General features: G+C 62.5%; 28 protein-coding genes (1 of these 28 cut by a window edge). 12 read left to right on the forward strand and 16 right to left on the reverse strand.

The annotated features are described in order from the left end of the window. On the reverse strand, positions 1 to 763 hold the 5' portion of the coding sequence (locus tag FFI94_RS15130; RefSeq protein WP_138873202.1) for an iron chelate uptake ABC transporter family permease subunit. Its footprint begins 341 nt before the window's first position; only the first 763 of its 1,104 coding nucleotides appear in the window; the start codon lies at positions 761 to 763; the stop codon falls past the left edge of the window. A 2-nt stretch (positions 764 to 765) separates the two neighbouring features. Continuing rightward, entirely contained in the window at positions 766 to 2,226 is a 1,461-nt protein-coding gene (locus FFI94_RS15135; protein ID WP_138873203.1) for an iron ABC transporter permease, read from the reverse strand. Between the two features lie 208 nt (positions 2,227 to 2,434). Between FFI94_RS15135 and FFI94_RS15140 the strand changes: the two genes are divergently transcribed. Next, positions 2,435 to 3,190, forward strand: coding sequence for a hypothetical protein (locus FFI94_RS15140; protein WP_397495561.1), 756 nt, complete (start codon positions 2,435 to 2,437; stop codon positions 3,188 to 3,190). 259 nt (positions 3,191 to 3,449) lie between these two features. Then, on the forward strand, positions 3,450 to 3,878 hold the full coding sequence (locus FFI94_RS15145) for a PaaI family thioesterase (protein ID WP_138868584.1): 429 nt from the start codon (positions 3,450 to 3,452) through the stop codon (positions 3,876 to 3,878). Between the two features lie 74 nt (positions 3,879 to 3,952). On the opposite strand, the gene FFI94_RS15150 is transcribed toward FFI94_RS15145, so the two are convergent. Further along, entirely contained in the window at positions 3,953 to 5,344 is a 1,392-nt protein-coding gene (locus FFI94_RS15150) for an NAD(P)/FAD-dependent oxidoreductase (RefSeq protein ID WP_138868585.1), read from the reverse strand. Between the two features lie 863 nt (positions 5,345 to 6,207). After that, positions 6,208 to 6,438, reverse strand: coding sequence for a hypothetical protein (locus FFI94_RS34035; RefSeq protein WP_221937752.1), 231 nt, complete (start codon positions 6,436 to 6,438; stop codon positions 6,208 to 6,210). A 266-nt stretch (positions 6,439 to 6,704) separates the two neighbouring features. Between FFI94_RS34035 and FFI94_RS15160 the strand changes: the two genes are divergently transcribed. From FFI94_RS15160 to FFI94_RS15175, 4 genes are read left to right on the forward strand one after another with little or no spacing between them, the layout of a single operon-like run. Beyond that, a complete protein-coding gene (locus FFI94_RS15160) occupies positions 6,705 to 8,774 on the forward strand; it encodes a glycosyltransferase (protein WP_138868587.1) in 2,070 nt (689 codons plus the stop codon). Between the two features lie 27 nt (positions 8,775 to 8,801). After that, positions 8,802 to 9,074, forward strand: coding sequence for a PqqD family protein (locus FFI94_RS15165; protein ID WP_138868588.1), 273 nt, complete (start codon positions 8,802 to 8,804; stop codon positions 9,072 to 9,074). 7 nt (positions 9,075 to 9,081) lie between these two features. Beyond that, the gene (locus FFI94_RS15170) at positions 9,082 to 9,957 is read left to right on the forward strand and encodes a hypothetical protein (protein WP_260684134.1); all 876 of its coding nucleotides are present in this window, start codon (positions 9,082 to 9,084) and stop codon (positions 9,955 to 9,957) included. Continuing rightward, positions 9,936 to 11,060, forward strand: coding sequence for a nucleotidyltransferase family protein (locus tag FFI94_RS15175; RefSeq protein WP_138868589.1), 1,125 nt, complete (start codon positions 9,936 to 9,938; stop codon positions 11,058 to 11,060). Before FFI94_RS15170 ends, FFI94_RS15175 begins: the two co-directional genes overlap by 22 nt. Positions 11,061 to 11,085: 25 nt before the next feature. On the opposite strand, the gene FFI94_RS15180 is transcribed toward FFI94_RS15175, so the two are convergent. Further along, the gene (locus FFI94_RS15180; protein WP_138868590.1) at positions 11,086 to 14,430 is read right to left on the reverse strand and encodes a DUF4132 domain-containing protein; all 3,345 of its coding nucleotides are present in this window, start codon (positions 14,428 to 14,430) and stop codon (positions 11,086 to 11,088) included. 168 nt (positions 14,431 to 14,598) lie between these two features. On the opposite strand from FFI94_RS15180, the gene FFI94_RS15185 reads away from it, so the two are divergent. Together FFI94_RS15185 and FFI94_RS15190 are read left to right on the forward strand one after the other, a co-directional pair. Then, positions 14,599 to 15,357, forward strand: a complete 759-nt coding sequence (locus tag FFI94_RS15185) for a metalloregulator ArsR/SmtB family transcription factor (protein WP_221937792.1) — start codon at positions 14,599 to 14,601, stop codon at positions 15,355 to 15,357. 474 nt (positions 15,358 to 15,831) lie between these two features. Continuing rightward, positions 15,832 to 16,326, forward strand: a complete 495-nt coding sequence (locus FFI94_RS15190) for a DUF664 domain-containing protein (protein WP_138868592.1) — start codon at positions 15,832 to 15,834, stop codon at positions 16,324 to 16,326. Positions 16,327 to 16,376: 50 nt separating this feature from the next. Here the strand turns inward: FFI94_RS15190 and FFI94_RS15195 are convergent, their stop codons facing one another. Continuing rightward, on the reverse strand, positions 16,377 to 17,255 hold the full coding sequence (locus FFI94_RS15195; RefSeq protein ID WP_138868593.1) for an alpha/beta fold hydrolase: 879 nt from the start codon (positions 17,253 to 17,255) through the stop codon (positions 16,377 to 16,379). Positions 17,256 to 17,333: 78 nt separating this feature from the next. On the opposite strand from FFI94_RS15195, the gene FFI94_RS15200 reads away from it, so the two are divergent. Continuing rightward, the gene (locus FFI94_RS15200) at positions 17,334 to 17,819 is read left to right on the forward strand and encodes a MarR family winged helix-turn-helix transcriptional regulator (protein WP_260684135.1); all 486 of its coding nucleotides are present in this window, start codon (positions 17,334 to 17,336) and stop codon (positions 17,817 to 17,819) included. On the opposite strand, the gene FFI94_RS15205 is transcribed toward FFI94_RS15200, so the two are convergent. Next, positions 17,816 to 18,838 (reverse strand): hypothetical protein, encoded by a 1,023-nt coding sequence (locus FFI94_RS15205; RefSeq protein WP_138868595.1) that lies wholly within the window; start codon positions 18,836 to 18,838, stop codon positions 17,816 to 17,818. The two genes, FFI94_RS15200 and FFI94_RS15205, sit on opposite strands and share 4 nt — an antisense overlap. A 104-nt stretch (positions 18,839 to 18,942) precedes the next feature. On the opposite strand from FFI94_RS15205, the gene FFI94_RS15210 reads away from it, so the two are divergent. Together FFI94_RS15210 and FFI94_RS15220 are read left to right on the forward strand one after the other, a co-directional pair. Continuing rightward, on the forward strand, positions 18,943 to 19,674 hold the full coding sequence (locus FFI94_RS15210; RefSeq protein WP_138868596.1) for a helix-turn-helix domain-containing protein: 732 nt from the start codon (positions 18,943 to 18,945) through the stop codon (positions 19,672 to 19,674). Between the two features lie 1,013 nt (positions 19,675 to 20,687). Next, entirely contained in the window at positions 20,688 to 21,659 is a 972-nt protein-coding gene (locus FFI94_RS15220; RefSeq protein ID WP_260684136.1) for a GGDEF domain-containing protein, read from the forward strand. On the opposite strand, the gene FFI94_RS15225 is transcribed toward FFI94_RS15220, so the two are convergent. The 4 genes from FFI94_RS15225 to FFI94_RS15240 form a co-directional block, all read right to left on the reverse strand. Next, a complete protein-coding gene (locus FFI94_RS15225; protein ID WP_138868598.1) occupies positions 21,656 to 22,099 on the reverse strand; it encodes a DUF5709 domain-containing protein in 444 nt (147 codons plus the stop codon). The two genes, FFI94_RS15220 and FFI94_RS15225, sit on opposite strands and share 4 nt — an antisense overlap. A gap of 48 nt (positions 22,100 to 22,147) precedes the next feature. Next, positions 22,148 to 23,323 (reverse strand): lipase family protein, encoded by a 1,176-nt coding sequence (locus FFI94_RS15230; RefSeq protein ID WP_260684137.1) that lies wholly within the window; start codon positions 23,321 to 23,323, stop codon positions 22,148 to 22,150. A gap of 132 nt (positions 23,324 to 23,455) precedes the next feature. After that, a complete protein-coding gene (locus FFI94_RS15235; protein WP_138868600.1) occupies positions 23,456 to 50,026 on the reverse strand; it encodes a non-ribosomal peptide synthase/polyketide synthase in 26,571 nt (8,856 codons plus the stop codon). A 322-nt stretch (positions 50,027 to 50,348) separates the two neighbouring features. Next, entirely contained in the window at positions 50,349 to 50,690 is a 342-nt protein-coding gene (locus tag FFI94_RS15240; protein ID WP_138868601.1) for a hypothetical protein, read from the reverse strand. A 201-nt stretch (positions 50,691 to 50,891) separates the two neighbouring features. On the opposite strand from FFI94_RS15240, the gene FFI94_RS15245 reads away from it, so the two are divergent. Further along, positions 50,892 to 51,230 carry an RNA polymerase-binding protein RbpA gene (locus FFI94_RS15245; RefSeq protein ID WP_033232034.1) on the forward strand — a complete coding sequence of 113 codons (339 nt, stop codon included), beginning with the start codon at positions 50,892 to 50,894 and terminating at the stop codon, positions 51,228 to 51,230. A 316-nt stretch (positions 51,231 to 51,546) separates the two neighbouring features. On the opposite strand, the gene FFI94_RS15250 is transcribed toward FFI94_RS15245, so the two are convergent. From FFI94_RS15250 to FFI94_RS15270, 5 genes are all read right to left on the reverse strand, one after another. Further along, positions 51,547 to 52,344, reverse strand: a complete 798-nt coding sequence (locus FFI94_RS15250) for a hypothetical protein (protein ID WP_138868602.1) — start codon at positions 52,342 to 52,344, stop codon at positions 51,547 to 51,549. Positions 52,345 to 52,409: 65 nt separating this feature from the next. Beyond that, positions 52,410 to 53,717, reverse strand: coding sequence for a TerD family protein (locus FFI94_RS15255; protein WP_138868603.1), 1,308 nt, complete (start codon positions 53,715 to 53,717; stop codon positions 52,410 to 52,412). Continuing rightward, on the reverse strand, positions 53,710 to 55,311 hold the full coding sequence (gene lnt / locus FFI94_RS15260) for an apolipoprotein N-acyltransferase (RefSeq protein WP_138868604.1): 1,602 nt from the start codon (positions 55,309 to 55,311) through the stop codon (positions 53,710 to 53,712). Before lnt ends, FFI94_RS15255 begins: the two co-directional genes overlap by 8 nt. After that, positions 55,301 to 56,899, reverse strand: coding sequence for an amidohydrolase (locus tag FFI94_RS15265; RefSeq protein ID WP_138868605.1), 1,599 nt, complete (start codon positions 56,897 to 56,899; stop codon positions 55,301 to 55,303). Before FFI94_RS15265 ends, lnt begins: the two co-directional genes overlap by 11 nt. 18 nt (positions 56,900 to 56,917) lie before the next feature. Next, entirely contained in the window at positions 56,918 to 57,481 is a 564-nt protein-coding gene (locus FFI94_RS15270) for an FxsA family protein (RefSeq protein WP_138868606.1), read from the reverse strand. Positions 57,482 to 57,671 lie beyond the last annotated feature (190 nt).

A 57,671-nucleotide genomic window follows, 5' to 3' on the forward strand; every position in this document is an offset into this window, starting at 1 on the left:
ATCGCAGTGCGCCCATGGTGAACGACGCGATCACGGCGTATCCGCCGACCAGAACCACGGCGACGGCAACCGGCCACATCTGATTCCAGGTCGCTCCGTTCAATGACCCGTTCAGCCATACCTGCGCTCGGGACGCGTCGTTGATGTCCGCGGAGATCAAGAGCCATCCCGTCGTTGCCACCAACATCGCGTTGACACCGATGCCGATCAGGATCAGACGGAATCCTTCGACGCCTTTGCGCCACGCCAGCGAGTAGATGACCACAGCCGTCAACAGTCCGCCCGCGAGTGCTGCCAGCGGAATGCCGAGTGTCGCAAGCAGACCCACAAACGATCCGCCACCACCGAGAACGATCAGTGCGACAGCGGCGGCGCTGGAACCGGCGGTGATACCCAGGATGTCCGGACTGGCGAGTGAATTGCGGGCGATGGTCTGCGTGATCGCGCCGGCGATGCCGAGTGCCATACCGATGAACAGTGCTGTCAGTGATCGGGGCAGGCGGAGATCGAAGACGATGAGGTTCTGCGTTTTCGTGCCTCCGCCGAAGAGCACAGAAATCACGTCCGGGATGGAGATCGGATAGTCGCCGCGACCGACGCTCAGGCAGATCAGGACGAAGAGGGCGACTGTCAGCGCGATGCACACCGACACCGCAAGCGGCCGATACACGAGCGAGAACGAACCGATGCGAAGTGCCCTACGGGAGGGAACAGTTCGGGGGAGTGCTGAAGGTTCACCCCGGAGAACTTTGCCTTGTGTGATGGTCACAGACTTGCCAACTTCCTGCGCCGTACGAGAGCGATGAAGAACGGCGCGCCGAAGATCGCCAGAATGATTCCGACCTGTAGTTCACCCGGACGGACGACAACGCGTCCGATGATGTCGGCGGTGATCAACATGATCGCGCCGAGTAGACCCGCGTACGGGACGAGCCAACGGTAATCAGGGCCGGTGATTGCCCGGGCAACGTGTGGCACGACGAGGCCGATGAAGGCGATAGGTCCACAGGCAGCGGTGGCGGCGCCGGTCAGCAAGGTGATCGCGACAATGCCGAGAGTGCGACTGAAGACGATGTTGGTTCCGAGCGCTTTGGCTACGTCGTCTCCGAGACTGAGGACATTGAGTCCTGGCGTGCTCGCGAGAGCAATGACGAGACCGACGACTAAGAAGGGAAGCACCTGCCACAACACGTCGAATCCGCGTCCGGACACCGAGCCGACCACCCAGAAGCGGTACGCGTCGAGGCTTGCCTGGTCGAGGATGATGACCGCATTGGTCATGGCCTGGAGGAAGAACGCGACAGCGGCCCCGGCGAGAGCCAGGCTGAGCGGACTGGAACCTCCGTTGCCGATGGATGACAAGCCGAATACGACAACACTCGCGATGAACGAACCAGCGAATGCAAACCACATGTACTGACTCGGTGCGGTGAATCCGAACAGGTAGATCGACATGACAACCAAGAAGGCAGCGCCGGCATTGAGGCCGAGGAGGCCGGCGTCGGCAAGCGGATTTCGGGTGTGCCCCTGAATGAGTGCACCGACAATTCCCAGCGCGATGCCGACAACCAAGCCCAGGATTGTTCGCGGCGCGCGCAGAGTTCGCACGATGATGTCGGTTTGCGACCCGTCGGAGTTGAAGATTGCATGGAAGATCTCGGCAAAAGTGAGCGGACGCGCTCCGACCGCGATGCTGGCAAGCATGACCAACACCAGAAGGACGGTTAGAACTGCAAGACCGATGAGACGACGCCTGCGGGTGGCTGATACCGAGTTGTCGCGCTCGAGTTCGGCGAACCCCTCGTCGCGAGCGGTGCTTTCGCGGACAACGTCGATTCCGGATCGGTTGATCGGGCGCAAGAGTGCGCGTCTGACGCCAATGGGTTGCTTGGTCTGTGCATCCCGGGTGATCAGGCCGACCCAACCTTTTCCGGAGGTACGGCCAACCGTTCCGTCACGGAACCCGAGGTTCCAGATGAGAAGCCCGATAGCGATGGCGATTGCTGTCCCGCCGAACACTGCGCGATCAGCTTCACCGCCGCCGTTGTCGTCCTGCAAGGACTGGACTATGTACCAGCCGATCACGAGAGGGAGCGCGATGATTGCGACGTCGAACAGTCCGGCAAGGATGCGCAATCGGACGGGCGCCGGTCCTCGGGGTACGACACGTCGTCCGTAGTTCTCGCTGGGCCCGCGCGGATGTTCGCTCCCGGGCGTGTCGGTCATGGTCACTGGTGGATCGAACTCCTGGTCTTGGCTCGCAGGGATTTCAGATCTTAGGTTACGGAACCCTATCCCCGGGAACCTCGCGCGGGTTGGTTTCCGGACCGAATATGCGTGCCGAGGCTCACAGATCTTTACTCTTGAATTATGGTGAGGCTAACCTATGTTGAGTGTGTAAGACCCCTACGGCCGATTGGAGTGCATGGTGACCATGACCCTGACCACCGAGCATGTGCAGATTCGTAACCTGGATTTCCGGACTGACGCATTCAGCCGCACATGCACACGCTTACGGGCGCTCAATCCCGATTACCCGCGCGTGTATGCAGTTGCTGCGATGGCTGGTGAGGGCAAACGCCGATGGTGGAAACTGAGCACCGGACTGCAGAGCGAACGAGTCGAGCAGCTGTATGTGCGATCGCTCCAGGATCTGGACAATCCCGAAGCTGCGGCAATTCAGGTTGCGACGTCCTTGATCCATGCCGTCGTCGGCCGCGTGACCGCGTCGATTGTGGCGGAGGGCTCGGCGTGGGACCCCGGACTCGAGAACCTCTGGATACACATGGACAGTGACAGCGGCATCGACTGGGCGGGCGTGGTCGACGAAACGTTGCGCGTTGCTCCAGGAGGTACGGAGTACGGCCGGGACGGCGTTGTCGACATGCCCTGCGAAGCTGCGCTTTTCGTGTGGACTGCGCACCGGTGCCTGGGCGCCCTGCATGCGGTGCTTGCCGCAGTGTCTCGTTGCGCGCCGATTGATCCCTATCGTTTCTGGGGCTTGGTGGGTGAGGCCATCCTGGGAGCAACCGCGTATGTCCCGATTCTCGCCGGCGGCGGCGAAACGGCGGCGCAGCGCCGCGGACAAGGATTACTCGACGCATTTGTCGGCGTCGGAGTTCCGGTGCGGTCTCGTCGGAAGATCGCCGCGCGTCCGCGTTGGAATCAGTTTGCCGAAACGCTTGCTTAATTAGGTAAACCTTGCCTATGATTGAGGAACACGAAGCGGAGAGAACGAACCGCTGAGTGCAAGAAACTGCCGGACCGCGCCGGAGTCCTGAGGGCTGCAGAGACTCCCGGTCCTTCCCATGGCGGGTTCCGCATCGTCACGATGCGGAACCCGCCTGTTCGTCTTTCTGGACCTGAATCGATGCTCGAGTTAATGCTGGTGTAGGCAAGTAGTCAGCGGCAGCCGCACCGGCGCCACGGGAAACACAGATGGAGAACGCATGTCCGACACAGCTGACATCGCAGATATCAAGAACTTGCTCGGAACCGGATTCGACGCCACCATCGGTTTGGAATACACGGATGTGACACCGGATCGAGTTCGCGCTCAGTGGACGGTCACGCCGACGCTGCACCAACCGGCAGGCATTCAGCACGGCGGCGTGTACTGCTCCGTAGTGGAATCATTGGCCAGCATCGGCGGCTCGGTGTGGCTGGGGGAGCGCGGACACGTTGTCGGCGTCAACAACAACACCGATTTTCTGCGCGCTACCCGCGAAGGGACACTGACCGCTGAGGCCACCCCGATTCATCGCGGTCGTACATCCCAGCTGTGGGAGGTGCGGATCACCGATGAGCAAGGCCGACTGGTTTCCAAGGGGCAGGTGCGCCTTGCGAACATCACGGACGTCTCAGCGATCGGCAACTGACGCCGCCCGACCTGCGCACGACACAACGGCGGTGGAATCACATTCCACCGCCGTGTGCGCGTCAATCGAAAGGTTTAGCCGGCAGCCTGTTCAGGCTTGCCTTTTCCACTCTCGACCGCTGCCTTGGATTTGTTGTGTTTCTCCAACTCTCCCATGGCATTTCGAGCGAACACCTGCTGCTCCGTCGATGCCATCTGAGCGCGGCCACGACCGAAGAACGTCACCGTCCACGACAGGATCGTGGACACACGCGAGCGGAAGCCGACCAGATACAGAAGGTGGATGGCCAACCACGCCACCCAGCCGATGAAACCGCTGATCTCGAGCTTGCCTACCTTGGCCACCGCGCTGAAACGCGAAATGGTGGCCATGCTTCCCTTGTCGAAGTACTTGAAGGGAACCCGAGTCGTGGGGGTCTGGCCGTCGATATCGGCCTTGATCTGCTTGGCTGCGTACTTGCCACCCTGCATTGCAACCTGCGCCAAGCCCGGCAGCTTGTCCAACGACATCATGTCGCCGACAACAAACACATTGGGATGGCCCGGCAGTGACAAGTCCGGGTTGACCATGACACGCCCCGCGCGATCCGTCTCGCCGCCGCTCTGCTCCGCCAGTTGCTTGCCGAGCGGACTCGCCTGGACACCGGCCGACCACACTTTGCACTGCGACTCGATACGGCGCAGTGTGCCGTCCTTCTCCTTGATGATCAGTCCGTCGTTGTCGACATCGGTAACCATGGCGTCCAACTGAATCTCGACACCAAGACCCTCGAGCGTTTCTGCAGCCTTGCGGCTCAGCTTGCCGCCGTAGACCGGAAGCACCGCAGGCGCACCGTCCAGCAGAACAACCCGAGCCTCACGTGGATCGATTTTCCGGAATGCGCCATCGAGGGTCCGGCGCGACAACTCCGCGATCTGACCTGCAAGCTCAACACCCGTCGGACCTGCGCCGACGACAACAAACGTCAACAGGCGTGCGCGCTCAGCGGGATCGTCAGACAGTTCAGCCTGCTCGAACGCACCGAGAATACGACCGCGAAGCTCGAGCGCGTCATCGATTGTTTTCATGCCTGGCGCGAATTCGGCAAAGTGATCGTTTCCGAAGTACGACTGTCCGGCACCTGCTGCGACGATCAAACTGTCGAACGGCGTCACGGTGACCCGTTCCAACAGCCGTGACGTCACGGTTTTCTTCTCCAAGTCGATCGTCTCGACTTCACCGAGCAGTACCTGCGCATTTTTCTGTTTGCGGAGGACCAATCGGGTTGCCGGCGCGATATCGCCGACGGACAGAATTCCCGTGGCCACCTGGTAGAGAAGGGGTTGGAAAAGATGATGGGTGGTACGCGCAATCATCGTAATTTCGGCATCGGCCTTTTTGAGAGCCTGAGTGCCGAACAATCCACCGAAGCCGGAACCGATCACCACGACGCGGTGGCGGTGCGATTCAACCGACTGGATGCTCATTCCGTGCTCCTCGAGTTGTAGACGACGGTTCTACGGTAGTCCCACCTACGCTGAGGTTCTCTGCGAGTTCGCAAGATGTCCGACTCTTCCGGAATCGATCCAGTGAAGAGTCCCCGGAGCCCTACCTGCCGCATCGGACAAGTAGGCACACCTGGATGATCGCGCGGCGCGCGCGAGCGCCGATTTACTGCCGAATCGACAGGATGAACAGGGCGATACAGCCGCCTACGAAAACCAAGATCGACAACGCGACAGACGCGTACCCGACGCCCACGCCAATTGCTGCCAAGTCCATGTGTTGACCCTCTCTTTTATTGCCAAAAAGTTGGCTCGATCACATCACGGTACTGATGCGACGTGGATCTGTCGGCATAACCCCGCCGCGGCGCGTCGGAGTCGACTGAGATTGAGCGGTGTCGTCCACAGATCTGACTGGAAACGTGGATTGCCAGGGCCAGTTATCGCATCAACTTTTCAGTTATCGACAAGATGTACCAGGGAAAGTTGCTATGGATGTGCCGTGTGGAAGATATTGGCAGTGCGGGCGGTTGGCCCCGGCTGTGGCGCGAGCATTCCAAGGTCTGGACATGTGTGTTGATATCGGCTGCGATCGTTAAACGTGCAGCTAGGTGGCAGCGTAATGTTTGTCCGCTGCGGATGAAAAGATCTGCGCCCGATGATCTGCGTGCTGGATTAGTTCTTGTGCGAAAACCCGCAGGAAGATTTTGAATGGTTGCTGAAATCAACCAGAATCAGCGTTTCGGGTCGGTTTGTTCGCTGAAAGAATGCTAGCTTTGTCGCAGACAGGTCGATTGAGCGTGAATGAGTGGATTCGGGAGGACGCCCGTGGATGGCGATGCTTTTCAGACTGTTCCGGTAGATCGACGGAAATTTGTGAAAACCGTGCTTGCAGCATCTGCAGTCACGGTTCCGGTGGTGACGTCCATCAGCTTGGGTGGTGCCGCACCGGCCTTTGCGTCAGGTGACACTCCGAACTTGTCGGGTTTGCCGAGTCGCGGGCAGGGCCAGGGAAACGCCGGGACCTCGGGGAATCCTGCGGAACCGGGTGGAACCACGACAACAACGACTCCCACTGATCCTGCGACTCCCACGGACCCTGTGAACCCGACTGATCCCTCGAATCCCTCGAATCCAACTGATCCGACGCAACCCACGAATCCGACCGAACCGACGGAACCCACCATCCCGGCGGGGCCCACTAACCCGACAGAACCAACCGAGCCGACACAGCCCACGGATCCGACAGAACCCACGTTCCCGACAGAACCCACAAATCCAACTGAGCCGACCTGAGCCTTGTCGATAACGAGGGGCTACGCACACGATGAGCGGGCACACGATGAGTGAGTTCGATGCCGCCCTGCACCGTGCTCTGAAGAAACTTCAGAGCACGGGAACCGTGTCGGTGAAGGAGACACCACCGCACGGCCAATCGGTGGATCTGACGATTGCCATTGCGACGTACGACGATTTCGATGGCGCGTATTTCACGATCCACTCGATATTGACTCACCATCGTGAAGTCCTCGACCGGGTCGAGTTCGTGTTGTTGGACAATTTTCCCGAGGGTCTGCCGGCGCCGATGCTCGAGTCCTTCGCGAAGTACGTGGAGCGGTTCCGCTATATACCGTTCACAGAGGTACGCTCGACGGCAGTTCGAGATGTGCTGTTCCGCAAGGCAACTGGGAAGTACGTGTTGGTGCTCGATTCCCATGTGATCTTGGCGCCCGGGTCGTTGGCGTCGTTGCTGGCATATTTCGACGCGCATCCGGAAACTGATGATCTGATCCAAGGCCCGATGCTGTCGCAGGACTCCTCACACATCGCCGCCACTCACATGGAGCCGGTCTGGCGACGAGGGATGTTCGGATCCTGGGGCGTTGATCCGCGGGCGAAGGCGAACCCGGAAGTTCCGTTCGAGATCACCATGCAGGGGTTGGGGTCGTTTGCGTGTCGACGTGAGGCCTGGCCTGGATTGAATTCGCACTTCACCGGTTTTGGTGGTGAAGAGGGCTACATCCACGAGAAGTTCCGGATCAACGGCGGAAAAGTGGTGTGCCTTCCGACTTTCGGTTGGCTCCACCGGTTCGAACGTCCGGCCGGTGTGCCGTACCGGATCAATTGGGACGATCGGATTCACAACTATCTACTCGGGTGGCAAGAGATCGGCTGGGATGTCGAGTCGGTGCACCGCCAGTTCTCGAAACACTTGGGCAACTCGTATCCGAGCATTCGCGAGCGCGCTGAACGAAGCGTGCAGAAGCCTGAGCTGATCTTCGGCGGAGTGCTTGTCCTGAGTGACGATCGCCGTGTTGCGCCGTGGCGGTCGTGTCTGGCCGAGGCTGAATCGGTGGATTTGGCAGTGCACCGAGTCGTGCCAGCGGAGGACACCGAGGATCCGTGGCGATTGGCGAGTGCGTTTGTCGCGGGAATCGACAAGGCCATTCTGTTGGGCTGGGAGTCCGTGGTGTTCCTTTCCGAAGAGCACGTCATCGACGGTGCGCTGCCGTACAAACTCCGAAACGTCATGGTTGATCTCCCCGGGGATGTCGACTGTGCAGTTGTCCACGGGCCCGAAGCCGGGTTCTCTGGTGCGGCAGTGATCGTGCGCAGTAGTGCCTACGAGCGTTTGCGTGACCGACTATCTGCGTTCGCCACCGGTTCGGGTGAGAGTGAGTTTTCCTTGTCGGCCTGGCTCGTCGCTGAGGGGGCGTGCGATATTGCGCTCATACAGGGTGTGGCACGCACGCGGGCGATCTATGAAGGTGGGCCTGCGGCGACCATGGGAGTTGCGCTCGTAAATCTTGATACGGACCGGGAACGGTGGTCCCATTCATGGAAAAAGTTCAACCGACTCGCGAACATTGATGGTGTAGAGAGAGTTTCGGCAAGCGAGGACCGTACGAACCCGGCCATCGGATTTGCGGTCTCCTGGCGTCGCGCCATCGCACGGGCAGCAGAGAAGGAATGGGGTTCAGTTCTCGTCGCTGCCGACAATCTCGATCTGCTCGATGTGTCGTCGTCGATCCTCGATGCGGCACGGGCTGAACTCTATAATCTCGAGTGGGACGTGGTGCATTTCGGTCATGATCCGAAATCGCGCGACGGCAGCCTTTTCGGGGATTCGTCATTGATTCGCGTCAGCGCGGAAAACCGTGGAGTGCACGCGGTCCTGGTGAACTCCCGTGCATTCGAGACGATTCTTGCCGCCATTCCCGATCCTGAATCTCATTCTGCTGAGTTTGCGCAGTGGGCTGGTGAGTATCGCTCCCTCGGGGAGTTTGTGGTGGATGCCAGCGCATCTGGCATGCTGACCTGCCTGTCGTTGTCGCCAGGTATCGCCACCAACCGGACCTTACTTCGGTCAGGCGCACTCGAATCCGAATATTCACGACGCTTCACTCTCTGATTCCACGACACATCCACGGGAGCTCCCATGACTGAATTGCTCGTAGATACCCGACCGCGGCGCGCGCAGAGCGTGGAAAGCAACGATCTCGCTGACGGAGTTGTGCTGTACGACAGCTCCAGCGAGATAGCGCACCACCTCAATCCGATTGCGACCTTGGTCTGGGAATTGTGCGACGGACGGACCGTCGCCGACATTGTCGATGGTGTCGCCGAAGTCCTGGAAATCCCCACTGCTGAAGCGCAATCCGTGGTTAATGAAACCTACGGACAACTGAACGCGTCGCGGTTGTTGGTGTGAGTCGTTCGTGACGGTGCGCGGTGCGGAGTACATAAGTTCGCAGTACCTATGGGTCGACGCACGTGTCACAGGAGCAGCGGTCCCGGAAGTCGGTGTTGTCGAACACAAGATCGCCGGCCCATGGGCCGCCAGCCACGAGGTGCACGCGCACATCGTGCCCAGTGAATCTGTATCCGGGCGCTGGGATGTGGCGATCCGTTCCACGCTGGACGGCGCGACCGAAACCTTGGTCGAGCTCGACGGTCTGCATACCGCCGAAAGTATTTATCGCACTGTGCACCGCGATGTGATGACCGCGGCCCGCATCGAGGAGTGGACACGCTTGCACGCTGCTTTGGTGGATTGTGGTGGTGTACGGGTGGCGATTGCCGGGCATTCGGGGGCAGGTAAGACCACGTTGGCTCTGGCGCTGGCCCTGCGGGGTGCGCAGCTTCACGCGGACGAGGGCATCTTCATCCGAGGCGAAGACGCTGTCGGTCTACCGCGTCGCATCCACGTCAAAGCGGGCACGTTCGATGTATTGCCGGAGATCAGCAGTCGCGAGCTTCTGCACCTGCCGTATGAACCCCCAGTCTGGACACTTGACCCGACAACTTTGCCCACGCCACCTGACATTGTGGCTGGGGTGCGGGGGATCGATGTACTGGTGATCCTCGCGGGGTGGAGTGACACGACGCGCGTTGCGCCAATGCCCACCGCTCTAGCCTTGCAATCGTTGGCCGAACAGTCAGCATTGTGGTCAGACGATCACCGGCTGACGCTTCGCAACATCGCTGCACTGCTGTCGACTACGGCTTGCTTCAGCCTCACTCGGCAGCACCTGGATTCCGGGATCGCCGCAATCGAGGATTTGGTGGCGTCATGCGTGACACGCAGTATCTGATCGCGATGCTCGACCCTACGGATGGAGCTGAGCTCATCCGTTCGTGTAGTGATGACGACTGGCCACGCCTCATCGACGTTGCCGCCCGCCACAAGGTGCTACCACTACTCGCTGCTGCAGCCGTCGACGCTGGGTTCGCCTCGATCCTGCCGCCGAGTTTTGCAACGATGCTGGCAACATCGACTGCCGTCGCTTCCAGTCCACAATTGACACTGAGCCTCGTTCACCATCGGAATGCAGTACGGATCGCCGATTTGGAATCCCAGCGGGACGAACTTCAGGAGATGCTGCGCGATAAGGGGTTTCCCACTGTTGCACTCAAAGGTGCGGCGCTGCTCGAACGCAACATCTGGCCCAATCCCGCGGCACGCCGAATGACCGACATAGATCTCTTGGTCGTGGACCAATCCCACGCCGTCCCCGCCAACGACGCGATCATCGACTTCGGGTACCGCATGGTGCGGTCCGACGAGGTGTCCACGGATTCCGTCGATCACGACGACCATCAAGAACCGGCACTGCTTCGAGACGATCGACATGGTTCCGTCGAAATCCACTCGCACCTTCTGCCTCGCTTTGCGCGACACGCGCTCACACGGGAACAAGCAGTGGAGAATATTGTGCCGACGGCAGGAGACAAACTTGCACTTGATGACGTGGCGCTGCACGTGATCGCCCATGCCCGCCTTGCCGACCGTGCATTACTACGTGCTGATCTTGCACTGAACAGCGTGTTCGACGTGGGATATCTGCTCGCCTACGAGCGGTCGCTTGGCTCCGTATTGGCGAGCCGCCCGATGCAGCGTGACGTTCGGCGTGCTGTGAACGTCCAGTTGGCGGCCGTGGAATCAGTCTTCGGGACAAGCGTTGTCGGCGCTACGTTGTCGGCACGCTTGTGGTGGCGATGGACGCTGTGGTTGGCGGAGCATCCGCGCGTACATTCGCTGTACCGGGATCTGGTCATGATTCCGTTGTTCCTCGATCGTGATCGGCTCTCGATCAGAGCAGGCCGGCAGTTGCGTGGAATCGCGTTGGCGCGCGCCAGGCTGACGTATTTCATCCGCCGCGCGCGGACTGCACTCGGCGACGCGCAGCGCACCTAGACGACAGGTTCGAGCCCATTCGAAGTCACGACGCAAAGTCCTCGAGGTCCGCGAGCAATTCCGACACCGTCGCGCGATCGACATCGGCCAGCGTGCCACCACGAACCTCGACCGAGACCAGCGTCTGATCGGGGTAGCCGTCGTATGGGCTTCCCGTTCCCATTCCGGGTTCGAGACCCAGCAGCACTGACATCGAGTCACCGAGCCGGTACAGCAGTCCCTGACCCCACGATGCCGGGTTCTCCCAGACGGGCTCCCAGCCTCGATATGTCAGCCGCAGAGCCTGACTCGGCGTTGCGGTCACCCCGGTGAACCGGTCCAGGCCGCTCCCGTTCACATCCTCGGGTTTCGGATCGTGTACCGGCCGCCCCAGCTGCGGGAACGGCTGCAGAATCTCGTGATCGGCAAAGACCTCGGACCAAGCACTGATCGATTCCGGGATATGCGCGGGGTGTACCAGGCCGATCATTTCCTCGGGCCGCGCGATTGTGCGATCGTCGACATCGGCACACGTATTGCCCACGGCGACCCGTAACACCACTGCCGGCGAGCCGTCCTCGCCCCACGACGCCCACAACAACCGTCGGACCAGGTGAACCATCAGCGGATGCCCCAGCAGATACTGCGAGAATTCGTCGGCGCTCCAACGGCGCCCGGTCACCATGGCCCGATTGAGCCGCTTGATCTGCTCGGTAGCCACCGCCTTGACCTCGCGTTTGAAGGCAGTGAACTGCGTGCGGGCGGCCTCGGCCATCGCAGGATCATCGCCTGCGATTGGCTTCGGCAAACTTTTGGCCTTCTTGCCCTTCTCATCGATCACGTACGGCACCAACGTCTCTGTGAATTCGATGGTGAAAGTGCGGCCACCGTAGTCGAGCACAGGCAGCTCCAGATCCGGGACAATTCGATCCCCGAGTTGATCCTGATCAAGCCCCAAACTTTCAGCAACCTCGGTGACGCGCTGAGCCGCACCGTTTTTCAGTGATTTGAACTTCATTCGCCGAGACATGTCGTGCAATTCTGTAAGCGATCGACTTGAACCGATTGCTGCCAGCGCGTCGAGCCCGGATTGTGCGCGCGCGGTGCCACTTTCGCCGGGCCAGCGCCGGATCAACGGAACCAGTGCAGCGACTGTCGAATCGTCGCCGAGGAATCCCTGAGCCAGGACTATCCAGTTGTCCTTCGACGGCGCCCCTTCGCCCCACCACCGCTCGAACAACTCCCACGCCGCAGCTGCCAACGACGACCTGTCACAGACCGTGGTAGCCACAGCCAACCCGGGGTACGGATGATCCGGCTTGCTGATCGCACACATCGTCAACAGATGACCGATTGCCGAACTTGGCAGTCGCGCCGACCGATCAGCAGTCAGGACAGGGGGAAGTGAGTCCAAATCTGCCCACACGCCGACACGGGGAATCTTCGCTGGAAGTATCTCCAGTGGATCCTGCTCCAGCATCGCTCGCAATACCGCCACAACGTCAGAGCCGTACTGCTCCGCGATCGAGCACACGTGATCATTTCCGCATCGACGACCCACAGCGCGCAGTGCCACAACCGCATGATCCCGGAGCTGACCAGGCGATCCCACGGCATCCGGGGCCAACAACGCGATTGCATCGTCGGCATTACGAATCAGCCACTCCGACGCGGCTATACGCAAGGTTTTCCGAGTTGCCAGGGCAGTGGCCTGCAATCGCGCCACTGCGATATCCACGAAGGGCAAAAGGTACGGTGCCGCCGCGCCGGGGTGCGCCCGCGACAGCTGCAACATCAAGGGGAGGGCCTCGAGTTCGAATCGCTGCACCACCCGCTGCGGATCATCCAGTTCGGTGCCTCGCCACTCGGTCAGCAGGGGCCGCGCTGTCTCGTCCGGCGCCAACAGGAAAATCGTCATCGCCTGCCACTCGTTGACGATGTGAGGAGAGGGATCTTTGACGTACTGTTTTTGGAGATCCCACGTCGTGTACGAATAGTCGTGCGGGCGCGCCTTCAGCTCCTCGAGTTCGCCCGGGAGCCAAACGACCTTCGATATCGTCGGTGCTACCACCCCCGTGATCACTACCGGTGCAGGGCGTTTCTTGACGCCGACCCATGGAGGAGTCACCATCAGCGGCGGCAGATCGTCGGCCAGCGGAATTTCTGCTCCGAGTGATCCGAGTCGAGCGATCGCACTGGGCGACAATTCGGGTGCTATCTCGATCGCCACGTCCGGATACGCCCGCGCGTGGCGATCGAACAACGACCAGTTCTTCTGCGCGAGAAGACGAAATGCACGCCGCGGATAACGGGCCATCGCGTCGAGCAAGACCGGACGGACACCCTTGACGTCGACGCGCTCGAGTATCGCGCGGAATGCGTTGTCGGTCGGAATGCCGACAAGCACATCCAGGATCTTCGAGCGAACCGCGGACTGTTCGTCGACGCCATAGCCGCCAGGGGAATCGAAGGCATTGGCCAACGCTCCCGCCACTTCTACGCCGATTCCGTCGACTATTGCCGCGAGCAGATCGGAATCGGACACCCAATGCGGCGAGGCCTGCGCTGTGAGAATCGCATCCAAGTGCTTCGGAGACGAGACGGACGCCAGTGCCTGCATCCGCCAGTGCCACGTCGGCGCTGTCTCGCCGAGGACCACGTCGTCAGCCCAGTCACGTTCCGTGGGGAACAGGAAGGTGGCTGTCATGGCTCGGACCGCGTTGGTGCGTAGTCGTTGTGCCGCTGATCGGGCTGCCTCGTATTCGGCTGCATCTGCGATCACCAGCAGCTCGCGCAGTCTGGTGGAGACATGCGCGCGTGGCCCGTCGAAGAACTGCGTTTCCAGTCGTTCGTCACGGATTATTTCACCTGGACTGGCATATCCTTCGGGCTCTTTTGCTTCGTCAGGAGACCCATCGTCGTAGTACATGACGTAGACGTCGGCAGTTGCCGTCCAGCCGGCGCTCGGGCCTGGGCGGGCTCGTTCTCTGTGCTGATACCGCAGATCGGACGACTCCAGCATCGCTTCGACAGCGCCGGCAAGGCCCAGCTCGGAAACCCAGAGGTCCGCGAACTGCGTGGTTTCGGAGTCGGGGCCGTACCAGCGTCTGGTCAGAAGCGTGAACAGCGCAGCCGCGCCGAGTGGCGAAACGTCCCCTTGTCGCTGACGACGTGCAGCCAGAACGTACTCGTTGACGTCAGGCGCCTGTTCAAGTTCCCACGTCACCCACGTACCTTGCACGCGCAGACGCTCGTCGACGGCCGATTGAGGGTGCGGATCCAGTTCACGAACTGACGGCGGAAAGCCGTCTCGGCGTGGGTATTTCATTGGAAACCACTCTGCCGGCGCCTCGAACGCAGTGAGGTCAGCTGCCGTCTCGATCTCGTTCACGCAACTCCTCGGGTTTGTCTCGACCCGCCTCGCGAACTCGGGGATTGCACGATGGTAGCGATGCAGACCGACAGGTTTGCGGGAGTTCGAACTTGTCGGTCTGTTATGGGACGATGGACATGCAGGTAAATGACTGCATATTATGTGTCCATGGCGTCATCTACCGATCTGGTTTTCAAAGCACTGGCGGATCCAACGCGCAGGTTCCTTCTCGACTGCCTCCGCGAAGACAATGGTCAGACGCTGGGGGAGTTATGCGAGCGTGTGACCATGACCCGCCAGTCGGCGACCCAACACCTGGCCGTGCTCGAGGCGGCAAATCTGGTGAGCCACGTACGCCATGGTCGAGAGAAGCGTCATTATCTCAATCCCGTTCCGCTCGAGGAGATTCGCGAACGGTGGATTGACACTTTCGAACACTCGCGACTTCAGGCGCTGAGTGCAATCAAACGACATGCGGAGGTAGCAATGACCGTCAAGCCCACCTACAAGTACGTCACCTACATCGAGAGCACGCCGGAAGCTGTGTGGCGAGCGCTCACCGACGCTGACATCACAGCGGCGTATTGGGGCCATCAGAACGTCTCGGACTGGAATGTCGGATCCCAGTGGGAACACCGTCGCGCCGATGGCTCCGGTATCGCTGACGTTGTGGGCTCGGTGATCGAAAGTGAAGCGCCGAATCGACTGGTTACATCCTGGGCGTCTCCTGATAATCCCAACGAGGACGCCGCCTCGCGGGTCACCTACACAATCGAGCCGTACGGCTCGATTGTTCGGCTCACCGTAGTGCACGAAAACCTTGCCGACGATGACGCGCGCAACAGCATTTCCCGGGGTTGGCCGGCAGTTCTCTCCAACCTCAAGTCGCTGCTCGAGACCGGACACGTCCTTCCTGACACGCCGTGGGAGATGCCGACCAACTGACGGGCAATCGGGCCGGTCCACGGGGAAGGGGAGGACCACGTGAACCGGCCGCCGGCAAGCCCAGGGGAGTGATTGAGGTAGTGTCGTGCAGCGCCCAGGGGGGGTGAAAGTCGGCCTACATCAGAGAAAACCCATGTGATAGTGCGGTTTTCGGTCGAAGTTGGCTGTTCGGACGGGATTGTTCACTAAAAAATCGACGTCCTGCCGCCACTCTTGTACTCGAAGTGTTCAATATCTGCCGCTGACAGAACCACGTATTTTTCCGAATATATCGGCACAGTCACGTAAGCACCACGACACCTCAGGAAGACAACTATCCTCACCACCACCTCAAAAAAGTCCCACAAATCGCACAGAAGAGGGGAGTCGGCGGCGGCGGACGTCAGCGGATGGGGGATCGATCGTGATGTCAATGTCGCTGCATAGGGGGTTGTCGACGCGAATTCTGACGGCTGGTCTCTTACTCTGCCAACCATGACAAACCACACTGGCAACGATACGTACCAAGCCGTCGTATCCATCGCGGACGAGTCCTTGGTCGCGATACAGGCGATCCTCGCCGATATGACCAGCGAGCAGGCCAACCGTACCCCTCGCTTGCCAGGCGCTAACAGTCCATACGCAATAGGGACCCACTGCGTCGGCATGGTCGACTATTGGGGAGGCTCACTGATCGCCGGTCTGCGCATCCCTCGCGACCGTGAAAGCGAGTTTCGCTCGCACGGAGACCCGAAGCACCTGTGCGCCGAACTCGACCGTGTCCGCGAACACTTTCCCCAGCAGGCTGCCATCGCCCTGGCTGAAGGCGTGCGTGACCGAACTTTCACCGGCACCACCCGCAGTGACACCGTTCGAACCGCCAGCGCCACGTGGATGCTGCTGCATATCGTGCGCGAGCTATCCCAGCATCTCGGGCAGCTCGAAATTACCCGCGACCTACTGGCCGCCGACGATCATGCGGTTGACTGAACCAGGCCGGTACCGCGGTAGCGAATTCGCCTTTGCGGTTCGCCAACTGATTAGGACCGCAGAGCAGAGCAAAGCGCGTCGTTCAGGTCTTCTGCCGGCACCATCGGCAGGCTGTGGTGTGTCGCCGAAACGAGAATCAAAGTCTTGGCATGGGGGAGTGATGCACCGATCGACTTCGCAACCCGGCCACTGTCGTGAACTTTGCTTCGCCCAGCCAGAACCACCGTGGTGCCGACGGAAAGTTCTGCAAGTGCCTTCCTGTCGGGCCGCTTCGGCACGATCGTCTTCGATTTTGGAAAGTGTGCTGCACCAAGCGCGAGGAGGGACATCCAATCCTCGTCCAGGAGTGCGTCGTCGGTTTCCCATTCGATAAATTTCCGTTCCCGTTTTTCGTTCGGGCGCAGGAGAATTGGCAGCGCATGCATCAGGTATTGCATTCGCATTCCGGCGAAGCAGGAATTGGGGTCGATCAATATGAGCCGGCTCAATCTGTCAGGGTTGCGTAGTGCGTAGGCTAACGCGATCATGGCTCCGTACGAGTGACCGATAATGCTGGGGGAGTCGAGGTCCAGTCCGTCCATGACACTCTTCAGCCAGTCAAGTAGGTCGTCGACGCACTTCATCGGTTTGCCGCGAGCGGTACTGCGTCCTGCGTCCCCCATCAAATCTACGGCGTAAACCCTGTTCCGGGCGCTGAGTGCAGACACATTGCCAAACCACACCGTTGACGTTGCACCACCTCCCGGCAGAAGAACGACCGGAGGGCCGGATTCAGGGCCACATACATTGACATGAGTTGTGCCGTAATCGGATTCAAGCAGGACGGACGTGGTGTCGACTGGCCATGCCGACAGTACCGAGTCGTAGGCAGCGTAGAAGGCAGCACCGATATCGGTTGCCGCGAATTGATCGATCGATGATGTGGGCATTGAGAACTCCATCCTCATTTATCTCGATAGTCGAGATAATAGACAATGGAACTAATTGCGTCGAGCGAAGGAGTGGAAGTGACCGATACGAATGGGGCGCCGACTAGCAGCGGCCACGAGACGGTGCATCTTCTGCGGGCGTTGATCGTTCAGCTGGATTTGTTCGGTGCCGAGTTCGCAGCGGAGCATCAACTCCATTCCACAGATGTACGCGCGCTGATCAGCCTTCTTGACGCTGAACGTGCGGAACAACCAGCAACGCCCGGGTGGCTGGGTCGACAGCTGGGCTTGAACTCCGCATCGGTAACAGCCTTGATCGACCGTATGGAACAACGAGGCCTGGTGGTTCGAGAACGCGATGGGAGCGACCGTCGACGTGTGATCATCAGTGTTACCGGCCGCGCCAAGAAGCTGGGATCGTCATTTTTCGGCCCACTGATCGGCCAGGCCACAGACGTCTTGGAATCCTTTTCGCTGCCGCAACTAGAGACGATCGGTGAGTTTCTGACGAAAATGAGTGCCGCGGTCGAGGCCACCCGAGGTTCGCAGGCACCAGGCGATTAGACAGGCGCCCAGAGACTCTCAGCATCCTGCTGCCACTCGGTCATGTTGTCGTCGACCGTGATGAAGCAATTGTTCAGCCAGAATGTCGTATCGGGATTCCAGCCGGCAAGCACAGTGGCACCTGAGTTGCGGGGCAACGGAATCGTGACCCCAGGCGTAGTGAGATACCCAATCATGCTCAGGTGAACTGCGTCGTAGTCGATGACTACCTTGCTCCAATCCGGAATGAACCAGTCGCGGTACTCGCCCGTGGTCTCGTGCCAGACGTGGCGGCGCGACGCCGGCACGGCGAGGGGATAGGTGTCGACGAGGTAAGCCCAGTCCGCGGGGCTGGTGATCTTGTACACCCGAGGTGTTCCGTGGACGCTCACCGGCCACACGTGGGCGATACTTGATCCTGGGTTGTCTTCAACGAGCATCAACTCGATAGCTCCGAGGACATCCCTGGCACGAGATGTGTCGTATACCCCGTTCGCGGCTGGGATCGACCACCATTCACCGCCGATCTGCCTGTCAGGATCTGCTTTCAGATACTCGACAAACGTCGCTTCATAGTCCAGTGTGTGCGCTCGCCACTGCTCCAACCCGTCCTCGAACTGGCGGATGTGCAGGGGAGTCACCTCGGGATCATCGGTACGGTCGTATTTCTGAACGATTCGCTGATTAACGAGGTCGACGGGCTCGGCCCACCACTGGGTATGCGGTGACGCCAAGACTGCGCGAGCGATGGGGAGGAGGAGCTCAACAACTTCGGGCCGAACGAACATGATGTCGTCGTCGTCCGGTGGCTGCCAGTACCGTGCACAATCCACGGCATAGGCGAGTCCGTCGAGAATGTCCATTTCGGACAAGGCGGCAATTGCTTCAATGTCTACGTTCGCGAGTGCATCGATCACGTCGCCAACCGTCCGGGGTCGGCTGTACCCCGACGCTTGCTCGTGCCTGCTGCAGGCATAGCCGATATTTGCGCAGAAGAATCGACCACGTGGCGAGCCCATCAGCGCTGAGGCGGTGTCCATGAGCTCAAGCTAGTCGTCGGGAACCGAACTGCCCTGCATTTAACGGATGCCGAGGCGTACAATCAAAACACGGTTTACTTTCATAGCTTGTGCAAGGGAATCTGATGGTTGCTACACGGAAGCACAGCACCGGCGACTCCACGTCACAAGCGCGGCGAGCACGCCTGCATCTCGTCGCAGATCTCACCGAGACTGATGCCATTGCGGTTCGTGCTGCCGCCGACGTATCGGCTGAACAAGCCGACTTGGTTATGCAGCGGTTGATTGCAGACCACAAAGTCACCTTGACTCCCGTTCCTACTTCCTCGAACGGGGCTGACGAGTTGACTGAATCATTCGCTGAGGCGGACTCCGATGACATTTCTCGGGTTTCATCCGCAGTATCTGCTGGTGACGATCTGGACGAAGCATCCTGGGGTCCGGCGCCAACCCAAGCTGAAGCACTTGAAGCTGTGGTGGGGGACTTGTCCGATCAATTTGCTGTGAGGCAGGCTCTCATCGACACCGGACTCACCTGCAAACAGGCGGCACACTTACTGGGTGTTCGTGAGCAGGCAATCACGGCGAAGATTGACGAGGGCAAACTGATCGGCCTCAAGCGCGGACGTGAATGGCGTTTGCCCGCATGGCAATTCATTCCTGATGGCGCTTCCGGCATCATTCCACGCCTCGATGCACTGCAAGCCGCATTTCCTGGTGGACCGGTAAGCCTGTCGGCCTGGATGAATAAATCCAGTAGCGAATTCAAGGGACGTACGCCGGTTCAGGAGATACTTGCGCACGGACCTGACGGCGTCGTCGCACATGCGCAGCGTCTCACTGCTGCTGCATGGTGAAATCCCTTGGGTCACCGCAGCGGCCTCTGAGTCTGGGTGGCGTTCTGTGGCAATGGATTCCACCCGGATCAGGATCAGGGGAGCCATAGCAGTGGTGTCGTATCTATCATCGCGGGGCGCACGCGCCGGATGGTGCGACGTTTCGTTCGTTCGGACCGGGTTCAGCGATGACGATCAATGCCTTGCCCGCACTCGCTCAAGGTGCGGTGCCCAGAGAATCAACTCAGAAATGGGCCCGCGCAATATTCGAAGACCAACCGGCCGGCGATTCCGTCAGCGGGATTCAATACCGGACAGCGTATGGAGACGGCGAAGCGCTCGCGTTGTGGGATTGCAGGATGAGGAAACGACGGATCGCCGTCGAGACCGTCTCCGAAGCTGTGTGCTCAATCTGTGTCTGATCCTTGGGGAAGGTTCTCCAGACGTCCAGATCTACGCTACTTGACATAATGTAGATTATCGGCAAATTGTTGACCTGGGGATATGTGGTGGATGGCCTGCGCAATGCCATGCCCCTTGATGCGTGTCCGCGCCTACCTACGCACGCCCCATCTTGTACATCCGCGTGTGTGCCCGACTGGTCGCGGCCGCGCCAATCATTCGCCGCCCAGATCTTGCATCCCGGCCACGCCCGAACGCCCAGGCCTGGCACTAAGGCAACCGGCGTCGCCTGGTCCAGATATGGGCACATGACGGCCCTGGGCGAGATTCCGATCAACGGCTGGCGCCTTCCCGGTTCCGCGTCCCCCAGCTCAATACGTCACAGTGACGTATTGAGGCAATTTGAGGGGTGCCAGAAGCCTCGAAGAAATTCGATATACGACTAAACTCGTCAGCGTGCCCACATTCCCGCTCACGAGTTCGCGAGGCCCACGCCCTCAGTGAAGCCAATAGGTGAAGTGGTCGAACGCTGGCTCGCCATGCCTGACCAATTTGATCGATTTACCCGGTTGCTTCGTGGCAATGGGTTCTTGAAAACCACACGAATACTGATCGGCCTCATGGTTGTTTCCATGGGAATCACCGTTGTGGGAAAACGCCTGGGAACGGCATCCGATCAAGTAAGCAGCATTCCGCTCGACCTGATCGTCGGTGTACTCGCGCTGATAGGTGGATTGACATACCCGGTATGGACGACGACGAGAAACCGCTCACTTCAGTTTGTCATCGCCAGCGATGTGTCGATCGCCATTATCGTGCTCACTGAAGCGGATATTGATCAGCGACTTCTCGGATCGCTGGTGTTCGGGCTGATCGGTACGTATATCGCTTTCTTCCATAACATGCGTGCTCACCTCGTTCACCTGCTGTTTTCGATCACCATCGTCATCGCAGCATGTTGCGGCGTATTCACCGAAGAACCGACGACTTTCTTCGAAACTTTTGGACGAATCCTATTTGCGGTGAGTGTCATCAGCGTCATTCCGTTCCTGACACAGATTGCGTTGGTACTTCTGAGCAACGACGCGCAGGGTTCGGAGCTCGATCCGCTAACCGATCTTCTCAATCGCCGCGGTCTGGCTCGTCGTACAGCAGAGTTGATTCGATCCAAATCCGGAATCGGCCAATCCTTGTTGGTTGTTGTCATCGACATCGATAATTTCAAGCAATTCAACGATACATTCGGACATGATGTCGGTGACCGTGTCATCATCCGAACAGCGAATCGATTGACCGGGTGGGCGCGATCTGATGCGGCAATTGCCAGAGTCGGCGGTGACGAATTTATCGTGGTTCAGATCATGCCGCTCTCTGATGTTGGTGCACTTATCTCGCGAATTCACCCCGCAATGAATACACCGATTGTGGAACCACGATCGACAACAAGTATCGGAATCGCTGTTCACAATGGCAGTTGGCCGGATTCGGATACTGAGGAAGCCGGAATCGATGCTCTTCACCGCCTGGCCGATTCTGCGATGTACGAGAGCAAACGACTGGGCGGAAATCACGTCCACACAATTGTCATGACGTCGCCCAGCTAGTCCTCGATGATGTGAATGGCAGCTTCCTCCGCTGATGCTGCAGCACCGTCGACACCGACGTCCTCGGCCACCAGGTTGCTTTCCTCGTCCTCGTACCGGCCCTCGTCCTCGGCGACAAGGCGTCCTGCGCGGCGGTTGCCCACTTCACGATCGGGTGGAAACTCGGTTTCGCGGACAACGTCTTCTGCGTCGCCTGGTTCGTTCAACGGATCTCCCAGCTTCGCAGCGGGGTCGGGTTCTTCTTCGGCCAGGCGTTGGTCGAGGGTCTCCCCCGTTTCCGTGTCACCGAGGGCATAGGGACGCTCCGGCGGCGAAATCCCCTCGTCGAGGATGTCGTCGACGCCCCGATCTATCAGGGTGTCTTCCGGTTGCAGTTGGTCGTCGGGATCGAGGCTGTAGTTACCTTCGGCTGCTGCGCCGGTATCGTCCGCATCATTCATGCCTTTACGATGCCACCGCGCGCAAGATTTGGCCACGTAACGCTCATGTCAGCAGTTACTCGGCGCTGGTCGACCGGCAAATCGGTCCTGGAGGTAGTCGACTGCGGCCGGCAGTCCGATGGCGCCAACAGTGAGGTGATCCAGATTGGGGCCCAACACACTTTGGATTGTCGCGCCTGCTGCGCAGTATCGGGCCATCGTTGCGACGACGGAGTCGACCGGAATCAGATTGTCTGTGGCACTGTGCCATTCGTAGACCGGCGCGGTCGGGACGCCGGGATACAGTTCGACACTGTTGTCGTTCATGACGCTGATGGCGCCTGGATCGTCGAGCATCGATGTCGACTGCGCTACGTCGGTGGCGCTTCGACCGGCTCCGGTGATGAGGAGTTGGGTTGTGCAGGCGTTGGACAAGTCTGCAGCCAGGGCATGTCCGACACCGTTGAGTTGGCTGGTCAGTGGTAGTTCGGTCGGGTACTCGCGTTCGAGGCCCAGTGCAGCTGCAAATGCCAGACCGAATGCTGGATGGGGATCGCGGCCGAGGGCGTTTGCCATCTTGGTGATATTCATGGGTACGCCGCCTTCGGCAACTCCGACGATGTTGATTTCCGGGGCATAGGTCGGGGCAAGTGCTGCTGCCCACGCTGTTGCCATACCGCCGCCGGAATAGCCTGCGATTCCGACGGGGCTGGAGGTGAGCCCGAGTTCGGGCAACTTCTGTACCGCACGGATTCCGTCGAGTGTGATCTGGCCGCCGAGGCGCGCGGCGCCGTAGGCGCTGGTGGGACCGAGATGGTCAGGAAGCGCAATTGCCCAGCCGCGTTGTAGTGCGATGTTCAGTGCGACGGCTTCACGGTAAGTGCTCCGGGGGTCGGAGCTGTAGAGCGCTCGCGATGGTGCGCATTCAGTTCCCAGAGCGTTGACGATGTGCTGGTACGACAACAGGGGTCCGTCGGGTGCGTGATTGGCAGGGATCACGACGGTGGTGACGGCGACTATCGGATTGTTTGCCGAGTTCAGCGATCTGAAGTTCACCTGCCAGATAGCGGCTCCCGGAAAAGTGAGGAGGTCCGGGGCTCGTCGGACGGAGATGGGTGTGCCGACGGGCCCGGTTGCAGCTTCGGTTTGTGCGTAGAACGGGTCTGGGTCCAGAGAAGCCGGCGCAGCGGACGCTGTTATCGGGTTTGTCGAGAGCGCTAGCACTGCAATAAGCGTAGTCAGCATCGGCCCAGCAAGCATCCGTCTAGTCCTGAATTTCAATTGATTCCCCTCTACCGGTAAGTCGATCAGGCACAAACTCCCCCGTAGGTGCCACTCTGCACCTTAGTGCGTAGTAGTACCCCGCGGATGCAGGTTTCATGCATCGCCGGAATTGAGACGGTCTCGCAACGCTGCCGCTACGTAGGCGGACGGCGCCGGATCGATCATCTCGTTGTGCGCGCAGTCGACCGTATCGACGACGATTTCGCCGCCCACGTATTCGCGCCACTCGTCGAGATTGTGACCGTTTCCGCTGGATTGTCCTGCTGCGAAGAACGCGACGTCGCCACCGAAGTGCGGCGGACGGTGAGCATTCACCAGTTCGACAGAGTGGGAATATCCGTCACTGATTCGGGCGAGGTGAGATGCTTCGATGCCGGTGCCGGGCCCGAGTGTTCGCTCGAGTAGGTCGGCGGCGTCGTCGAACGTCGCGACGTTTGTCTCCCCCGCCGGTAGGCCGAGTCCCGCGATCAGTTCGGCGACGGAGAGGTCGCCCGGTTGTTCGTCGTCGGTGGACGGGTAGCTGTCGAGGATGGCGACAGTCGATACCTGTGCGTGTCGCTTCTCGAGTTCGTGGGCGACCGCGTGGGCGATGACGCCGCCGAGTGACCACCCGACTAGATGGATGGGTCCGCTGGGCGCAAGCGATTGGATGCGGTCTGCGTAGTTCTGCGCGAGTTCGGTGAGGGTACTGAAGGTGGGTCCTCCGGTCAGGGACGGTAATTGGAGTCCGTAGACAGGGCGATCTGCGTCCAAGTGCTGAACGAACCCTGCGTATCCCCACGCCAACCCGATACCGGGGTGGATGAAGAACACCGGCGGTTTGGTTCCGCCGCTGCGCAGAGTGACCGCTGGGGCGAGGAAGGCCGAGGTGTCGGCGGGTTGGTTCTGGTGTTCCATCTGGTCGGCGGCGCGGGCGACGCCTGCGGGTGTGGGATCGAGGAAGAGCGCTTGCAGGCGGACGCGTCGGCCGATTCGTTGGTCGAGTTCGGCGGTGATCCTCGTGGCGACAATGGAGTTGCCGCCGAGGTCGAAGAAGTTGTCGTCGATACCGACGCGGTCGACACCCAGGACGGATGCAAAGACCTCGGTCACCACTTCCTCGGTGTGGGTAGTGGGCGGTGCGTACGGCACGGTGCGGTTCTCGAAATCGGGCGTCGGCAGTGCGCGACGATCGAGTTTGCCGACGGGCGTCATCGGGATCTTGTCGACGACGATGATTGCCGCGGGGACCATGTGCGCGGGAAGCCTGGACGAGAGATGATGCCGCAGTTCGGCTTCCGCGATGGTGTGACCGTCGACCGGCTGTACGTACGCCGCGAGCATGGTGTCGCCGGACGGCGTTTCCTGGCCGAGGGTTGCGGCGAAGGACACGGACGGGTGTGCCGTGAGAACGGAGTCGATTTCTCCGAGCTCGATGCGGAAGCCGCGGACCTTGACTTGGAAATCGCTGCGTCCCATGTATTCGAGGGTGTGGTCGGAGTTCCAGCGGACGAGATCGCCGGTGCGGTACATCCGTTGGCCTGGTTCGCCGTACGGGTCTGCGACAAAGCGGTCGGAGGTAAGTCCGGGGCGCCGGTGATAGCCGCGGGCAAGGCCGGGTCCGGTGACGTAGAGCTCGCCGATGACTCCCACAGGGACGGGCCGTAGATGGGTGTCGAGTACCAGTCCGGCAAATCCGATGGCGGGGCGACCGATGTTGATGTTCTTCCCCGGCCGCATCGGCGTACTGACGGCGGCTTGGATGGTGGATTCGGTGGGCCCGTATCCGTTGAACATCCGCCGGTCACGTCCCCAGGTGTCGACGAGTTCGGTGGGGCATGCTTCGCCGCCGACCGCGAGTACTTGCAGCTCCGGTAGTGCCGAGCTTTCGATGGAGCTCAACGCGGTGGGCGTGATGAAGGCGTGGGAGACGTGTTCGCCGGCAAAGATCTCGGCAAGTTCGGATCCGCCGAATATCGCCGGCGGAATGATGACGAGGCACGCGGCGCTGCCGAAGGCCATCATCAGTTCGAAGACCGATGCGTCGAAACTCGGCGATGCGAGGTGGGCGATGCGCGAGTTGGTCTGCACGTTGAAGCGTTGGTGTTCTTCGGCGTTGAGGTTGGACAGGCCGAGGTGCGTGACGATGACGCCCTTCGGTTTTCCGGTGGATCCGGAGGTATAGATGAGGTAGGCAGGGTGCCCGAGGCGGAGGGGTCTGGTGCGTTCGGCATCGGTGAACCTGGCTGAACTCGCGGACGCGAGTTCGCCGTTGGTCTGTTCGGAGTCGACCACTATCCAGTCGATGTTCGGCGGTAGCTTCGCGTGCTGCGCGGCTACGGTCAACCCGAGTGCCGCCTGCGAATCGTCGAGCATGTGGGTGATGCGCTCGTGGGGGTAGTTCGGGTCGACGGGCAGGTAGGCGGCGCCGGTCTTGGCGACGGCCCAGATGGCGATGACTTCCCAGGCCGATCGTGGCAGGGCGAGGGCGACGTAGACTTCCGGCCCGATCCCCCGGGCGCGGAGCACTCGTGCCAGTCGATTCGCTTCGGTGTCGAGTTCTCGGTAGGTCAGGGTGCGTTCTTCGCTGGAGACTGCGGGTGCGTCGGGGTTCAGTGCGGCAGCGGTCTCGAGGATTTCCGGCCACGTGCGTGGACGGGTGGCGTCGGCGCCCAGCGCGGGGACAAGTGATTCGGTCTCGTCGTCGCCGAGGATGTTGATGTCGGCGACGTGAATGTCTGTACCGCGGATCACGGCGTCGAGGATCAGTTGGAGCCTGTGCGCCAACGTGTGAATGGTGTCGGGTTCGAAGAGGTCCACGGCAAAGATGAAGGCCGCGGACATCCCGTTGGGTTGTCCGTCCGCGTCGAAAGATTCGTTGACGACCAGTTCGAGGTCTTCCTTGGCCGTCTTGGATTCGGTTCCGAGTGCTTCGACGGTGAGGCCGGGTAGTTCCAGCGTCACCTGCTCGTTGTTCTGCAGTTCGAGTGCGACCTGGAACAGCGGTGAGTACGAGGTGGACCGAGTGGGATTGACTACGTCGACGAGTCGTTCGAATGGCAGGTCCGAGTGATGGTAGGCGGCGAGGTCGGTGTCCCGGATGCTTTCGAGGAGTTCGGTGAACGTCTGATCGGGGTCCACGGAGGTGCGTAGGACCAGCGTGTTGACGAACATCCCGACGAGGCTCTCGAGTTCTTCCTTTCCTCGTCCGGCGATGGGTGTGCCGATGCTGACTTCGTCCGCTCCGGAGAGTTTCGCCAGGAGCACGGCAAGCGCACCGTGCAGTGCCATGAACATCGTGACGCCTTGTTCGCGGGTCAGAGCGGTGAGCGCGCGGTGCGTGTCGGCGTTGATGTCGAAGTCGAAGCGATCACCGTGGAAGGTCTGTTGGAGCGGCCGGGGGTGGTCGGTGGGGAGCGCGATGACATCGTCGAGCCCGGCGAGTTGTGCGTCCCAGTACCCGATTTGGCTGCTGATGATCGATGCCGGATCGGATTCGGAGCCGAGGACGTGTTGCTGCCACAGTGTGAAGTCGGCGTACTGGACAGGTAGCGGCTCCCAGGCCGGTGCGATGCCGGCTGTTCGGGACAGGTAGGCCGTCATGACGTCGCGTGCAAGCGGCGCCATGGATGCGCCGTCCGCGCAGATGTGGTGGACCACGACGAACAGGACGTGTTCGGCCACGTCGGTTGGGGTGTCGACGGTGAACAGAGTGACGCGCAGCGGGAGTTCGCCGGCAACGTCGAATCCCTCCTGAGCGAGCGCGCTGATTCGGCTGACGAGGTCGTCGGGTCGGACAGTTGCGGTAGCGACGGTGGGTAGGGCGTCGACGACGTCGAGCACCTTCTGGAACGGTTCACCGTTCGAGGTCGGGAAGACGGTTCGCAGGCTTTCGTGACGTCCGACGACGTCGACGATCGCGGCTTTCATGGCGTTGGTGTCCAGGTCACCGGTCAACCGCACCGCAAACGGGATGTTGTAGGCGGGTGAGCTGGTGTCGAATTGGTTGAGGAACCACATCCGCTTCTGGGCCAGCGAAAGCGGGACGTTTCCGGTTCGTTCGAACTGCGTGAGTGGGACGTGGATGCTGGTCGACGGTCCCTCGTCCCGCTGCGACGAGATCAGACTTGCCAGCTGTGCGGTGGTGGGTGATTCGAAGATCGTCCGCACTCCGAGGTCGAGTTCGAGTGCCGTGTTGAGCCTGGACACCACGCGGGTGGCGATGAGCGAGTTGCCGCCGAGATCGAAGAAGTTGTCGTTGATGCCAACTTTGTCGAGATCGAGGATGTCGGCGAACACTGCTGCGATCTGCCGTTCGAGTGGCGTCCGTGCTGCCTGGAATTCTGTCTCCGGCGCGGTGAAGTCCGGCGTGGGCAGTGCGCTTCGGTCGATCTTTCCGACGGCGTTGCGTGGTAGTTCGTCGACGATGGTGATGCTGGTGGGCACCATGTGGGTGGGCAGACGCCCGGACAGGTGTGAGACGACAGCGGCGGGGCTGAGGTCGGATCCCTCGGACACGGTGAGGTACGACGCGAGAACGGTGGCGCCGCCGGGTCCGTCGACTCCGAGGGTGACGGAGTTGGTGACACCGTCGATGGAGGTGATCTGGGTGTCGATTTCGCCGAGTTCGATGCGGAATCCGCGCACCTTGATCTGGAAGTCGCTGCGACCGACGTATTCGATGGTGTGGTCGGCGCGCCAGCGCACGATGTCGCCGGTGCGGTACATCCGCTCCCCTGGCTTGCCGTAGGGGTTGGCAACAAAGCGTTCGCTGGTCAGCCCGGTGCGCTGGTGGTATCCGCGGGCCAACCCGACGCCGGCGATGTACAGCTCGCCGTGTGCTCCGACGGGTACCGGTTGGAGTCGGCTGTCGAGGACGATTTCGCTGACGCCTCGGATGGGTCCGCCGATGGTGATGGGTGCGCCGACGGTCATGGGTGCGCTGATGTCTGCCATGACGGTGGTTTCGGTGGGTCCGTACGCGTTGGCGAGTTCACGTCCGGGTGCCCATTGGGTGACGAGGTGTGGCGGGCAGGCCTCTCCCCCGACAACGACGTGCCGGAATTCGTCGAGCCCGTCGGCGTTGACGGTGGCGAGGGCGGCAGTGGTGATGAAGGCGTGTGTGACGTGTTCGCCTCTGATGAGGTCGGCGAGTTCGCTGCCGCCGTAGACGTCGGTGGGTACCAGCACCATCGTGGCTCCGACGCCGAATGCCTGGAGGTATTCGAAGATTGCGCCGTCGAAGCTGGGGGTCGCGAAATGCAGTGTGCGCGAAGTGTGGTCGGCGTGGAAGCGTCGTTGTTGATCGAGTGCGAAACTGTCCAACCCGGAATGGGTGACGACCACGCCTTTCGGTTTCCCGGTGGAACCCGAGGTGTAGACGATGTAGGCGGCGTTGCCGAGTCCGAGGGCGCCGTGTCGTTCGTCCTGACTGATCGGGAGTGTGCAGGCGAGTGAAACGTCCCGCGAGAAGGGTTCTTCGTCGAGGACGAGCCACGATGCTGTGGACGGGAGCGAGTCGACGGAGTCGCTGACGGTGAGGCCGAAGAGGACGTTCGAATCGGTGAGCATGTGTTCGATGCGGTCGGCGGGGTACGTGGGGTCGACGGGAACGAACACTGCTCCGGTTTTGGTGACGGCCCACACTGCGAGTACAGATTCGATGGAACGGGCGATGCCGATCGCGACGGCGGTTTCCGGTCCGGCTCCGCGCTTGATGAGTTCGCGGGCCAGTTGGTTGGATTTGCGGTCCAGTTCCAGGTAGGTGAGTGTGCGTTCGCCGGCCGACAGTGCGATGTTGTCGGGGAACGTCGCGGCGGCGTCGGCAAATATTTCGGGGAGTGTTCGCGTGGATCGTCCGGGGGCGCCGAAGACGGGGACCAGGTCGCGGCTTTCGAATTCGGTGAGGATGTGTGTCTTCGCGAGCGGCTGATCGGGCGCCGCGGCGATGCGTTCGATCACGATGAGCAGGCGTTCGGCGATGATTTCGGTGTCGCGCTCGGTGAACTGCGTGGGCTGGTATTCCATCTTGATGTGGAGGGCGCGGTCTTCGGAGGCGACTACTGCCAGGGGGTAGTGCGCGGAGTCGCGGCCGTCGATTCCCAGGACGTGCATGCCGGCGATATCGGTGCCTGCGGAGAGTCCGGCGCGATCGACCGGGTAGGACTCGAAGACCGTCAAGGTGTCGAAGGAGGCTGCGGGGCCTACCGCTGCGGAGATGTCGGTGAGTCCGACGTAGTGGTGGTCGAGCATGTCGGCTTGTTCGCCCTGGATTCGAACGCACAACTCGGACAAGGATTCTCGCGCGTTCAGTTGGACGCGAATGGGAACCGTGTTGATGAACAGGCCCACCATCGACTCGACACCGGGCACTTCGGGTGGACGCCCGGAGACTGTTCCACCGAATACGATGTCGTCGCGGCCGAGCAACTCCCCCAGCACAATTCCCCAGGCGGCCTGAACGACGGTTGCCATGGTCAGTCCCTGCGCGCGGACAAAAGCACGGAGGACGTCGGTGCGTTCGGGCGACAGACTGGCCGAGCACACCTCGCTCGTCTGCTCGGAGCTTTCGGTGGAGGCGGCCAACAGGGTTGGTGTGTCGATCCCCTGCAGCGCGTCTCGCCAGGCGTCGAGCGATATCTGGCTGCTGCGGGTGGTCAGCCAGGCGAGGTAGTCGCGGTAGTGCGGTGCGCGAGGCAGGATCTCCGGGTCACCGTCGGTGGCGTACAGCGTGAGTAGATCGCGCAGCACCAAAGGCGTCGACCAACCGTCGAGCAGGATGTGGTGGTTGGTGATGACCAGTCGAGCCGAATCATCACTGATGTGGACAAGCATGAACCTGATCAACGGCGCTGTTTCCATATCGAAACGCTGCGAGCGGTCGGCCTCGAGGAGGCGTGTCCACTCCGATTCGATCTCCGACGGCCGGAGATGGGACAGATCCGCCTCGGTCCAAGCGCTCGTCACACCTGATCGGATGATCTGCAATGCGCGTCCGCCGGGTGCTGCGATGAATCCGGCTCGCAGGCTGGGATGGCGATCGAGCAATGCCGCTGCGGCGTGGCGCATCCGCGCCGGATCGATGCGTCCGCCGAGTTCGAGCGTCAACTGCACCATGTACGGGTCGATGCCGGTGTCGTCGAATTGTGCGTGGAACAAGAGTCCCGATTGCAGCGGCGAGAGGGACCAGACATCCGTCAGATCGGGGAATCGTGTGGTCAGGTGTTCGATCGCTGGCTGATCGAGCGTGACGAGGTCGAGGTCCGAGGGGGTGAGTTGCCTGGTGTCCGTCGCCTGGACGTAGTTGCTCAGTGCGGTCAGGGCGCGGACCCACAGTTCGGCGAGTTCCGTCGCGTCGGCAGCGGTGAGGATGCCGCGTGGGAATGCCCACGTGCTGCGCAGAACCGGACCGTTGCCACTGTCGGTGGTCACAGTGTTGATGTCGAGCACCGACGCTGCGGGGAGTTGCCCGTTGTGTGGTTCGTCGAGGGTCACTCCGGGCACCGGCAACCACGGGACTTCCGCGGCGCCGGTGTCGGCGCCGCCGAGCCGGCCGAGGTAGTTGAACGAGATCTGCGGCGCGGGGAGCGCATGCAACGATCGGGCGTCGTCGAGGTACTTGGCCATTCCGAACCCGATGCCGTTGTCCGGCACGGCGAGCAGGGTTTCCTTCACCGATTTCACTGCCGACGCGATGGCGTCGCCGCCGGACAGAGCGTCGATGACGGAGACGCCGGCGAGGTCGAGTCGAACCGGGAAGATGGTGGTGAACCAGCCGACGGTTCGAGACAGGTCAGCTCCCGGTACAGCGGCTTCCTCGCGTCCGTGGCCTTCGAGATTGATCAGGACACTGGTGCCGCGCTTGCCATGCGAGTGGCGCCACCCGGTCACGGCCAGCGCCAGTGCGGCGATGAGGCCGTCGTTCACCGAACCGCCGAACAACTGTGGCACGGCGGTGAGGAGGTTGTCGGTCACCGCGGAATCGACGTCGACGGTGATCTTTTCCACGGTCGAACCGACGTCGATGGCCGGGTCGAGTGCTCTGTTGCCGAGCAATGCGTCTCGGCCGGCGGTGGCCTCCCACCGCGTATGTTCTGCGCGGCGCGCTGGTGCCTGTTCGGCGAGGCCGGTTGCCCACCGTCGCATCGACGTCCCGCCGGCGGGCAGCGTGGCCGTAGTGCCGGCTTCGGCGGCGGCGTACGCGGCCGCAAGATCAGGGACGAGTAGTCGCCACGACACACCGTCGACGGCGAGGTGGTGGATCACCAGGAGTAACCGTCCATGCGCGCTGGCTCCGACCGGATCGAGCCACACCGCCGCGATCATTCGCCCGTTTTCGGGATCGAGGCGCCTCGACGCGTGTGCCATGGCGTTTTCGGCGGCACGGATGAATTCCGGCCCCTGGTCTGTGGTGATCTCCAGGCGGTGCAGGACATCCGAGGCGCGGACCGTTCCGGGTTCGGCGACGATCAGACTACGTGTGTCGGTGTCGAGGCGACTCCGCAATGCGTCGTGGTGGTCGAGCAGGGTTTGCAGGGCTTCATCCAGCGCACGAGCGTTCGTGTGACGAGGCAGGGAGAGCAGCGCGCTTTGGCTGTAGCTGCGGATCAGTTCGAGATCGCCGCCGCTTCGCTCGAGTAGCCATTCCATGATCGGAGTGAGCGGCATGCTTCCGACTGCGCCGCCGGGGAGTTCCGCCAATGCGGGGGTTGTGTCGAGGGGTTCACTGCGGACCACCTGTGCGAGTCCGGCGACGGTTTTTGCCTCGAACACGTCGCGCGGGGTGAAGGTGAGGCCGGCGTCCTTGGCGCGGGAGACCAGCTGGATCGACATGATCGAATCGCCGCCGAGCCCGAAGAAGGAGTCGTCGATGCCGACTGCGGGTAGGCCGAGCACGTCGGCAAAGAGATCGGCAAGTACGGATTCTGTTGCGGTGGAGGGGCTTCGGTTCGACTTCGGCCCTAGGGTCAGCAACGTGAAGTCGGGAGCGGGCAGCTTGCCGCGATCGAGTTTTCCGTTGACGGTCAGCGGAAGCTCGTCCAGGACAACGATTACGGTCGGCACCATGTACGACGCCAATTCAGCCGACACGGACACGGTCACTGCGCCGGAATCGATGCTCGCGCCTGATTCGGGCACAACGTATCCGATAATTCTCGAGCTGCCACTGTCGCTGCGCACGATCGCAACGGATTGCGCGACGCCAGGGCAGCGGAGCATGGCGGCTTCGATCTCACCGAGTTCGATGCGGAAACCACGCACCTTCACCTGGAAATCGCTGCGTCCCACATACTCCAGCTGCCCCGCGTCGTTCCACTTCGCAAGGTCCCCACTTCGATACATTCGATCCCCCGAGCCACCGAAAGGGTCGGGTAGGAACCGCGTAGAGGTCAAGGCGGGCTTTCCGAGATACCCGCGGGTGATCTGGTCACCGGATACATACATTTCTCCGACAACGCCGGGCGGAACCAGTCGTAGTCGCTGGTCCAAGACGTAGACGTTCATTCCCGGGAGGCCGCGGCCGATGATGCTGGCGGACGCTCGATCCGCGTCGTCGCGGGTCAATGCGATGCGACTGACATGGACGGTGGTCTCGGTGATGCCGTACATGTTGACCAGCGCCGGGGTTGTCGGTCGCCGGTCGAACCACTTGCGCAGTTGACCGAGATCGAGCGCTTCCCCACCGAAAATGACGTAACGCAAGGCCAGGTCGGGTTCACCGGGCGCCGGGTGGTGACCGCGATCGGCTTCGGCGAGTTGGTAGAACGCGGTCGGTGTCTGGTTGAGGACGGTGACGCCTTCGCGGCGCAGCAGTTCGTCGAACATGTCCGGCGAGCGGGTTGTGTAGTAGTCGACCACAACCAGTCGCCCACCGTGCAGAAGCGGGCCCCACAGTTCCCAGACGGAGAAGTCGAAGGCGTAGGAGTGGAACATCGTCCACACGTCGGTGTGGTCGAAGTCGAAGGTCGGCGACGCGTTGTCCATGAGTGTGAGGACGTTGCGGTGCGAGACGAGCACGCCCTTGGGCTGACCGGTCGATCCGGAGGTGTAGATGATGTAGGCGGTCGAGTCGCCGCGCAGTGGGATCAGGCGATCGGCGTCGGTGATCCGGGACGGCGCAAGGCATTCGAGGCGCATATCCGTCTCCGGTGAGCCGAGTTCGATTACCGGGAGGCCGTAACCGCCGGTGAGTCCCTCCGGCAGCATCCGCAGGAACTCGTCGGACGTGATCAGGGCGCCCGGTTGCGCGTCGGCGACGAGGAATCGTATGCGCTCGGCCGGGTAGGTGACGTCGATCGGCAGGTAGGCGCCACCGGCCTTGATCACGGCAAGAAGAGCGATCACCAGTTCGGTGGTACGAGGCAGTGCGACGGCGACGACGGATTCCGGTCCGATCCCCTGCGCGATCAGTAGCCTGGCCAAGCGACTCGCGCGGCCGTCGAGTTCGGCGTAGGTGAGCGAGGTGGTGCCGTCGCCGACGGCAGTGGCGTCGGGATGCGCTGCAACGCTCGCGTAGAAGCGGTCTGCGATGGTGTCATCCGCAGTGAGCGACGCATGACCTGCGTTGTTCCATTCGGTAAGCAGGGTACGACGCTCGTTGTCGTCGAGAATGTCGAGGTCGCCGAGTCTGGTTGCCGGTTCGTGCGCTGCGCCGGTGAGCAGTTCCACAAACCGGCGAGCGTACGTAGCCATGAGATCGGCATCGAAAAGGTCTGTGGCATAGATGAACTCGGCGTCAATACCGTCGGGGGCACCGTGTTCCCCGTAGCGTTCCGTGACCGAGAGCTGTAGATCGAATTTCGCGACGGGTAGGTCGATGTCCACCCCGGACACGCTCAGGCCGGGAAGTTCGAGAGTCGGCACCACGTTGTTGCGGAATTCGAGGAGGATCTGGAACAGCGGGGTGTGCGATGTGGACCGCTCCGGATCGAGTGCGTCGACCAGTCGCTCGAACGGTAGATCACCGTGCTGGAACGCGCCGAGATCGATGTCGCGCACCTGATCGAGTAGTTCCGCGAACGTGGAGTCGAGTGAAAGCGGGGTCCGCAGGACCAGAGTGTTCACGAACATGCCGATCATGTGATCGAGTTCGGCTTCGCCGCGGCCGGCAACAGGTGTTCCGATCACGACGTCGCTCTGGCCGGACAGGCGCGCGGCCAGTGCAGCGAGGGCACTGTGCAGGACCATGAACATGGTGACGCCGCGCTGGCGGGCGACGTCGGCGAGGAGGCGGTGGGTACTCGCCGGAATCTCGAACGCCGCGGTGGCGCCGTGCATCGACTGCTTCGCCGGACGGGTGTACGAGGTGGGCAGGTTGATGGGTTCGGGCAGGTCCGCCAGCTGGTGGGTCCAGTAGGCGAGTTGACGGGAGATCTCCGAGTCCGCGTCTTCCTCCGAGCCGAGGTTCGCTTGCTGCCACAGTGTGAAGTCGGCGTACTGGACCGGCAGTTCCGCCCAGGTCGGCGCGCTGCCGGTGCTGCGGGCGGCGTAGGCGGTGGCAACATCGAGTGCGAGCGGGTTCATGGAGAAACCGTCGGCGATGATGTGGTGAGCGACGACTACGAGGACGTGGCGATCCGGAGCGATCTCGAGCAGTGTGCTGCGGATCGGGACCGCGCGCGAGACGTCGAATCCCTCTGATCCGAATTCGAGGATGCGGTTGATCAGAGCCCGTTCGGCGACGGGTTCCGGTTCCAGGTTCAGCGGAACGTCACCTGCGGGGACGATGCGTTGTGTCGGTGTGCCGGAGGCGGCGGGGAACATTGTCCGCAGGCTTTCGTGGCGTTCCAGGACGTCGTCGAATGCACGGGTCAACGCGTCGCGGTCGAGTTCTCCGGTCAGGGTGACGGCAAGCGGAATGTTGTATGCCGGTGAGCTGGTGTCGAATTGATTGAGGAACCACATGCGCTTCTGCGCCACGGACACCGGGATGGGTTCGGGGCGTGTGGCCGGGGTCAGTGGCACTCGCACGGTGAGATCGCGGCCGGCGTTCTGGGCGGCTTGTGCCAGGGCCCGTACCGTCGGGGCGTCGAACAGGGTCCGGACGCCGATGTCGCAGCCCAGCGCGGCGTTGACTCGTGCGACGACGCGGGTCGCGGTGAGCGAGTTTCCGCCGGCGTCGAAGAAATGTGTGTCGAGGCCGATCGGTCCCGATTCCAGGACTTCGTCGAATGCTGCGGCGACGAGTCTTTCGAACTCGGTGTTCGGGGCCGTGAATTCTCCGCCGGCGGTGTCGAACTGTGGTTCCGGGAGGGCGGCTCGGTCGACCTTTCCGGTTCCGGTCAGTGGAATATCGTGCAGGATAACCACACTCGCGGGGACCATGTGCGCCGGCAGGTGTTCACGTGCGTGGGCGAGGACGTCGGCGACGGTCACCGCAGCGTCATGGTCGATGAGGACGTATGACGCGAGTGCTTGTTGATCGGCCGGTCCGTGGACGGCGAGGGTGACGGCAAATTCGACGCCCGGCAGTGCGGCCAGGGCAGTGTCGATCTCGCCGAGTTCGATGCGGAAGCCGCGGATCTTGACCTGGAAATCGCTGCGACCGAGGTATTCGACGGTACGGTCGGCGCGCCAGCGCACGACGTCGCCGGTGCGGTACATCCGCTCGCCCGGTGCCCCATAGGGGTCGGCTACGAAGCGTTCGCTGGTCAGCCCGGTGCGTTGATGATATCCGCGGGCCAGTCCAGCCCCGGCGATGTACAACTCCCCCGGCACTCCCACGGACACGGGTTGGAGGCGGCGGTCGAGGACCAGTTCGCGCACGCCCCGGATCGGGCCGCCCAGGACGACGGTGCCGTCGGCGGGTATCGGATCGCTGATGTTGGCGCCGATCGTGGTTTCGGTGGGTCCGTACAGGTTGTGGAATGACCGTCCGGGCGCCCAGGTGTGCAGTAGTTCCGGTGGGCAGGCTTCACCGCCGACAATCACGGATGTCAACGTGTCGATGCCGCTCGGGTCGACGGAGGTGAGCACTGCCGGGGTGAAGAAGCCGTGCGTGACCGTCTGATCGCGCAGGACCGCGGCCAGTTCCTCGCCGCCGTACACGGTGGTCGGCACCATCACCAGGGCGGCGCCGTTGGGGAACGCGAGGAGGTATTCGAGAACGGAGGCGTCGAAGCTTGGCGAGGACAATGCCAAGGTGCGGGACTGCTCGTCTATCCCGAAACGCTGACGTTCTTCGTCGGCGAAGTTCTCGAGTCCGGAGTGTGTGACAAGCACGCCTTTGGGTTGCCCGGTCGATCCGGAGGTGTAGATGACGTACGCAGCGTTGCCCAAACGAGTGGGGTTCACGCTGCGGCCCGACGCGAACGTGCCCAGACGGGTCTGCGTGTCGGGTGAGTCCAGTTCGACCCATCTGATATCGGCAGGTAGTTCACCGGAATGCTCGGTGGTGGTGATGCCGATGTGTGCGGCGGAGTCGGTGAGCATGAACTCGATGCGCTCACGTGGATAGCGCGGATCAACCGGAACGAAGGCGGCACCGGCTTTGGTGATCGCCCACATGGCGGTGACGGATTCCACGGATCGACTGATACCGATCGCGATCCGATCCTCGGGTACGACACCGTCGGCGATCAGCATCCGGGCGAGGCGATCGGAGGCGGCGTCCAGTTCGCGGTAGGTGAGGTGGTGCTCGCCGGCGGCAATCGCGATCCGGTCCGGGAAACGGGCTGCGGCGTCGGTGAACAGTTCGGCAAGCGTGCGGTTCGACCCGCCTGGTGTCCCGCGCGCGGGAACCAGTTCGCGCATTTCGTGTTCGGGCATCAGGGACAGGTGTGCCAGCGGCAGGTCGGGCTGGGCGGCAATGAGTTCGAGGGTCCGCATCAACCGGTCGGCTACCGCGTCTACGTCCCGGTCGGCGAGTGCGCCCGGAAAGTACTCGAACTTGAGCTTGAACATGCCGCCGTCGGTGGAAGCGATGACGGCCAACGGGTAGTGCGCGGCGTCCTGGGCGTCGTGCACGTCGAGCACGTGCATTCCGGCGATGTCTATGCCGGCTGACAACGCGGTGCGGTCGACGGGGTACGACTCGTAGACGGTCAAGGTGTCGAACGTGGCCGCTCCGCCCACCGCGGCCGAGATGTCGGGCAGGCCGACATGGTGATGGTCGAGCAGGGCGGTTTGTTCATTCTGGACGCGAATGCACAAGTCGGCCAGGGACTCTCGGGCGTCGAGTCGCACCCTGATGGGAACGGTGTTGATGAACAAGCCCATCATCGACTCGATGCCGTGCACCTCGTGCGGACGCCCGGACACCGTGCCACCGAAAACGACGTCGTCGCGTCCGAGCAATTCGCTCAACACGATTCCCCAGCCCACCTGGAGCAGTGACGCCATGGTCAGTCCGCGAGATCGAAGGAAACCGCGCAGAGCTTCGGTTCGCTGGACATCGAGTTCGAGGAAGGTCTCACGCGATGTGGTGGTCAGATCCTCGGCCGTGTGGGCATTCGTGACCAAGGTCGGTTCGTCCATCCCGGCCAAGGCGTGCGACCAGGCTGTCAGTGCGGACTCGGTGTCGCGTCGTGAGAGCCATTCGAGATAGTCGCGGTAAGGGTGAACGCGCGAGAGGGCACTTTGGTCGGAGTCCGTCGCGTACAGCGTCAGCAAATCCCGCAGCAGCAACGGCATGGACCAGCCGTCGAGGAGGATGTGATGGTTGGTCAGAATCAGTCGATAGGTGGTCTCCCCCGTACGGAGGAGTAGGAAACGCAGCAACGGCGCGGCGGCCATGTCGAACCCGCGGACGCGATCCGCGCGGAGAAGTTCGTGGAATTCGGTGTCCTGCTCGTTGGCCGGCAGCGGAGAGATGTCGATCTCGGTCCACGGGACAACCGCATCCGCGTGGACGATCTGCACGGAGTTTCCGGCCTCGTCGGTGACAAACGAGGTCCGCAGGTTGTCGTGCCGATCCAGCAGTGCCTGAGCGGAGCGGTGGAGGCGAGCGGGCTCGACGCCCTCGAGGTCGAGGGTCAATTGCACGGTGTAGGCGTCGACGGTGTGTTCGGCGTACCTCGCGTGGAAGAGCAAGCCGGCCTGCAGCGGTGACAGTGACCAGATGTCGGCCAGATCGGGGATCTGTTCCTCGAAGCGGTCGATGGCGTTCTGGTCGAGGTCCACCAGCGGGAGATCCGACGGGGTGAACCCGCCGCGCTCGGAGTTCTCTGCGTGGGTGGCCAGCGCGGTGAGCGCAGTTACCCACAGGTCCGCGATCTCACGGACGTCGCCTGCCGACAGGATGCCGGACGGGTATGCCCATGTCGCTGATAATTGTGGCCGCCCGTCGATGTCGGTGGCGACGGCATTGACGTCCAGGACAGCCGCGAGCGGCATGTCGGATCCCCGCGCGGATGCCTCCAGATCGACGTCCGCGGTCAACGCCCAGTCGCCTGCACCCTCGGTGGATTCGGAGCCGCCGAATCGGCCCAGGTAGTTGAAGGAAATCTGAGGTGCGGCCGGCCCCGATAGTTGTTGCTGCCCTACATCGTCGAGATAGCGGAGCAGCCCGTATCCGATTCCGCTGTCCGGAATTCCGTGCAGAAGTTCCTTGACGGATTTGAGGAGCGGTCCGGCATCCCCCGTTCCGGCGAGGAGAGCGGCGGTATCGACGTCGGACAGATTCACGCGGACCGGGAACACCGTGGTGAACCAGCCGAGTGTGTGGAGAACGTCCGCTCCGGGGACAACGTGCGCTTCGCGGCCGTGCCCCTCCAGCGAGACCAGTACGTCGTCGGCGCGAACTCCGCGCGATGATCTCCATTGCGTGACCGCCAACGCCAGCGCTGCCAGTAGTCCGTCGTTGACCGAGCCCGAGTACAGCGCGGGCAGTGCGGTCAACACAGTTTCGGACACCTCCACCGGAACGTCGACAGAGATACGCGCCAACGTCGAATCGGTATCGAGGTGGGGGTCCAGCGGCCGCGAACCGATTTGTGGGTCCGAGCCTGCCAGCATGGAGCGCCACAGGTCGATCTCGCTACGCCGGGTCGGGGCGATCTCGGCGAGTGCGGTTGCCCAGCGCCGCAGGGACGTCTCACCGGGGGCCGACGTTGCGGCGGGTGTGAGACCGGCGTCGAGTTGATGGAATGCTGCCGCCAGTTCGGGTACGAGCACCCGCCAGGACACACCGTCTACCGCCAGATGGTGAATGACGAACAGTAAGCGTCCGGCGCCGGTGGGGCCGGACAACCACGTGACTCTGATCATCGATCCGCTGCGTGGATCCAAGGCGTCGCGGGCGTCGTCGAGAGCGGTGACAATCGCAGAGTCGAACTCCTCGGTTCCCGGCTCGGCGTCCACCTGGACGTGACGGCACACCTGCGCCGCGTCGACGGTCCCGATCTCACCGACGACCAGCGCGCGGTGCGGTTGCAGTTCGAGCCGAGCGCGCAGGGTTCCGTATCGGTCGAGAACGACTTGTACTGCGGCGGTGAGCTGTTCGATGCGATGCAGATCCGCGGGGGCGTTGAGCAGTGCGGATTGCGAGAACGCGTCAAGGCCCGCCGTGTTCTCGGCAAATCGATCGAGCCACCAGTGCGCCACCGGCAGCAGCGGCATAGACCCCATTCCCCCACCTGGCAGTTCTTCCAGCACGATGGGGGCGGCGTCGTCGGAGAGTTCGATCAGTGCCGCCAGAGCAGCGACGGTCTTGGCTTCGAATACCTCCCGCGGGGAGAACACGATGCCGCTCGTGCGTGCGCGAGCCACCAGTTGGATCGACATGATCGAATCGCCGCCGAGTGCGAAGAACGAATCGTCGACGCCGACCGAGTCCAGCCCGAGTACGTCGGCGAACAGCGCAGTAAGTGATGTCTCCAGTTCGGTTTCCGCTGCTCGCGAGTGTGTTCGGGCGGCAGCGAAGTCCGGGATCGGCAGTGCGCGGCGATCGAGCTTTCCGTTGGACGTGCGCGGCAACTCGTCCAGGACGACGACTGCCGACGGCACCATGTGCGGAGCCAATTGGGTGCTGACCACCGCGATGACGTCGTCCGGGCTCAGGAGCGAGACTTCGGTGTCGGAGGCGACGACGTATCCGACGATGCGTGCCGGTCCACCGTCACGCTCGACTGTGGTCGCGACGGCTTGGGCGACCCCGGGGCACTGCGTGAGTGCTGTTTCGATCTCGCCGAGTTCGATGCGGAAGCCGCGGATCTTGACCTGGAAGTCGCTGCGCCCGAGGTACTCGAGTTCGCCCTCACCGTTCCAGCGGACCAGGTCGCCGGTCCGGTACATCCGAGAACCCGGGGCTCCGCCGGGATCGGCGACAAAGCGCTCGGCCGTGACACCGGTGCGGTTCCGATACCCGCGGGCCACACCGTCACCGCTGACGTACAGCTCGCCGGCCACGCCGATCGGTACGGGGTGCAGACGCGCGTCGAGAACGGATGCGGTGATCCCGAGCGACGGTCGCCCGATACTGACGCGCCGTGACGGCGTCAACGGTTCGGTGATGCTCGCGACGACGGTCGATTCGGTCGGCCCGTACGCGTTGATCATGATCCGCCCTGGGCGTGCCCAGGCAGCTACCAGTTCCGGTGGGCAGACGTCGCCGCCGGTTCCGACGGCTTCGAGTTCGTCCAGGCTGTTTCCGTCGACGGTTGCCAGCGCGGCGGGCGTGATGAAGGCGTGAGTGATGTGCTCGTCGCGCAGCAGTGCCGTGAGTTCGTCGCCGCCGAGCATCGACGGCGGCGCGATCACCATCGTTGCGCCCGCGCTCACCGCGAGCAGCAATTCGAGGATCGAGGCGTCGAAGCTCGGTGAACTGAAATGCAAGGTCCGCGACTGTGCGCCGACTCCGAATGTGGTGCGTTCCTGCTCGGCGAGCGCCGCCAGGCCTCGGTGGCTGACCATGACGCCCTTGGGGAGCCCCGTCGAGCCGGACGTGTAGATGACGTAGGCAACGTGGTCGAGCGATCGGGGTGCGCGCAGTTCCGAATCCTGAATCGGCTCGTCCGACGCGGCGGCGCATTCTGCGCGGACATCCATCGTGTCGAGAACAACCGTGCTCACATCCGACGGAATGGTGGATGTGTCGGTTGTGGTGGTCACGACGACGCAGGCGCCGGAGTCGGTGATCATGTGCTTGATCCGGTCCGCCGGGTACGACGGATCGACGGGAACAAACGCTGCGCCGGTGCGAGCGACCGCCCACATCGCCAGCACTGATGTCGCCGATCGCGGCAGGGCCAGAGCCACGACGGTCTCCGGGCCTGCGCCGTGCGAGATCAGCACTCGCGCAAGTTGATTGGCGTGTCGATCGGCGGCGTCGTAGGTGATCTCGACTCCCTCGAAGGCTAGCGCGATCGAATCGCTACGGTAGTTCGCCGAGATCAGGTCAGGCAGCAGTGCGGGTTCGGGAAGTGTGCGCGAATCGGCGGCGCGACCGTCGGCGGCGCCGAGCAAGTCGATGTCACCGACCGGCGCATGCGGATCCCGAGTGACGGCGTCGGTGATTCGAAGCAGATACTCGGAAAAGCGCTCGATGGTGGAGCGCTCGAACAGTGCGCTCGCGTAGGTGAATCCCGCCTCGATACCCGCCGGTTCGCCGAGCTCGTCGAATGTCTCGGCGAGCGTCAACTGGAGATCGAAATTGGACACCACTGTCTCGAGGTCGAGAAGTTCCACGTCCAGACCGTCAAGTGTCAGGGTCGGCCGCTCGGTGTTCTTGAACTCGAGCATCGCCTGGAACAGCGGCGAATGTGACGTCGACCGCTGCGGCGCCAGCGCATCCACGACGCGCTCGAACGGGATGTCCGCGTTGTCGAAGGCGTCGAGGTCGACACTGCGTACCTGGCCGAGAGCGTCGACAAAGGAGCGAGCGGGATCGAACCCGGTGCGCAGGACCAGCGTCCCCACGAACATGCCGACCAACGGGTCGAGCAATGCGTTCCCGCGGCCGGCGATCGGTGAACCGATCGCGATGTCTTCCATCCCGGACAGCCGCCCCAGCAGCAGCGCGTACGCGGCGTGCATCGCCATGAAGAGGCTGCTGCGGGAATTCTGTGCGGTGGCAAGCAGCCGTCGGTGCACGTCTGCGTCGATCTCGAACCGCACAACAGCGCCGGACAGATCTTGAACGGGCGGACGGGGACGATCCGTCGGCAGTTGGAGAACTTCAGGGATCCCTTCGAGTCGGTGTGTCCAGTAATCGAGTTGGCGGGACAGTTCGCTCCCCCGCTCGGTGATGTCGCCGAGAACTCTCTGCTGCCACAAGGCAAAATCCGCGTACTGGATCGGCAATGGTGCCCAGTTCGGCAGGAAACCCCGCGAGCGAGCGGAATACGCGGTCATCACGTCGATCGCCAGGGGCGCCATCGAGAAACCGTCCGCGCAGATGTGGTGCACCACCACGACGAGGACGTGTTCGTCGGTCGATACCTGAATCAATTCCGCTCGGATCGGTGGCGCGGCAGTGACGTCGAATCCTGCCGCTGCCACGTCGTTGATCCGGCTGCGGACCTCGTCGGACGGGCAGCGGACCAGTGGCAGCGACGGCAACACGTCTTCCGTCGTCGCGACAACCTGAGCAGGAACACCGTCGACCATCGGGAACGACGCGCGAAGCGACTCGTGCCGATCGAGAACGTCACCGAGTGCGCGGTGCAGCGCGTCACGATCGAGGTCACCGCGCATCCGGATCGCGATGGCCACGTTGTACGCCGACGAGCTGATGTCGAACTGGTTGACGAACCACATGCGCTTCTGGGCCAGCGACAACGGGATTCGGTCCGGCCGCACCTGCGGTTCGAGCGGAAGTGTTGTCGCCGCGCGGGCCGCGCTCTCGCAAATCAGTGCCAGGCCTGCGACGGTCGGTGCGTCGAAGATGTCGCGGATCGACAGGCTCACCCCGAGTGCGTCGTTGACGCGGGCGATCGCGCGGGCCGCAATCAGACTGTTGCCGCCGATGTCGAAGAAATTGTCGTCCACACCGACCTCGTCGACACCGAGGAGATCAACGAGGACGTCTGCCACGGTCTGCTCGAGCGGTGTTCGGGGTGCGACATAGGTGAACGCACTCGTAAAGGTGGGATCAGGCAACGCCGCTCGATCGAGCTTTCCGGTGGATCCGAGCGGAAAAGCGTCCATCGTGATGATCGACGACGGCACCATGTACGACGGGAGCTCGTCCCGAAGTGCCTGCCGGATCTGATCCGCATCGAGCGCAGCCCCTTTTTCGCCGATCGCGTATCCGACGAGAGAATCGCCGAGAGTGGTGTCGTGATGAACACGGGCTGCTGCCTGAACTACCCCTGGTGTGCGCAGGATCGCTGATTCGACCTCGGGCAACTCGATCCGCAAGCCGCGAATCTTGACCTGGAAATCTTTCCTGCCGATGTAGTCGAGTTGACCGTCGACCCGCCACCGCACGATGTCGCCCGTGCGATACATGCGGGCGGCCCCGGTTCGACTGTAGGGATCAGCGACAAAGCGGTCGGCGGTGAGCTCGCTCCTGCCGAAATATCCGCGCGCCAACTGCACACCTGCGAGGTACAACTCGCCGTGAACACCGACCGGAACCGGATGCAGACGCGAATCGAGCACGTATACCTGGGTGTTCCAGACCGGTGCGCCGATCGGAACCGATGCACCCGGGCCGGGCAGGTATTCGGCCGCGGTGACGTCCACAGCGGCCTCTGTCGGTCCGTACAGGTTGTGCAGGGCGGCATCGCTCACGCGGGTCAGAGCCATCGCGGTGGCCGGCGGTAGTGCTTCGCCGCTACTGAAGACGTGGCGTAGACCGGCGCAGTCGGCGCGGGACGCGGCAGCAACGAACTCCGCGAGCATGGACGGTACGAAGTGGGCCACGGTGACGCGCGATTCGGCGATCAACGTCGACAGGTAGTTCGGGTCGCGGTGACCGTCCGGTGCCGCGATCACCAGCTCCGCACCGGTCTGCAGGGGCCAGAACAGTTCCCACACCGAGACGTCGAATGTGATGGGCGTTTTCTGCAACACGACGTCCGACGGTTCGAGCGGGTAGGCGCCTTGCATCCACTTGAGCCGGTTGACTATCGAACGATGCGATACGGCAACACCTTTCGGACGACCGGTGGAGCCGGAGGTGAAGAGGACGTAGGCGATGTTGTCCGGGCGGAGCGGAGAAATCCGATCGCCGTCGGTAACCGGGCGGGTCGGTGCTGCGCCGAGTTCGACATCGAGAATGTCGATATCCGTCGGCAGGTGACCGTGGTGTCGGCTGCTGCCCAGGACGCACACCGGTGATGCCACGGACAGGACGTACCGGATTCGCTCCTCGGGATGATCCGGATCAACCGGGACGTAGGCGCCGCCGCTGCGGATCACCGCATGGATCGCTACCAACAGTTCCAGTGAGCGCGGGATTGCCACCGCTACGCGCTGATCTGGTCCGACGCCGTGATCGATCAACGTTCGTGCCAGTGCGTTCACCTGGTTGTCGAATTGTTCGTAGGTCAGTGCGGCGTCGCCGAAGCGCAGCGCGACGGCGTCGGGGGTTCGCTCGGTCTGGGCGCGTGTCAGATCGTCGAGGGTGAGTGCCTCGAGCGGTCGCGACGTCGTATTCCACCGCTCGAGGACCAACGCGCGCTCGCCGGCTGCGCACAGGTCGATATCTCCGACGACGGAATCCGGATGCTGCGTCGCAGTGTCGAGAAGTGTGACAAATCGATCGGCCAATCCGGACATGGTGTCGGAGTCGAACAGATCGCTCGCGTAGTTCAATCGTCCCTCGAGGTGATCGCCGCGCTCGGTGACGATGACCTGAAGGTCGAATTTTGCTGCGCCGGTGTCTAATTCGTCCACCGACACGTTCAACGACGGCAGCGTGATCCCGGTGGGCTTTGCACCCTCCATGACAAGCATGACCTGGAACAGCGGCGAGTCACCACTGTGCCCACTCAGGGCGTCGACCAGCACGTCGTAGGGAACGTCGCTGTGCCGCAGCGCTGCCACATCGGTGGCGCGCGTGCGGGTGACGACAGTCTCGAAACTCGCGGCGGCGTCGACGACGGTGCGTAGGGCCAGCGTGTTGACGAACATGCCGACAACGTCGTCGAGCGCACGCTCACTTCGGCCGGCAACGGGTGTGCCGATGACAATGTCGTTGCCGCCGCACTCCCGAGCGAGAAGCACAGCCAACGCCGCGTGCACCACCATGAACACACTGGCGTCGTGCTTGGCCGCGATATCCGCAACGCGTTGGTAGGTCGAGGCGTCGATCGTGAAGTCCACGTCGTGGGCGCGCAGGAATCCACGCGCCGGGCGCGGATGATCCATCGGAAGTTCCGGAAGGTCGTCGCGGGCCGCGAGTTCCCCGCGCCAGAAATCCAACTGCGATCCGAGAATCGAATCGGGAGTTGCCGCGTCACCGACAACGCGTCGCTGCCACTCGCTGAAGTCGCCGTACTGCACCTCGAGCGGCAACCACGCCGGAACCCGTCCGGATTCGCGAGCGGAGTACGCCACCATGACGTCGCGGGCCAACGGCGTCATCGACAGGCCGTCGGCGGCAATGTGGTGCACCACCAATACCAGCACGTGGTCCTGCTCCGAGGCTTCGAGCAACACTGCCCGCACCGGCGGCGCCGACGTGACGTCGAACCCCAGACGTGCCAACTCACCGGCTCGGGCACGCATCGCGCCCGCGGGAATGGTCTCGACGGCCAGTTCCGGGTTCACCTCGGCGACATCGAGAACCTTCTGCACCGGGCCCCACGCGGTAGCCGGGAACACCGTGCGCAGCGACTCGTGGCGGATCAGCACATCGCGCAGAGCCGTCGACAACGCCGCCACGTTCAGCGGGCCCGTCAAGTGCACGGCGATCGGAATGTTGTACGCCGGCGACGCCGGGTCGACTTGGTTGATCAGCCACATGCGCTGCTGCGCCAGTGACGCCGGAATCGGTTCGGGTCGCGAAATCCGCGTGAGCGGCGGGAGAAGGGTCTCGCGTGAATCCGACGAGTCCGCGCGCGCAGCCAATCCGGCCACGGTCGGCGCCTCGAACAGGTCGAGCACGCTCAACGACGTACCGAGCGCACCGTTCACCCGCGCCACCACCCGCGTCGCGATCAGCGAATCGCCGCCGAGGTCGAAGAAGCTGTCGTCGGTGCCGGCGCGCGGGATACCGAGTAGGTCGCAGTACACGGCCGACACGCGCTTCTCGGTGGAACTTTCCGGCGCGCGGTATTCGCCGATCCCCGACGCCTCGTCGATCGCCGGTAGCGCGTTGCGGTCGATCTTCCCGGCGGGAGTGAGGGGAATCGCGTCCAGCACCACGATGCGCGAGGGCACCATGTGCGGTGCCAGGGAGGCCGCGGCGTGCGCCGTCACCTCCGGTACCTCGATACGCATCTGCGGTGCGGCCGTGACGTACGACGCCAGCATCGTCTGGCCACTGCTGCCGGTCACACCGACTGTCACTACGTCGTCGAGGCTCGGGTGCTGGCGCAGCACTTCGTCGATCTCGCCCAGTTCGATGCGGAAACCGCGGACCTTGATCTGGAAGTCGCTGCGACCGAGGTATTCCAATTCGCCGTCGGCGGTCCAGCGAACCAGATCGCCCGTCCGGTACATCCGCTCGCCGGCCACTCCGTTCGGAGCGGCGACAAAACGCTGAGCCGTCGTGGCGCGCTGTCCGTGGTAGCCGCGGGCGAGGCCGATGCCACTGACGTACAACTCCCCTGCCACTCCGAGCGGCACGGGATGTAACCGTGCGTCCAGCACCATCACCGACGCTCCCCGCACGGGCTGCCCGATCGTGACCGGCACGTCGCTGCGCAGCGGACCGGCCATGGTGGCGACAACTGTCGTCTCGGTGGGCCCGTACGCGTTGAACATCAATCGGTGACCGCCCCATTGCTCGACGAGCGAGGGCGAGCACGCGTCACCGCCCGTGGCGATCACACGCAGTAGTGGCAAATGGGCAGGATCAACGGTCGCGAGGGCCGCCGGGGTGATGAATGCGTGCGTTACGTCGCCGGCGCGCAGGACTTCCGCCAGTTCTTCGCCGCCGTAGACGGTGGGCGGCGCAATCACCATCGTTGCCGCTGCTCCAAAGGCAAGCAGGAGTTCGAGAACCGATGCGTCGAAACTCGGTGAAGAGAAGTGCAGGGTCCGTGAATCGGGGGTCGTGCCGAAGCGGATGCGTAGTTCCTCGGCAAAACTACTCACACCACGATGAGTGACCACAACGCCCTTGGGCACACCGGTCGAACCCGACGTGTAGATCAGGTAAGCGGGATCGTCGAGTCGCAGCGGCCTGAGCAGATCTGCGTCACCGATCGGGGCCGTCGAACCGAGCTGCACGTCGGCGGGCACAATCCAGTCGACCGTATCGCCCAGCCCGCCCCGGACATCGTCGGTGCAGATCCCGAGCGTCGCCCCGGAGTCGGTCAGCATGTGCGAGATCCGGTCAGCCGGATAGTGCGGGTCGACGGGGAGGAACGCACCACCGGCCTTTGCCACAGCCCAGATCGCGATCACCGATTCCTGCGAGCGTGCGAGCGCGAGCGCCACATACGTTCCCGGGCCGACTCCGCGCGCAATCAGCTCGCGCGCCAGCGCATTCGAGTGGGCGTCGAGCTCGCGGTACGTCAGCACCTGGTTGCCCACGACTATCGCGTCGGCGTCCGGATTCAATTCTGCGGCGGCGCACAGAAGGTGCGCGAGTGTGCGAGGGGTCGCCGCTGCGGGTCCGGGAACTGGGCGGAGCAATTCCCCTTCGGTGTCGCCGAGTATCGGCAGGTCACCCACTGCCAGGTCGGGAAATTCCAGCGCCCGGCCTAGTACCCGTTGCACTCGCTCGAGCATCTGCCGCGCCGTGTGCTCGTCGAAAACAGCCTGGTCGTAGGTGGCGTCCAACGTCAGTGTTCCCGCGTCGTCGACGAGACCGATCGCCAGATCCGCGCCTGCGATGGTGCGGTTGGTAGGTCCGTCGTTCAGGATGACGTGAAGTCCGGCGACGCTCAGGGTGTCCACGCCACTGTGCTCACGAACCATATTGTCATGGGCGGCAACGTTATTCAGAACATCGGCGCAGGATTGCGCTGGTTCGACAGTGCTGCGGAGCGGCACCAGCGGGGCGCCCGGTGCAAATCGAGCCCCGATCACGATGTCGTCGGTGTTCGTCAGCCGAGACAACACGATCGCCAGTGCGCCGTGAACAAGGCTGAACGCGTCGGTTCCCGCTGCGCGCATGCGTTGATGCAGCTCGTGCGTGATCGGGGTGCGCAGGGTGCCGATCTCCGCGCGGCGATCAGAGGTGCGTGGACGGTCGGGCACAACCGATGCGCCTTCGGGGGCGTCTGTCATCTCCCTGGCCCAGAACTGCTCGAGCTCGCGGGCCCGCGTGCGCTCTCTACCGATCTCCGCGGTCCTGCGATGAATCTGATCGAGCGGTGTGCCCGGACCGGCCGCGATCAACTCACGAATCAACTCGGCGAAATGCGTGTGATGCTCGTCGAGTTCGGCTCGCTCGTAGCGATCCGGGTTGGCGCGAAACTCGATCAGCGTTTTGACCGGGCTACCGCTCTGATAGATGTTGACCAGCAGGTCTTCCACCGGACCCGAGGTCACGATGTGGTACTCGCCGACCATCGGACCCAATGTGATTTCCTGACGGAAGAGCATCACGTTCATCATCGGCCCGGACAACCGTTGGTCTTCCACCGACAGCCCGGCGTCACGGCGAATGTCCTCGAGGCTGCACCGCTGATGCCGAAGGGCGCCGAGTAACTCGAGCTGCACCCGCCCCACCAGATCGTCAACAGTGTCTGTGGGAAGCACCTCGATGTGTAGCGGCGCCACATTGACCAACATGCCGCCCGAACGCTGCAGCGGCGCAGTGGTGCGGGCCGAGACCGGCAAATTGATCAACACATCCGAATATCCGGTACGACGCGAGAGATAGCAGGCCAACGCCGAAATCAGCACAGCAGCTGGTGTTGCGCCCGAACGCGAACTCCACTCGTCCAGCGCTGCGACGGATGCTTCCGACAGCGCGCCCGCCACAATCCGAGAGTGCGCGTGTGGTGGCGCTTCCCGGTCTGCGAGCGTCGATCCGTGGTCCACGCCCGCGACGCGCTCAGCCCAGTACTGTCGATCCGCGTCGAATCGGCTCGACGCCCGATACGCCTGGTCCAGCTCCGACAGCTTCACCACATCGAGCGCCTTGTTCGGCGCAGGCTCGCGCCTCTCCAGCTCCGCCGTATACAGCGCCGCGATGCGGTTGATGATCGTCATGCCGCTGTAGCCGTCCAGGGCCACGTGGTGAATTCGTGTGTACCACAGGTAATCTCGATCCCCGGTTTGCAGGATCGTCATTTCGACCAGTCGATCTCGGGTCAGATCGAGCGGCGTCGCGTGGTCGTTGTCCATCCACTCGGCCGCAGCGTCGCGCGGATCGTCGCAACCGCGGAAGTCGAAGTAGTCAACTTCCGCGCCGATCGTCGGGTCGACAATTTGGCACGGCTCGCCGTCCGGGTACATCAACCGCAGGAACGGTGATTCGAACTCGTGAGCCGCCGTCACCGCCGAGCGCGACAGCAAGTCGATGTCCAGGTCGCCGTGAATCTCGATGTACTGAGCGATGAAATACGGAACCGCAGGGTGCAACTGCTGCGCAAACCACATACTCCGCTGTACTGCAGACAACGGAAAGGCCCCGGCAGGCAGAGTTCGAGACTGCTCGCCTGTGTTGTCGGTACTCATCACAACCACCCCCGCGCGGTTCGCTGGGAATGGCGACCGAAAGGTGTGGTTCGGGGATTGAAGAAGTACATCGCACCGCCTCGACATCGAGAGTGGAAACCATGAACGACCCTGTACGAGCCCACCGGACCTCATTGATCGCGATACGTGCGCGATTGTGGGTCGGCTCGGAGTTCGAACCTCCCCGAAGGTCCGAACTGAAGGATTTAAGTTGTATCGCCTCGTGTGCCCACCGCTTATTCACGGCGGCGCGCACGGCTACAAAGTGATTGCCCAGACGGGGAGGATCGAAACACCGCGTCGATCGAAAGAAATTACCGGTTCATCGGAAACGTTCGGCTTCGCGCGCGAGTACCGTCAACTGCTCGCACAACGCGAGAAGTTCGGCGGAATCAGCGCCCTCGGCGACTGCCGTGGCAACATCCTCGGCAGCACACCGAACTTCGAACATGCGGTCCACCAACTCGACAGCCTCGGTCGCCGTCAGGATGACCGCGTCCGCCGGAACGCTGGTGCCCTTCACCGCATTGCGCTGCTCGTACGCACGCTGGCGACACGACTGACAGCAGTAACGACGCCGACGGCCGACGCCCACAGCCGGTACGCCGCGACCGCACCACGCGCAGGGGCTTGCGGCGCTTCTGGGGCGCGTGCTCGAGGTCATGACTGGACACTTTACTCGAGATTCCGACGCCCTCGATGTCCGCTCGGATGTGAGCGCGCAGCACCCGGTAAGATGGGGAGGTTGCGTCTTCTCGCCACACGGGAACCAATCCGGTGCTCGTGGCGTTGTAGATGAGTGTGAGCGTCTACTCCCCAAGACAGGGCGCCCACCAGCGGTGACGAACGAAGAGAGGACACCACCATGGCAGATCGCGTACTTCGAGGTAGCCGACTCGGAGCTGTGAGCTACGAGACCGACCGTGACCATGACCTCGCCCCCCGTCGTATGGCGAAGTACAAGTGCGACAACGGTGAGATCTTTGACATCCCGTTCGCCGACGACGCCGAGATCCCCGGTACGTGGATGTGCCGCAACGGCCTCGAGGGTTCCCTCATGGAGGGCACTGCGCCCGAAGCCAAGAAGGTCAAGCCGCCGCGCACCCACTGGGACATGCTGCTCGAGCGTCGTTCCGTCGAGGAGCTCGAAGAACTGTTGAAAGAGCGTCTCGATCTCCTGAAGGCGAAGCGCCGCGGAGCGTGATGCACTAGCACCACAGCGTGCACGTCGAAGACCGTCCGGCAATGTGCCGGGCGGTCTTTCTCGTTGCGTTCGATGCCGATGCGGTCCTTGTGTTGCAGCCATTGTCCACGAACCCTTCTTCGACGCCGACGTCACCCGAAAGCGTTTCCGCTCAGCGGTTTTCATCGTTCAGACAAGCACCCGTGCCGGTAGCGTCCCTCGCGCAAGTGTGCGGGAAAAGCCATCGGCACGGATATCTGTACCAGTGTTTGCTGTATCCCCGGACGGCTCGGATGCCAAACGTCACAGACAGGGCCCAGCTTCCTCCCTGGTGCGCTCAGGTCGTCCAGCGGCGCATCGCCACGTATCCCGCTGCTCCCACCACAATCAGCGCGACGCCCAGGGAAACCGGCGTCGAGTCCGTCACCAGCCCGGCCATACCGGTGATTGCTACGAAAACAGGGACGAAATCGAACAGTCGAGCAATGGATTCCGGCGGCTCGACCGGAAACCCGAGTGCTTGGCCGGCCTTGCTCCGGGCGTAGCTCGGATACCACTCGGTGAACGAGATAGCGAAGAACGTGCCCGCCAACTGCAGAATCCAACCCGTCCAGAAATTGCCGCTGTCGCCCAGCACTGCGTCGCCGATCAGTCCGACAATCGCGGACCAGGTGAAGGCCAGCGCCCAGACCGCGGTGATGACGTAATTGATCCGCAAGAACAGCGACGTGGTCCAGTACTCCTGCGGGGTGGATTCCTTTGCATATTGCATGGTGAACGGGTTGCGGAGCAGTATCGATCCGAAAGCGAAGACGACAAGCGCGACATTGGTGAGCTCACCGCCCCACAATTCGAACCACTCGATCGTATTTGCCGAGGCGAACAGACCGATTCCTGCGAGAACGCCGAAGAAGAGGACATCGAACAGTTCCAGCAGTTTCAGAGTGCCGCCCCGCCGATGATTTGCGGCCAGTATCAGCAGCGATAACCCGAGTGCCGCTGCCGCGGATTCTTCGAAGCGTCCTGGTCCGGACAACAACGAGAGCAGAATCCACGGCGACAGTCCAGCAAGTGGAGACCGCAGAACCGCGTCGACAACGCTGGTTTTGTGGATGACACTCTGATCTTCGATCATGGGAGACGCCCTTTGCTCGACTAGGTGTCAAGGCGAATACCCGAAATAGAAGACCGCAAGCCCTTTTAGCGGCGCTTCTTACCGGCGGGCTCGCACTTGCCGGCGTACTTGTCGAGGCCGATGCCCTTGTTCGCTTTCTTGCTGCGTCCCGTCGGGCCCGATTTAGGCCGCTGCACCCACTGGCCGGCGCTGTCCAGGCCGGGCATGCGCTCACTGAGCGTTCGGCTGTACCGAGTCTCGCCGTCGACGGTCAGAACACCGTCCTGGACGTCGATGTGCGCGATGGTCGCCCAGAAGGAGTTCTTGCCGTTGCCGACAAACACGAGGATCTCGTCGGCGTCCGGACCGGGGAGTCCGTCCTTGCCGGCCTTGCCGTAGCGAATGGCGACGCGAGGTTTACCGAACGAGTCGATGGCCCCTGCCCCGTTGTCCACGCTCTGATAGACGTTGACCAGTAGATCGCCGTTTTCTTGTGGCAACACGCGGACCTGCTCGACAGCAGGCTTCTTCCCCTTGCCCGGACCGGCACTGTCACCGTAGTGGTAGATGTGCGGCCATGTATCAAGTCCGCCGCGATGATTCGGCTCACCACTGATGACGACGTAGTCGTTGGTCTCTTCGTTGCGGCAGAAGAAGTAGACGTCGAGGTCTCCTTCGCCGTACTTCTTGACCTTGCCGTTTCCGTCGTACGTCGCCCCGCGCCCATCCCATTCCAGGCCGACGGTCAACACCCAACTGGGATCGCCCTGGCTCTTACGCAGGTCGATGCGCGCTGTCTTGTCCGGCGAGTCCTTGGTGAGGCTGACGGAGACTTTCTCGAAGCTGATCGTCGGAGCCGCACTGACAACGGGCGGCTCCGGTGCCACAGCAGCACTTGGCTCGTCGTCATCGACGTCGATACCGTGTTCGGCGGCAAAAGCTGCCAAACCGGCGCTGTACCCCTGTCCGACAGCGTCCAGGCGCCACCCTGCGCCGCGGCGATAGAGGGCTACCAACTGCAGCACTGTCTCGGTGCTCAAACCAGTTGGCACAAAAGACAACTGCTGCGACGCACCACGAGCGTCGACGCGGATCGAGGTGACGTCCGAGAAGTTCTTGCCCTGAGCCTCGGTGCTGCCGGTCATCAGCACGCGGTGAACGTCGGCAGGCACAGCCGCAAGGTCGATGGTGATCGTCTCGTCCGAAACGAGTACAACGCCAGGTGCTTTCGGGTTGTTGAAGAAGACGAAGTCGTCGTCGGTCCGGACTTTGCCGTCGGCGCCGAGCAGGACCGCCGCGATATCCACAACACCGCGAACGCTTCCGGTGTCGAGCGCGATGGTGTAACTCGAATCCACCAGGTCAGTTTTCGAGCCCTTGGTTACGTCAGTCATTGCTCTCTCCTGTTTCGGGAAGGGCGGGTTCACGTCGTCGGGAAATCACTGCCATCACTATTGCGCCCGCAGCGAGGAGGCACAGGACTACCTCGGGTGCGGGGCCGAGCTTTGTTGCAAGGGTGGTCTCGGTCGAGAGTGGCACGTCGGCAACTAAGTACTCGGGGACGAACATATCCGTCTCCGAGGTGACGGAACCGTCCGGCGAGATGATGGCACTGACACCACTCGTGGCTGCGACAACTACCGCCCGGCCGTGTTCGACGGCACGTACTCGCGACATCGCCAACTGCTGGTATGTCATCTCCGTATCGCCGAACGTCGCATTGTTGGTCGGTACGGCAAGAATTTGCGCCCCATTGCGAACTGATTCCTGGAAGGCCCGGTCGAAGGCCACCTCGTAACACGTGGCGATCCCGATAGGCACACCGGCAGCGTGAACAACGCCATTGCCGTCGCCGGGTACGAAGTTGCCGGCTCGGTCGGCATACTCGGAAAACTTCCGGAAGAAATCGCGGTACGGCAGGTACTCGCCGAACGGCTGGATGATCTTCTTGTCGTGCTGTTCCTGTGGACCCTTGTTTCCGTCCCAGACGATCACGGAGTTTGTGGTCGTCCGGTCGGCGTTGACCAGCACGGTACCGACCAGGATCGGCGCACCGATCGACACGGACGCGCGAGTGATGTCGGCTGCCGCGTCCACGTTGCGCAGCGGATCGATGTCCGACGCGTTTTCCGGCCAGATGACAATGTCGGGTTGTTTGACGCGTCCGGCGTCGACCTCGTCGGCGAGCCTCAGGGTTTCGGCAACGTGGTTGTCGAGCACCTGCTTGCGCTGGGAATTGAAGTCCAACCCCAACCGCGGGACACTGCCCTGAATTGCGGCGACGGTAATCGTCTTCTCACCGGAGTCCATAGTCGCGAGGAACGGCGACACGATTACAGCCAGCAGAACCGGTACGACGGCTGCGGCAATCGCTCCCACAAATCCCTTGTCCCAGCGTTTGTTTGCAACGGCGATCGCCGCCGCAGCCAACCCTGTCCCCGTGAGTGCCACCGCAAAACTGAGCAGTGGAGCCCCGCCGAGACTGGCCAACGGGAGAAGCAAGCCTTCGGATTGGCCGAATGCAAGCCTGCCCCAGGGGAATCCGCCGAACGGCACGCTCGAGCGTAACCACTCGGTCAGCGTCCAGGTCGCGGCAATCCACAACGGAGCCCACGGCGACCGCGACACCAGCACCGCCAGTAGCCCGAACAATCCGATGAACAGTGACTCCACCGCGGCAAGAGCTATCCACGGCAACGCGCCGACAAACACACCGATCCACGGGAGCAACGGAATCAGAAAGCCGAGACCCGCCAGGTAGCCGTATCCGAAGCCGGCTCGCAGCCTCAGTCCCCCGCGGCCGAAGTTCGTGAGAACGCACGTCAGGAGAGCAATGCCCACCGGAGCGAGAAACCACAGGGGGCGTGGCGGAAATCCCGCAAAGATCAGAAATCCGCCGGCCGCGGAGTAGAGCGACCGCAGCCAGATCGAATCAGTCAGAAGGGCCGTCAGTCGGGAGCGCTCACCGACAATGGGCTCAACGCTCATAAACGACGCGTCCGCGATGCACCGATCGAACGCACACCGGGGCCGGCGCATCGGCGTCGAGCTTCGGTAGTGCCGGGACGCGCGAGCGCGGATCGGTCGACCATCGCTGGACCGAGTCGGCGGGAGCGCTCACCTCGAGGTCGCCCGCTTCCCAAATGACGTACGACGCCGGTGCACCCGGGTTGAGTGTTCCGGCCGCGCCGTCGCGCACTCCACCGGCGCGCCAGGCGCCGCGGGTTGCGGCTGAGAACGCTGCGCGAGGTGAGATGCCACTTCCGTCGGTGCGGTGATGTACTGCGGCTCGCAGCATCGCCCACGGTTCCACCGGAGTGACCGGTGCGTCGGAACTGAAGGCGAGGGACACGCCGGTGGAAGCTGCCGGGGCAAACGGGTTCAGTGCAACGGCGCGTTCGCTGCCCAGTCGAGTGGCGTACAGGCCGTCGGTGCCGCCCCACAGTTCGTCGAAAACCGGCTGGACGCTGGCGATGACGCCGAGCGCGGCAAAGGTTTCGGCATCTGCGATCGACATCATTTCGGCGTGCTCGAGGCGGTGGCCGAGAGCGGCGACCTTGGGTCCGCCGAGTTCGTCGGCAACCTGTCGGAAGGCTTTCGCTGCGGCGGAGACGGCGGCATCACCAATTGCGTGAAAACCGGCCTGGATGCCGGCGAGGGTGCAGGCGCGAATGTGCGCGGCGATGCCGTCGACGCCCAAGTAGGCGTTTCCGGTCGAATCCGGTTGATCTGCATAGGGTTCGGTGAGCCAGGCAGTATGCGATCCCAGTGAACCGTCGATGAAGAGGTCACCGCCAAGTCCGTGAGCGCCTGTCTTGTCGAGGAGCGCCTGCGCGTCTTCCGCGGTGCTGACGTGCTCACCCCAGTAGCCGCGGACCTCGACGCCGTGATCGTGGGCGAGGAGTTCCTGAAAGTCGGTGAGGCCCGAGATGTCCGGGCCGCCGCACTCGTGTACGGCGACGATTCCGCGTGACGCGCAGAGATCGAGGGCGGCGGTGCGAGCCGCGGCGCGCTGATCTGCCGTGAGCAGGTTGCGTGCGGCGGCGCGGGCGAGGTGGTGAGCGTCGAAGGTGAGCGGGCCGTCTGGCGAGTAACCGGCCTCGTTGGCCAGTCCGGTTATCCCGTCCCGCAGCGTGCTCGAGCAGACGGCTGAGTGCACGTCGATCCGGGATAGATACACCTTGCGTCCGGGGGCCGCAGTATCGAGGTCAGCCGTCGACGGCGCAGTACTGCCGGCCCATTCGGTATCGTCCCACCCGTGCCCCCAGATGACGGCGTCCGGGTTGGCGTCAGCGAATGCCGTTACCCGCGAAAGGCATTCGTCGAGCGACTGGGTGCCGACGAGATCAAGTCCGACAATCGACAATCCCAGAGCAGTGATGTGGACGTGGGTGTCGACAAACCCCGGGGTGACAAATGCACCGCCGAGATCTTCGATCTCGGCGCCGGGATGCAGTGCCCTTCCGGCGCGTTCGTCACCTACCCAGACGACGGTGCCGTCGGTGATGGCGAGTGAAGTCGCGTCAGGTGCAAAGGAACTGTAGATCCGGCCGTTGACCAGCAGTCGAGTAGTCACAAGGGCCAAGTCTGCCTGCTAGTACTGCGGCCCCCGCGAACGGGTAGGTGTATCCGTGTCGAGAATCTCACCTTCGAGGACGAGTTCTTTGCCGTTGCTTGCGACATATTCGGTGGTAGCGGTAGGTGTTTCGACGATGATCTCGCCGTCGATGACCTCACCGTTTCCGCGCATCCGTGCTGCGTATCCGACGGTGCCGGCAAAGGCGTCACCACCTGCTGCGAATGCTGCCGCACGCTTGCCCGCCAGAAGAACAGCCAGGGGACGCAGTGCCCATCGGGTCGGGGGAATCAGCAGAAGCAGACCCAGGACCGACGTGACAAGACCGGGGACGAACATCAACGCGGAACCAGCGGCCACGAGGGCGCCGTCTGCGACAGCAAGTGACGGCGAGCCTTCGCCGCGTGTTGCTTTGCGGAATCCGTCCATGACTTTGCGCCACTGCGAACGCATGAGCACCAGCCCGACCAGTGAACCGGCCAGGAAAAGCAAGATTGTCCAGGCAATGCCGATGGCGTTGCCCACGATGACAAGTGCGGCGATCTCGACGATCACATAAAGCAGGAACAAGGCGGCGATCATGACGTCCCCTTTCAGACGGTCTACCAGTACAACGCACGACGGTCCGGTTTTTCTCCCGAGCTGCCCACATTGCCTGTGTAGTGAGTCACTTCTGCGCTTCAATCGGTGTGCGCGGCGGTAACTAACGCTCCGCTAACAATCTAACCCTAAAGTTGACCTTTAGACTCTGCGTGTGGTCAAGTCGTTTCAG

Source organism: Rhodococcus sp. KBS0724, from assembly GCF_005938745.2.
Lineage (GTDB): Bacteria > Actinomycetota > Actinomycetes > Mycobacteriales > Mycobacteriaceae > Rhodococcus_F.

Excerpts from the sequence above, each read along its gene's own strand:
- FFI94_RS15135 (WP_138873203.1), bottom strand. The coding sequence starts at position 2,226 with ATGACCGACACGCCCGGGAGCGAACATCCGCGCGGGCCCAGCGAGAAC.
- FFI94_RS15140 (WP_397495561.1), top strand. The coding sequence starts at position 2,435 with ATGACCCTGACCACCGAGCATGTGCAGATTCGTAACCTGGATTTCCGG.
- FFI94_RS15145 (WP_138868584.1), top strand. The coding sequence starts at position 3,450 with ATGTCCGACACAGCTGACATCGCAGATATCAAGAACTTGCTCGGAACC.
- FFI94_RS15150 (WP_138868585.1), bottom strand. The coding sequence starts at position 5,344 with ATGAGCATCCAGTCGGTTGAATCGCACCGCCACCGCGTCGTGGTGATC.
- FFI94_RS15160 (WP_138868587.1), top strand. The coding sequence starts at position 6,705 with ATGAGTGAGTTCGATGCCGCCCTGCACCGTGCTCTGAAGAAACTTCAG.
- FFI94_RS15165 (WP_138868588.1), top strand. The coding sequence starts at position 8,802 with ATGACTGAATTGCTCGTAGATACCCGACCGCGGCGCGCGCAGAGCGTG.
- FFI94_RS15175 (WP_138868589.1), top strand. The coding sequence starts at position 9,936 with ATGCGTGACACGCAGTATCTGATCGCGATGCTCGACCCTACGGATGGA.
- FFI94_RS15190 (WP_138868592.1), top strand. The coding sequence starts at position 15,832 with ATGACAAACCACACTGGCAACGATACGTACCAAGCCGTCGTATCCATC.
- FFI94_RS15195 (WP_138868593.1), bottom strand. The coding sequence starts at position 17,255 with ATGCCCACATCATCGATCGATCAATTCGCGGCAACCGATATCGGTGCT.
- FFI94_RS15205 (WP_138868595.1), bottom strand. The coding sequence starts at position 18,838 with ATGGACACCGCCTCAGCGCTGATGGGCTCGCCACGTGGTCGATTCTTC.
- FFI94_RS15210 (WP_138868596.1), top strand. The coding sequence starts at position 18,943 with ATGGTTGCTACACGGAAGCACAGCACCGGCGACTCCACGTCACAAGCG.
- FFI94_RS15220 (WP_260684136.1), top strand. The coding sequence starts at position 20,688 with ATGGGAATCACCGTTGTGGGAAAACGCCTGGGAACGGCATCCGATCAA.
- FFI94_RS15225 (WP_138868598.1), bottom strand. The coding sequence starts at position 22,099 with ATGAATGATGCGGACGATACCGGCGCAGCAGCCGAAGGTAACTACAGC.
- FFI94_RS15230 (WP_260684137.1), bottom strand. The coding sequence starts at position 23,323 with ATGCTGACTACGCTTATTGCAGTGCTAGCGCTCTCGACAAACCCGATA.
- FFI94_RS15235 (WP_138868600.1), bottom strand. The coding sequence starts at position 50,026 with ATGAGTACCGACAACACAGGCGAGCAGTCTCGAACTCTGCCTGCCGGG.
- FFI94_RS15240 (WP_138868601.1), bottom strand. The coding sequence starts at position 50,690 with ATGACCTCGAGCACGCGCCCCAGAAGCGCCGCAAGCCCCTGCGCGTGG.
- FFI94_RS15245 (WP_033232034.1), top strand. The coding sequence starts at position 50,892 with ATGGCAGATCGCGTACTTCGAGGTAGCCGACTCGGAGCTGTGAGCTAC.
- FFI94_RS15250 (WP_138868602.1), bottom strand. The coding sequence starts at position 52,344 with ATGATCGAAGATCAGAGTGTCATCCACAAAACCAGCGTTGTCGACGCG.
- FFI94_RS15255 (WP_138868603.1), bottom strand. The coding sequence starts at position 53,717 with ATGACTGACGTAACCAAGGGCTCGAAAACTGACCTGGTGGATTCGAGT.
- lnt (WP_138868604.1), bottom strand. The coding sequence starts at position 55,311 with ATGAGCGTTGAGCCCATTGTCGGTGAGCGCTCCCGACTGACGGCCCTT.
- FFI94_RS15270 (WP_138868606.1), bottom strand. The coding sequence starts at position 57,481 with ATGATCGCCGCCTTGTTCCTGCTTTATGTGATCGTCGAGATCGCCGCA.